The organism is Bradyrhizobium sp. NAS96.2, assembly GCF_001908235.1.
GTDB lineage: Bacteria > Pseudomonadota > Alphaproteobacteria > Rhizobiales > Xanthobacteraceae > Bradyrhizobium.
Window position 1 is genome coordinate 57,672 of sequence record NZ_LGHK01000001.1, and the last position, 42,922, is coordinate 100,593.

General features: G+C 59.3%; 42 protein-coding genes and 1 pseudogene. 7 read left to right on the forward strand and 36 right to left on the reverse strand.

Annotation, left to right across the window (positions count from 1 at the left end; genetic code table 11):
* Window positions 1–771 precede the first annotated feature (771 nt).
* Window positions 772–1,326, forward strand: a complete 555-nt coding sequence (locus AC628_RS00210) for a peroxiredoxin (protein ID WP_074124709.1) — start codon at window positions 772–774, stop codon at window positions 1,324–1,326.
* A 6-nt stretch (window positions 1,327–1,332) separates the two neighbouring features.
* Entirely contained in the window at window positions 1,333–1,881 is a 549-nt protein-coding gene (ahpD, locus tag AC628_RS00215; protein WP_074124710.1) for an alkylhydroperoxidase, AhpD family, read from the forward strand.
* A gap of 1,081 nt (window positions 1,882–2,962) precedes the next feature.
* Here ahpD and AC628_RS00225 read toward each other — a convergent pair.
* The 7 genes and pseudogenes from AC628_RS00225 to nifH form a co-directional block, all read right to left on the reverse strand.
* Complete coding sequence (locus AC628_RS00225; RefSeq protein ID WP_074124712.1) at window positions 2,963–3,262, reverse strand: ferredoxin family protein; 300 nt, start codon at window positions 3,260–3,262, stop codon at window positions 2,963–2,965.
* Between the two features lie 51 nt (window positions 3,263–3,313).
* On the reverse strand, window positions 3,314–4,621 hold the full coding sequence (locus AC628_RS00230; protein ID WP_074124713.1) for an FAD-dependent oxidoreductase: 1,308 nt from the start codon (window positions 4,619–4,621) through the stop codon (window positions 3,314–3,316).
* Window positions 4,622–4,630: 9 nt separating this feature from the next.
* Window positions 4,631–5,740, reverse strand: coding sequence for an electron transfer flavoprotein subunit alpha/FixB family protein (locus AC628_RS00235; protein ID WP_074124714.1), 1,110 nt, complete (start codon window positions 5,738–5,740; stop codon window positions 4,631–4,633).
* Window positions 5,741–6,782: 1,042 nt separating this feature from the next.
* Window positions 6,783–7,140 (reverse strand): annotated as a pseudogene (gene nifW / locus AC628_RS00240) (nitrogenase stabilizing/protective protein NifW).
* A gap of 222 nt (window positions 7,141–7,362) precedes the next feature.
* Window positions 7,363–8,553, reverse strand: coding sequence for a homocitrate synthase (nifV, locus tag AC628_RS00245; RefSeq protein WP_074124749.1), 1,191 nt, complete (start codon window positions 8,551–8,553; stop codon window positions 7,363–7,365).
* Between the two features lie 377 nt (window positions 8,554–8,930).
* Window positions 8,931–9,647: a nitrogen fixation protein NifQ gene (locus tag AC628_RS00250; RefSeq protein WP_210190137.1), complete on the reverse strand. Its 717-nt coding sequence runs from the start codon at window positions 9,645–9,647 to the stop codon at window positions 8,931–8,933.
* Between the two features lie 153 nt (window positions 9,648–9,800).
* Window positions 9,801–10,685: a nitrogenase iron protein gene (nifH, locus tag AC628_RS00255; protein ID WP_074124751.1), complete on the reverse strand. Its 885-nt coding sequence runs from the start codon at window positions 10,683–10,685 to the stop codon at window positions 9,801–9,803.
* A 425-nt stretch (window positions 10,686–11,110) separates the two neighbouring features.
* On the opposite strand from nifH, the gene AC628_RS00260 reads away from it, so the two are divergent.
* From AC628_RS00260 to AC628_RS00270, 3 genes are all read left to right on the forward strand, one after another.
* The gene (locus AC628_RS00260; RefSeq protein ID WP_074124715.1) at window positions 11,111–11,530 is read left to right on the forward strand and encodes a hypothetical protein; all 420 of its coding nucleotides are present in this window, start codon (window positions 11,111–11,113) and stop codon (window positions 11,528–11,530) included.
* Between the two features lie 7 nt (window positions 11,531–11,537).
* Window positions 11,538–11,951 (forward strand): thioredoxin domain-containing protein, encoded by a 414-nt coding sequence (locus AC628_RS00265; protein ID WP_074124716.1) that lies wholly within the window; start codon window positions 11,538–11,540, stop codon window positions 11,949–11,951.
* A 359-nt stretch (window positions 11,952–12,310) separates the two neighbouring features.
* Complete coding sequence (locus tag AC628_RS00270; RefSeq protein ID WP_083632497.1) at window positions 12,311–13,063, forward strand: OmpW family outer membrane protein; 753 nt, start codon at window positions 12,311–12,313, stop codon at window positions 13,061–13,063.
* 125 nt (window positions 13,064–13,188) lie between these two features.
* Here the strand turns inward: AC628_RS00270 and AC628_RS00275 are convergent, their stop codons facing one another.
* From AC628_RS00275 to AC628_RS00335, 13 genes are all read right to left on the reverse strand, one after another.
* The gene (locus AC628_RS00275) at window positions 13,189–13,410 is read right to left on the reverse strand and encodes a hypothetical protein (protein WP_074124718.1); all 222 of its coding nucleotides are present in this window, start codon (window positions 13,408–13,410) and stop codon (window positions 13,189–13,191) included.
* A 321-nt stretch (window positions 13,411–13,731) separates the two neighbouring features.
* Entirely contained in the window at window positions 13,732–14,889 is a 1,158-nt protein-coding gene (locus AC628_RS00280) for a DegT/DnrJ/EryC1/StrS family aminotransferase (RefSeq protein ID WP_074124752.1), read from the reverse strand.
* Window positions 14,890–14,930: 41 nt separating this feature from the next.
* Window positions 14,931–15,200, reverse strand: a complete 270-nt coding sequence (locus tag AC628_RS00285; RefSeq protein WP_074124719.1) for a DUF6129 family protein — start codon at window positions 15,198–15,200, stop codon at window positions 14,931–14,933.
* Window positions 15,201–15,231: 31 nt separating this feature from the next.
* Entirely contained in the window at window positions 15,232–15,591 is a 360-nt protein-coding gene (locus AC628_RS00290) for a DUF3024 domain-containing protein (RefSeq protein ID WP_074124720.1), read from the reverse strand.
* A 15-nt stretch (window positions 15,592–15,606) separates the two neighbouring features.
* The gene (locus AC628_RS00295) at window positions 15,607–15,846 is read right to left on the reverse strand and encodes a nitrogen fixation protein NifZ (protein WP_074124721.1); all 240 of its coding nucleotides are present in this window, start codon (window positions 15,844–15,846) and stop codon (window positions 15,607–15,609) included.
* On the reverse strand, window positions 15,843–16,166 hold the full coding sequence (locus AC628_RS00300; RefSeq protein ID WP_074124722.1) for a nitrogen fixation protein NifZ: 324 nt from the start codon (window positions 16,164–16,166) through the stop codon (window positions 15,843–15,845). Before AC628_RS00300 ends, AC628_RS00295 begins: the two co-directional genes overlap by 4 nt.
* Before the next feature lie 429 nt (window positions 16,167–16,595).
* The gene (locus tag AC628_RS00305; protein WP_074124723.1) at window positions 16,596–16,820 is read right to left on the reverse strand and encodes a 4Fe-4S binding protein; all 225 of its coding nucleotides are present in this window, start codon (window positions 16,818–16,820) and stop codon (window positions 16,596–16,598) included.
* 11 nt (window positions 16,821–16,831) lie between these two features.
* Complete coding sequence (gene nifB, locus AC628_RS00310; RefSeq protein WP_074124724.1) at window positions 16,832–18,379, reverse strand: nitrogenase cofactor biosynthesis protein NifB; 1,548 nt, start codon at window positions 18,377–18,379, stop codon at window positions 16,832–16,834.
* A gap of 341 nt (window positions 18,380–18,720) precedes the next feature.
* The gene (locus AC628_RS00315) at window positions 18,721–19,584 is read right to left on the reverse strand and encodes an SIR2 family NAD-dependent protein deacylase (RefSeq protein ID WP_074124725.1); all 864 of its coding nucleotides are present in this window, start codon (window positions 19,582–19,584) and stop codon (window positions 18,721–18,723) included.
* Window positions 19,581–19,805 (reverse strand): putative nitrogen fixation protein NifT, encoded by a 225-nt coding sequence (gene nifT / locus AC628_RS00320; protein WP_074124726.1) that lies wholly within the window; start codon window positions 19,803–19,805, stop codon window positions 19,581–19,583. The genes AC628_RS00315 and nifT overlap by 4 nt, the downstream gene beginning before the upstream one ends.
* Window positions 19,802–20,995, reverse strand: coding sequence for a cysteine desulfurase NifS (gene nifS, locus AC628_RS00325; protein ID WP_074124727.1), 1,194 nt, complete (start codon window positions 20,993–20,995; stop codon window positions 19,802–19,804). The genes nifT and nifS overlap by 4 nt, the downstream gene beginning before the upstream one ends.
* A gap of 12 nt (window positions 20,996–21,007) precedes the next feature.
* Complete coding sequence (locus tag AC628_RS00330) at window positions 21,008–21,295, reverse strand: NifU family protein (protein ID WP_074124753.1); 288 nt, start codon at window positions 21,293–21,295, stop codon at window positions 21,008–21,010.
* A 17-nt stretch (window positions 21,296–21,312) separates the two neighbouring features.
* Window positions 21,313–21,633, reverse strand: coding sequence for a HesB/IscA family protein (locus AC628_RS00335; protein ID WP_074124728.1), 321 nt, complete (start codon window positions 21,631–21,633; stop codon window positions 21,313–21,315).
* A gap of 272 nt (window positions 21,634–21,905) precedes the next feature.
* Here AC628_RS00335 and AC628_RS00340 point away from each other — a divergent pair, with 272 nt between their 5' ends.
* A complete protein-coding gene (locus tag AC628_RS00340; protein WP_245320956.1) occupies window positions 21,906–23,636 on the forward strand; it encodes an ATP-dependent Clp protease adaptor ClpS in 1,731 nt (576 codons plus the stop codon).
* 396 nt (window positions 23,637–24,032) lie between these two features.
* Window positions 24,033–24,623 carry a hypothetical protein gene (locus AC628_RS00345; RefSeq protein WP_074124754.1) on the forward strand — a complete coding sequence of 197 codons (591 nt, stop codon included), beginning with the start codon at window positions 24,033–24,035 and terminating at the stop codon, window positions 24,621–24,623.
* A gap of 10 nt (window positions 24,624–24,633) precedes the next feature.
* Here the strand turns inward: AC628_RS00345 and AC628_RS00350 are convergent, their stop codons facing one another.
* The 16 genes from AC628_RS00350 to ald form a co-directional block, all read right to left on the reverse strand.
* A complete protein-coding gene (locus AC628_RS00350) occupies window positions 24,634–25,044 on the reverse strand; it encodes a Rieske (2Fe-2S) protein (protein WP_074124730.1) in 411 nt (136 codons plus the stop codon).
* A gap of 450 nt (window positions 25,045–25,494) precedes the next feature.
* Window positions 25,495–27,198, reverse strand: coding sequence for a carbon-nitrogen hydrolase family protein (locus AC628_RS00355; protein ID WP_074124731.1), 1,704 nt, complete (start codon window positions 27,196–27,198; stop codon window positions 25,495–25,497).
* A 390-nt stretch (window positions 27,199–27,588) separates the two neighbouring features.
* A complete protein-coding gene (gene fdxB / locus AC628_RS00360; protein WP_074124732.1) occupies window positions 27,589–27,915 on the reverse strand; it encodes a ferredoxin III, nif-specific in 327 nt (108 codons plus the stop codon).
* A 14-nt stretch (window positions 27,916–27,929) separates the two neighbouring features.
* Window positions 27,930–28,130 (reverse strand): CCE_0567 family metalloprotein, encoded by a 201-nt coding sequence (locus AC628_RS00365; protein ID WP_074124733.1) that lies wholly within the window; start codon window positions 28,128–28,130, stop codon window positions 27,930–27,932.
* Between the two features lie 9 nt (window positions 28,131–28,139).
* Window positions 28,140–28,610 carry a NifX-associated nitrogen fixation protein gene (locus AC628_RS00370; protein WP_074124734.1) on the reverse strand — a complete coding sequence of 157 codons (471 nt, stop codon included), beginning with the start codon at window positions 28,608–28,610 and terminating at the stop codon, window positions 28,140–28,142.
* 7 nt (window positions 28,611–28,617) lie between these two features.
* A complete protein-coding gene (gene nifX, locus AC628_RS00375) occupies window positions 28,618–29,013 on the reverse strand; it encodes a nitrogen fixation protein NifX (protein WP_074124735.1) in 396 nt (131 codons plus the stop codon).
* Window positions 29,010–30,416, reverse strand: a complete 1,407-nt coding sequence (gene nifN, locus AC628_RS00380) for a nitrogenase iron-molybdenum cofactor biosynthesis protein NifN (protein ID WP_074124736.1) — start codon at window positions 30,414–30,416, stop codon at window positions 29,010–29,012. The genes nifX and nifN overlap by 4 nt, the downstream gene beginning before the upstream one ends.
* A gap of 9 nt (window positions 30,417–30,425) precedes the next feature.
* Complete coding sequence (gene nifE / locus AC628_RS00385) at window positions 30,426–32,099, reverse strand: nitrogenase iron-molybdenum cofactor biosynthesis protein NifE (protein WP_074124737.1); 1,674 nt, start codon at window positions 32,097–32,099, stop codon at window positions 30,426–30,428.
* 97 nt (window positions 32,100–32,196) lie between these two features.
* Window positions 32,197–33,753, reverse strand: a complete 1,557-nt coding sequence (gene nifK, locus AC628_RS00390) for a nitrogenase molybdenum-iron protein subunit beta (RefSeq protein ID WP_074124738.1) — start codon at window positions 33,751–33,753, stop codon at window positions 32,197–32,199.
* Between the two features lie 68 nt (window positions 33,754–33,821).
* On the reverse strand, window positions 33,822–35,324 hold the full coding sequence (nifD, locus tag AC628_RS00395) for a nitrogenase molybdenum-iron protein alpha chain (RefSeq protein ID WP_074124739.1): 1,503 nt from the start codon (window positions 35,322–35,324) through the stop codon (window positions 33,822–33,824).
* A 479-nt stretch (window positions 35,325–35,803) separates the two neighbouring features.
* On the reverse strand, window positions 35,804–37,051 hold the full coding sequence (locus AC628_RS00400) for a cysteine desulfurase (RefSeq protein ID WP_083632500.1): 1,248 nt from the start codon (window positions 37,049–37,051) through the stop codon (window positions 35,804–35,806).
* Window positions 37,048–38,388 (reverse strand): Fe-S cluster assembly protein SufD, encoded by a 1,341-nt coding sequence (gene sufD, locus AC628_RS00405; protein ID WP_083632501.1) that lies wholly within the window; start codon window positions 38,386–38,388, stop codon window positions 37,048–37,050. The genes AC628_RS00400 and sufD overlap by 4 nt, the downstream gene beginning before the upstream one ends.
* Before the next feature lie 18 nt (window positions 38,389–38,406).
* Window positions 38,407–39,159: a Fe-S cluster assembly ATPase SufC gene (gene sufC, locus AC628_RS00410; RefSeq protein WP_074124742.1), complete on the reverse strand. Its 753-nt coding sequence runs from the start codon at window positions 39,157–39,159 to the stop codon at window positions 38,407–38,409.
* 67 nt (window positions 39,160–39,226) lie between these two features.
* The gene (gene sufB / locus AC628_RS00415; protein ID WP_074124743.1) at window positions 39,227–40,723 is read right to left on the reverse strand and encodes a Fe-S cluster assembly protein SufB; all 1,497 of its coding nucleotides are present in this window, start codon (window positions 40,721–40,723) and stop codon (window positions 39,227–39,229) included.
* A 202-nt stretch (window positions 40,724–40,925) separates the two neighbouring features.
* Window positions 40,926–41,120: a 4Fe-4S binding protein gene (locus AC628_RS00420; protein ID WP_074124755.1), complete on the reverse strand. Its 195-nt coding sequence runs from the start codon at window positions 41,118–41,120 to the stop codon at window positions 40,926–40,928.
* 342 nt (window positions 41,121–41,462) lie between these two features.
* Complete coding sequence (gene ald, locus AC628_RS00425; protein WP_074124744.1) at window positions 41,463–42,575, reverse strand: alanine dehydrogenase; 1,113 nt, start codon at window positions 42,573–42,575, stop codon at window positions 41,463–41,465.
* Between the last annotated feature and the right edge of the window lie 347 nt (window positions 42,576–42,922).

Sequence of the window (42,922 nt, forward strand, 5' to 3'; positions counted from 1 at the left end):
TAGCGGCGAACCGACCCTCGCTGCCTATCATTGCTTGCGGCCAGTCCACTGTCTGCGTCGGGCAACACTAGACGCGCTGCATTTTTTACTGCTTGTCGGCTCTAAGTTGAAGAATGGAAGCATGCGCCTCGCCCTTCCATTTTGCTTTGGCCAACCGGCAAGCATCATTGTGAATTCGGAGGGGTGCGCGTTGTCCACTTTTCGACAATAGTGGGCACTCTCGTCGTGCGCTTCATGCTCGTCGTCGGTCGCAACGCAAGGCCGACCGAGCGAAGTCAAAAATGAGCATCGAGCCTGGAAACAATATATGGAAGTCTCTACCAAATGCTTTGAGTGTATCGCGTTCGGCATGTCACGCTAACGCCTCGCCGCCAAAGCGGTCAATGCTAGGCTGTCCAAACGTATGCCTCGTGCGGCCCAACCAAGCGCGCGAGGCCAGCGGTGCATCAGCTTGCACCGAAACCAACACCAGGAGCGGCTCCTCTGCCCGCATTCTCGCCCGCCGCCACTCAACAGAATTTGAGGTCCGCCCCTGCTCGTCGGCTTCCGCTGACGGTGCATGAACTGCCCGGTCAATAGCCGAGCGGCATGAAGCAGATGCTGGCGAATACGCCGGGACGGCGATGCTCGAGTAACCAACCAACATACCAATGGCATCAGATGCCCCAATAGCAACCATCCCGCTTGCTGCTCGACCAACTCCATCGCGAGATCACGTGGCACACGCCTTGCTTTGCTTATAGCGGAAGCACGGGATCTTGGGAGGACGATATGCTTGGAATTGGAAGTAAGTTGCCGTCGTTCGAAATCACAGGCGTAAAGCCTGGCTTTCATGCGCCACAGGAAGACGGACAGAGCGCATTCGAAACTTTGACTGAAGACAGCTTTTCCGGGAAATGGAAGATTATCTTCTTCTACCCGAAGGATTTCACTTTCGTCTGCCCGACCGAGATCGCCGAGTTTGCCCGGCTATCCAAAGATTTTGCCGACCGCGATGCGGTCGTACTGGGTGGTTCGACCGACAACGAGTTCTGCAAGCTCGCTTGGCGACGCTCACACCACGACCTGCAAAATCTGCCGATCTGGCAATTTGCCGATACCACAGGGGCCCTGGTCGATGGCCTTGGTGTGCGTTCGCCAGAGGGCGTCGCTTACCGATATACCTTTATCGCTGATCCTGACAATACCATCCAGCACGTCTATGCGACCAATCTCAATGTCGGCCGCAGCCCCAAGGACACGCTTCGCGTTCTGGACGCACTGCAGACTGACGAACTCTGCCCGTGCAATCGCGAGATCGGAGGCGAAACGCTGAACGTTGCTTGAGGTAGCATGTCGTCAATCGAGCAGTTGAAGGAACAGATCCCCGACTTCGCAAAGGACATCAGGCTCAACCTGATGTCGATGGTCGCCGATGAGACGCTGACGCCGCAGCGCCAGTATGGGCTATTGTTGGCGAGCGCGATAGCCACCCGTAATCCGGCCGTGATCGCCGCGATGGAATCGGCTGCTGCCGCCGTGATGCCCCCAGTTGCGATCGCGGCTGCGAGATCTGCAGCTTCCGTGACGGCGATGAACAACGTCTATTACCGCTTCGTCCACCTCGCCGCCAATCCGGAGTACAAGATGATGCCAGCGCGGCTGCGCATGAACGTGATTAGTAATCCCGGCGTGGACAAGTCCGATTTCGAACTCTGGTCCTTGGCGGTCTCCGCCATAAACGGCTGCGGCGCCTGTATTGACGCTCATGAGAAGGCACTGCGTGCGGCAGGCGTCAGTACTGAGACGATCCAGACTGCGGCGCGTTTTGCCGCCATCGTACAGTCGGTTGCAGTTGCGATCGAAGCGGCGGGGCACCCCGCTGCCCCGACGACAGGGTGATCTAACCTCACTGCCCGCTCTCTTACCAGGTGGGGTGAGGGCCGCATTCGGAACTTGATGCTTGCCCAAAATCTACCCTCACGCCCTTCGTCAGCGACGCCCTGAATCGCTCGAGCGGAACTGACGATGAGCGGACACTGAAAATGGCGCGCCGCATCATCTGACAGTGTATCTCCACGCGAAGAGAATGGGACTGCTGTGGCCCTCAAGCAGTGTACTGGGAAATTGACCTCATTTTCTGTTTATTGTTAGTTCAATCTGCACCCGGCGGTGGCTAAGCAATCAAAGATTCGGCAGACCCAAGCCATCTCCGGGCTAGCGCTGCAAATATCTGAGTCATTCACGACCTGCTCATTGATGTCCGCCGGTCCGGCGGCCTCAGCGACGAAAGTCGGCACCGCCGCTGCGAGCACGACGGCAGTCACAAACACCAATTTTTTCATTCGATCATGATTCCCTTAGGTGGCCCCCAGACCTGTCCCACCTAACAGAACCAATGCGAAATGCAAATCTCACGCTACGTCAGGATTGCGGATCGATAACTCTCAGCGCGAGACGTCCGATCGCTCATTGGGCTCCGCCTCCGATCGCTTTACGGCCATGACGATTGGCCGAAACTCTAGCCGCTGCAGGGTAAGCCGCGCATCTCTCCGTTTGCCGGCGTGTAGCGTTTCTTTAGAATCGTTGTTGAGGAGGTGGACCATCGAAACCGCGCGATGACCACAGATGGATATGGCAGATCACGAGGTTGTCCGCCGCTCTGCGCACCCGACAACTTTTTATGTCTTGGGATATTGATCAAGAATGCCAGTTCGTTGGTAACCGCTAGGTTTAGGGGACTTTCGTACGGTCCCGCGCAAACATTGTTCTGTCCAGCTCGTCTGTGGCCATTGCAGGTCCGAACAGATGAGCGCGCAAGCTCGCGCCGAGAAAATGGCGCTGCCACGCTTCTGCCGTGCCTGATCTTGCAGATTTCGACCTGGAGAAACTATGCCCGGTACCGGCCTCAAGCCAGGGAGAACCGTGTCGGAACCGTGGCGGGATCGTCTCGCTCATTGGCGTCACCCGCGATCATTCAGCCTCACCCAAACTTGAACAACACGCCATATCCACCTCGCGGATAGCTCCACTCGATGTCGCCGGTTGGCCCGGAAATGATGCGGCATGTGCCACACTCTATGCAGCCGTCGACGGTGACCTCGACCTGCCCCTTCTCGTTCAACTCATAGCAGCGTGCGGGGCAGGCTTTCAAAAGTGCAAGGAGCTGCGGCGAAGGCGTCGCGTGCGCGCGAACCTTGACGTGGGGCCGGCCGACGTCGACAAGATAGCGATTGTAGTACAGTTTGTCCTCGACGCGCATTGAGGGCAGCTCGGCATTCATGTGTTAGCCTCCTTTGTTCTCATCGACTTTGTTTGTTCGACTGACTTTGTGTCAGCGCCATGCGCGAGCGAAGCGAAATGCATCACCGAACAGACCTGTCCACGACCGCGCTTTTACAAAGGATTTCAATGTCATCTTCTCCTTCTCAGCCTTCGGCATACCATCGACACGCACGAAGTTCTGCATCGCCCTTGAGAACAGTTGCGGATAGGTGAGGAAATAGTTTTGCGAATTGGTGTGCATTAGCGTCGGCAAATCCTTGTATTTCTTCAGATCCTTCATGACGAAAGAATCATCCAGCATCCTCTTGTAAAGCGACAGATTCTTTGCGGTCATGCGATCGCCGCGCGATTTTACCTCTAAGATTGCTTCGGCGGCGATGCGGCCTGAGGTCATCGCAAGATTAGAACCTTCGCGATGGACAGCGTTGTTGAGCTGCGCCGCGTCGCCTGCCACCACCCAGCCCTCGCCATAGAGCTGCGGGATCGCCTTGTAACCGCCCTCGGGAATGAGATGCGCGGAGTATTCCTTGACCTCGGAGCCTGCGATCAGGGGCGCCACGGATGGATGCCTCTTGAAGTGATCGAGCAACCCGTAAGGCGTCTCACCGGTGCGCTGGAAATCGGCGACAAGGCAACCAATACCGAGCGAAATGCACTCCTTGTTGGCATAGATGAAACCCATTCCCGTCATGCCGCGGGATATGGTACCTGCGGCTTCAATCACGAGACCCTCATCACCCTCGAGATTGAAGCGAGCCTCGATCGTCTCGCGCGGCAAGAAGTGCATTTCCTTCACCGCCAATGCCACCTTGTCGGGCTCGGGCCGCGGGCGGAGGCCCGCACGCGTCCCAAGCAGGCCAATAACCCCTTCGGCCAGCACCACGACGTCAGCGTGGATCTCGCCGTCGCGCCGATCTGTACGAACGCCAATCACTCTTCCATGGTCGTCTCGTGCCAGATCGGTGACTGTCGTCTCGCATAATACGGTCGCGCCAGCCTCCCGCACTTTTGACGAGAACCATTTATCGAACTGCGCGCGAATGATGGTATAGCGGTTCGGCCGCTCCTCGTTGAAGTCGTCGGAGCGATACTGCATGCCGAGGTGGGACCGATCGTCCATTATCCAGAACCGCTGCTCGACCAGATGACGTTCGAGCGGCGCCTCCTCGCGGAAGTCCGGTATCAGCTTTTCCATCATGTCGGCATAGAGAATCGCACCCTGCACATTCTTCGATCCCGCATATTCGCCGCGCTCGAGCTGCAGGACGTTCATGCCGCGCTTGGCCATGGTCAGTGCCGCCGCGTTGCCTGCCATCCCGGCGCCGACGACGATTGCGTCGAACCTCTCATCGATCATGACAATCTCCTAGCTCGCGATCTGGGCGCGCGAATGCGGCAAAAGCCGCGCTCGAAATGCGGCCGTCAACGCCGGCAACAAGTGCAGGGCGTCGTTGACAATGGCGATATGAGCGAAATCGAATATCGGCGCATTCTTGTCGGTATTGATTGCGACAATCAGATCGGCACCTTCCACGCCAACCCGGTGCTGGATCGCGCCGGATATGCCAGCTGCAATATAAAGCTTTGGCCGAATGGTCTTGCCGGTCTGGCCAATTTGCCGGTCAGTCGAGACCCAGCCCTTTTGCACCAGAGGACGCGAGCAACCATATTCGGCGCCGAGGGCCGTTGCGAGCTCGCGCACCAGGTGGAAGTTGTCCTGCGATCCGAGCCCCAAGCCGCCGGCGACCACGACATCGGCATAGGCAAGATTGGACGTTTCGGAATCGCGGTCCGGAATGAACGACAGCACCTTGGTGACGATATCGTCCTCAACAAGACCAAGCGGGTGGATAATGATCCGAGACGCATCGCGCTCGACACGCTCGGGCATCGGCATGACGCGCGGGCGGACGGTTGCCATCTGCGGCCGGTAATTCAAGGTGTAGATCGTGCAGAGCAGCGAACCGCCAAAGGTCGGACGTGTGGCCGCAAGCGAACCATCAGCGTCGACATCGAGCTCAGTGCAGTCGGCGGTCAGGCCTGTCAGAAGCGTCGTCGCGACGGATCCCGCCAGGTCGCGACCGAGCGTGGTGGCGCCGAGCAGCAGGATCTCTGGCTTGTAGGCGTTGACAAGCTCCGTCAGCGCCTTGGTATATGATTCATTGCGATACTCCGACAGAATGTTGTCGGGCACGAGATAGCTCAGATCGGCGCCATAGCAGAACGATTCAAGCGCGGCATTGCGCGTCGCCTCCCCCTCCGGACCGATTACAATTGCGGCGAGATCAACCTTCAGCTTGTCGGCAAGCCTGCGGCCCGCGCCCATGAGCTCCCAGGAAACGGGATGCACCTGCCCGCGCTCCTGCTCGACGAAGACCCAGACGTGCTTGTAGGCCTTAAAGTGCTCCGGCAATTCTCTTTTGGCTGCGGCACGGCCGCCCACGGCCGGCGTGGCAGCTTTGGTGACGTTGCTCATACCTATGAATCCCCTCAGAACCAGCGCGCCCGCGCCACAGGATCGCGCTCTAGCTTCGATTGCCCCTTGAAGATGGATTGATCAGTGCCGGACCGGCTTCGCGGCTGCCGCCGCCGGCTTCGCCTTCCCGGCGCGGCCCCAGCGCAATAATGAGTGCTCGGCGATGGCCGGTTGCCGCACAGGTCACGTTTCGACAGGCCTTGCTTGAAGATGTCCTTGGCTCCAGCATTCTCCGCGCCCCATATTGCGGCCGGCGCCCGAGCCAGCCTCACCGCGTCAGCCGTACCGGCGCGGCCAGTGCGGCTTATCGCTTCCAGCACCGTTGACCAGGCAGCTCCGATCTGTGCGCAACACTCGCGCGCGGCCTTCGACGTGGCGCTACGCGGTGATTGTGACGAGCGCGGTACTCTTGTCGCTGAACCCGTCATGTAGTTTGTACGTGTCTTCCAGCGCAACGAAATCCGACACCAACATGAAGATATGTCCTCCTGACACATGAGGCCGCCGGTCACGGGGTGTTGGAAGATCAGCGCGAACTCGTTGACCTGCTTGATGCAGACGTCAGTATGCATGCCTTCTCCCGACGCTCGCGTGAATGCTTGGGTTAGCTTCGGATCGCCATCTCCGGTCAATCCCCGACCTCAATTGCATCGAACGCGATTTCCGAACGGAGCTCGCGTGAGCATGAGCCATGAAATGATCGCGGCACTGGGAATGAGCAGCAAAAGCAACGTCATTGTTCTTCCTCCAAATCTCATCTGGAACAAAGGTCGGCAGGACGTCGTCAATGACAGACGTGGCAGCAGAACAGCAAGTGTCGTACCAGTCCCGGCGCCATCGAAAATCGGATGTCAAAGCAATGGCTTGGTGTGATCTGGTGGAGATCACTTTCAACACACGACACTCCGGACATGGTCGCGAATCCAACAATGCCGCCTTGCGCAATGAGCGCAGCGAGCTGAGCTTAATGAAGACGAAGATCGCGCCTGGCGCCGTGACAACAACGTGGCGCGGAACAACCCGCACCGAGGCGGCGACGCGGCTACTTCATCAGAACACTCAATGGCACGAAGGCGGCGGGCCTCTTGGGCTCTGCGTTCTTGGGCTCTGCGACCACATCCTTCAAAACCTTGAATACTCTCTGGTCGATTGGGGACGACACCACGAAATCGGCATAGGCCTGCTCCAGAATTGCCTTGCACCGTGCCTTGACCTCTGGTTCCGAAACGCCGACGAATTGTTCCTTGGCGAGATGTTGCCCCATGCGCCCCAAGATATGCAGGCGTGCGACGTGGAGAATCTTGGAGTCGTAGGCGACGCCAAGAAGCAAAAAAAAACTCCTCTGCTGAGGCGGCCGCGTTGAGCCGTTCCATGATGCCTGTCGCCGGTGTGTCGCTCATCGAAAACTCTCCCTTCGTTCGACCCCCGGCGTGCAGCCGGGAACTGGTACAGCCGCACAATCCCGCCCGCACCTTTGCCGCGCAGAGCCCAACTATCGCCCAACCAAGGCTTCAGAAAACGCGAAGCCGTCGAGCAGCACCGCATCGCCTCCTCGAGGCGCCGCGCGCGGTCGGCCACTTGGACGCCGGCAATGGCCGGCGGGGACAATACTGGACATGACTTCACGCGCGATGGCTCAATGTGCGTTCACAGATGTCGCGCCAAATCGCAACCAATGTCTCGCGCTCAACCGGCAGTTTATTCTCGACGGCATATTTCCGCACCCGCGACAGAATCTGTCTTGCCTCATCGGCGCTGGCGGCAAGCTGCAATTCGTCGAGCAGCGTTGTGATCGCCGAAAGTCCAGAATGTTTGCCGATCACAAAACGGTTGGAGCGACCTAGTAAATGCGGGTCAAGCCACTGATAGGTGCGTTGATCCTTCAACAGGCCGTCGACATGAATCCCGGATTCGTGGGTGAATACATGCTCACCGACGATCGCCTTGTTCAGAGGAATCGCACGAGCTGCCGCCGCCGCGACCACCGCAGCGACGTTCTCAAGCTCCGGCAGTATGATGCTGGTCTGCCGTCCGTAGAGCTGTTTTAGCGCGACTGCGACCTCCTCCAGCGGCGCGTTGCCCGCACGCTCGCCGAGCCCAATGACCGTCACCGAAGCATGGCTCGCACCGGCTTTGATGGCAGCGAGCGTGTTGGCGGTCGCGAGCCCGAGATCGTCGTGGCCGTGAAACTCGAGCTCAAGAACGGTGGACGCACGCAAATGTCCGACCAGCGCGCAAGTTGAATCTGGATCAAGCACGCTGAGCGTATCGGCAATGCGAAAGCGCCGCGCACCTGCCTCTTTTGCGGTTGCGACCAGCGTGATGAGAAACTCGATATCGGCACGGGAAGAGTCCTCGCCGCCGACAGCGACCTTGAGCCCTCGCTCACAGGCGTACCCCACCACTCGCTTCATTCGCTCCAGCGCCAATTCGCGGTTGCCGCCAATCTTGGCCGCGATTTGCACGTCGGAGGCGGGGATCGACATGTTGACCATGGATACCTTGGCCTCGATCGCCGCATCGACATCGGCCTCTCGCATCCGGCACCAGCCAATGGTGGTGAGCGGGAGACCCGCCTCGACGATGCCGCGGATGGCAGCGATCTCCTCACTGCCCATGGCCGGCGTCCCGGCCTCGACTTCGGTGACCCCCGCCCGCGCCAGCGCCCGTGCTATCGCCAGCTTTTCGTCGGCGGTGAACGCGACGCCAGGCGCCTGTTCGCCGTCGCGCAATGTCGTGTCGTTGAGCACGATCGGTTTGGCCGTTGCCAATTCGGACCACGACGGTTTGGCGACAGTTGCGGCGGCAGCGATCACGCGAATCTCCTTGCTGGGTTTGACCACGGAGTACTCCAGCAACCGGCATGCCACGCCGGCACCAGCCGATTGGCAGATATGTTTTTTGTCCCAATTGGTTTGTCGCAAAGGCGACAGGGTTGCAGAGCGCACGCGTCAACTTGACTTTCCGCCTCGCCGAGCTCTCGTTCATCTCGGCTTGCATTACAAATGGACAGCGAGATCCTGCGGAACACATGGTGGCTTGCCAGCCTGCGCTCGCGTAACAACCTTGCAGCCTATCTGCGACAAAGCCCGTCGGACAAAGCCCATGAGAATTAAGACGAATTCGGCCGGCTCGCCCGCTCATCGCGAAGCCTCTGGAAAGCCGGGCGACAGACGATCCGACCCCTGGCTCAGATGGGCCAGTCACCGGCGACGATCTGGCTCTCCGCCTGCAACAGAACGTCGCGCCGGCGCTCGGCCATCCGGCTCTCGCCGCTTTCATCGCCAAAGCAGACGTCGAAATCGTTACATTGGGTGCACACCGGCGTCGTACACATCACGAGGCCCTCGTCCTCGCATAGCGTGCGATAGAAGAACCGCTTCCATCGCATATTGTTGATATTGCACGCCGCGAGCGGCGCGAAATGGCGACTTAGAAGCCGTGAGAGTTCGCCTCGGTTGCGCAATCCGAGGTCTTCCCATAAGTGATCCGGCTCGATTGCGCGTCGCGCGATCATTGCGGCCAGCCAGCGGCCAATATCTCCTTCCGTCGACCGTCGCGAGAGCAGGAGATCACGCACCATTGCGACCTCGTCGGTCACATTGGCCTCAACACCCGCGGCCGACTGTTCGATTTTGATCTCAATCGACGGGAAGTACTGTTCCAACAGCGCCGCCAGTTCATGGGCTGCGAGGCCGGCTTTGTCGGGAAGTGGACCACCGTCCATCGAGGCCGCTGCCAGAATAGATGCCAGCACGTGGCGATCGAAGTCGCTGTCGGCAACTATCTCGGCGTCTGCGGGGGACACTCCAGTGAGCAGGTGGTAGGTTGCAATACCTTTGTGCACGCTCTCGCGCGCAGCGGTCGCACCACCAATTAATGGCGGAAGCAACTTCGCTTCAAACATGTGGTCCTTTCCACCGCGGGTCCAAATACGCTACGCCGCCTCACCATCCTGGTGAGGCGTCTTTCGTCGGAATGCCGGTCTCCCGGGATGGGGGGGAAATTGGGGAGACCGGCACCCGCTCGCGCGCCCTTACGAGGCCACGAGTCGCCACCTTTACGAGGCAGCGAGCTCGGCGGCGGTCTTGCCGACAATGGATTCGTCAACCGCCTTCATGATGCCGTGCTCCATCAGCATATCCTCGAGCTCGTCCATGGAGATCGGCGTCGGGATGACGCCTTTGCCGCCGTTATTGTGGACCTTGGTCGCGAGATTGCGATAGTGCTGGGCTTGCTGAGAGTCCGGCGCATACTCCAGCACCGTCATCCGACGCAATTCCGCATGCTGGACAACGTTGTCCCGCGGCACGAAATAGATCAGCGTGGTTCCGAGCTTCTTCGCCAGCGCCTCGGCCAGTTCCAGCTCCTTATCGGTCTGTCGCTCGTTGCAGACCAGGCCACCCAGCCGCACACCGCCAGAGTTGGCGTATTTCAGGATGCCCTTGGAGATGTTGTTGGCGGCGTACATCGCCATCATCTCGCCGGACATCACGATATAGATCTCCTGCGCCTTGTTCTCGCGGATTGGCATCGCAAAGCCACCACAGACAACGTCGCCGAGCACGTCATAAGAGACATAGTCAATGCCCTCATAAGCGCCGTTCTCCTCCAGGAAATTGATCGAGGTGATGACGCCGCGCCCTGCACAGCCGACACCCGGCTCGGGCCCGCCCGATTCCACGCAGCGGATGTCCTTGTAGCCGATCTTCATCACGTCCTCGAGTTCGAGGTCCTCGACACTGCCGGCGCTCGCCGCCAGACTTAGGATCGTGTCCTGCGCCTTCGCATGCAGGATCAGGCGGGTCGAGTCCGCCTTTGGATCACAGCCCACAATCAGGATCTTTTGGCCCATCTCTGCGAGCGCCGCCAGCGTGTTCTGCGAGGTGGTCGATTTGCCGATGCCACCCTTGCCGTAGAATGCGATTTGCCTCAGTGAAGACATGTTGCTCTCCATCAACCGATTTGCCAAACATTGCACGCTGCTCTGCGCGCGATTGTTTCTTCTCAGAAACGAGGTCCACGGGTTCAAGGGAAGGAGCGCATCGCTCGTCTTGTGCGTCTGCGTGCACTCAGCCCTCACTCAGTGTTGCATCACCCCTATAGCAACAGCCGTGCCAGCACTTGTCCGCGCTCGTTTAAGCGTCTGAATATGTTTTGCAAACTCACGCACCGACGGAGGTTGCTTATCCGGCGAGAGATCCATGCTGTTTTTTACCTGACAGGACCTAAGCCCGCCTGTCGGAAACCGAACAGGCCTAGTCAGATGGGTCAAGGCCGGCCTGCCGCGGGCTATTTCGATGCGTTCAAGCGTGGAACGGGAATTGCCAATCGACCTTTGCGGTGGACCGTTGGCGGAGGAACGCGACAATGCAGGTCGGGAGTGAAACGTCGAAGGGAATGGCCGGGCGGCCGATGTGCCTGATCGATGACAACATCGCCCACGCGGCCCTGCGGTGCATCTTCCATGGTCGGATCGAGACGCACCAGCTTGCAACGCGGGAAAAGGTTGTTGCCGGGAGTGTCGATTGGCCGGTAGGGGATGTGGTGCAGCTCGGCCGCTGCGAACAGCCGGCGCTGATCAGCGAAATGGCGGCCCAATGTCCTGGCGCTGGAAGCCCGATCGTCTGCGACGCATCAGACGGGGCCACGACGGGCGGCCGCATTACGGCTGGCGCCCCTGCCGCGCACGGCAGGCCACCCACCTTGGCAACAGTTCGCAAAAATGTCGATGCCGTTCTCGATTGCGGCGGCGTCGCATCGATCGTTCAGCCAGGCGCGCTCGAATAGGTGCACCATGGCAACAATCATCTTCTATCAAAAGCCAGGTTGCGCCACCAACGCTCGACAAATCAACGCACTGACGGCCGCGGGGCATCACGTGATTGCCAAGGACATCTTGAAAGAGCCGTGGCGCACGGAGGAACTGCGCTCGTTCTTCGGACTTACACCGATCGTGTCCTGGTTCAACCCCTCCGCGCCACGCGTCAAGTCGGGCGAAGTCAATCCCGGCGCGATCGATGCGGCGGGCGCACTTGCGCTGATGCTCGGCGATCCACTTTTGATCCGACGCCCCCTGATCGACGCCGATGGCGCAAGATGCGCGGGATTTGATCGTGAGCCCGTGCCGTCGCTGCTTGGTCGGATCGCACAAGATGATCTCATCGGATGCTCGCGCGAGGGAAGGCTCATGGACTGTCCGTCCGAGTGAGAAGTTGCACAAGCTAAGGCCATGCCGGCAGACAAGACGACGCTCCCTGTCTTCGTTCTTTTCGGGCGCGCGCGACGAGCAACACCCGCGCTGCGAATAAGATGAGAGGTCTATCAACCGCTGCAGGTCGGTAGAGACCCCTCGGGGCAGCTCTTTCCGTCGCGCAAAAGCGCACTTTCCGCGCATGCGGCAGGACATGGCAGGAGCGATGCAATCTTGAGACACCTCAACCGCGCATTACCGATGTGACTTAGCGACTTAATTACGTCGATGACCAACCCGATTTGATCCGCATCAAATCCATCGCCATCCCAATCATGTGACAGAGGGCTCGCGTGACTATCCACGCGAACTTTGGAATGGAGACTTTGATGAGAGCAAGAACAATTCTGATGAACGCATCCCTGCTCGTGCTTGCGGCAATGTTCGACGGAGCTGCCATGACGTCGGTACAGGCTGCGGACCTCGCACCGGCGCGGGTCTACGCTAGACCTCCCCTGGTCGAACCCTTCAATCCCTGGCTGATCCGCCTGCGCGTGCTCGGCGTATTGCCGGATTCCGAAGGCAGCTCGGTCAATGTCGGCGCCGTACCGCCTCTGTCATCACCGAATTCCGGCCTCTCGATCAGCGATCGGGTCGTACCGGAGCTCGACATCACCTATTTTTTCACTCCCAATATCTCCGCTGAACTCATTCTCGCCGTGACCAGACATCAGATCGGCGGCACTGGGACGCTGAGTGGGCTTGATATCGGAAAAACCTCGCTGTTGCCGCCGACGCTGACCCTTCAATACCACTTCACCGACTTCGGCCCGTTCAAGCCATATATCGGCGCCGGCATCAACTACACCGCGTTCTTCCACCAATCCGCAGCCAAGACGCCGTTTGCCGGCCTGGTGGTGACGGATTTGCATGTCAACAACACAGTTAGTCCCGCGGTTCAATTCGGCTTCGACTACATGCTCGATCGTCATTGGGGCCTGAACTTTGACGTGAAGAAGCTGTGGCTGCGGCCGGATTATTCGGCGACCGTAAACGGCGCGATCCCCGTCACGGGCCGCGCTAATATCGACCCATGGCTGGTCAGCGGCGGCGTCACGTATAAGTTCTGACGAACGAGCACGCCCCGAAAATGTAAAGGCCGGCTTGCCAAGGCGAGGGGTCGCGCGAGGTGACACCTCGGGTAATGGTCATCACACCCAGTGCCGGGAGCCGGGCCCGGCGCCGCATCCCTTGACTATCGTGCCGTCACCGCTTCCTGCCTGAAGGCATTAACCGCTGCCCGGGTCAGCCGAAATACGCCACGGCCACCGGCCAGCGGACGATAGGCATGGCCGGCACGCGCATTGAGGACATCAAACCACTGGTGCGGCGTGAGCTTCGCCGGCCGCGCGCTGATCTGGACCACGGTCCCGTTCGGAGCGAAGCGGACGTGGATGATGACCTGCTGCGAGTCCATTCAGTTTCCCTTTTTTTGTTCCAGAATCCGCGCCGAGGCCGAGGAGCTTTTGGCGTCAAGCCGCGACCAGGCGCGCTCGTCTACCCTGGTCGCGCGTTTGATTTTCTCCGCTGGCGACTTACGATAGTCGTTTGCGGCTTCCCAAGACGAATAGCTGGCAGACGCTTTTTAGGGTCTGTCCCCGCGTTCAAAACAGCGCTTTTCTCGCCACAGCACCGCCGCAAGCGATGTGCCACCCGGTGACCGCAATCGTCTTGCGCAACAGCAGGCAGTCACTATGGCCATTCAATCTTCCCTTTGGGTGCATGGGACGCTGAATGTTCAATAGATCGCGGCGCCCGCGCCGACGTTGATCGACGCATCCTTTATCGTCTCCACGATGAACTCGATCTGGTTGCTCGTGAGATGGGCGTGAAACGGCAGCGCCACGGCGCGATCGGCGATCTTCTCCGTGACCAAGAACTCGCCACGCCGATAGCCGAGATCAAAATACTGGCGCTGCAAATGCAATGGATGGCAATAAGCGGCGGCTTCGATCTGCTCGACGCGCAGATCATCGACAATGGCGTCACGGCTGGATCGCGTGAAGCGGGTCCCGAGATGGACGAGATAGAGGAACCAGTTCACCTCGGTCACATCGGGGCCGATATAGGGCGGCTTGATGCCCTCAAATGATTGCATATGCGCATTGTACAGCTGCTCGATCAGCCGCCGCCGCTCCAGGATGTCATCGAGGCGCTTTAGCTGCGCAAGTCCCAACGCTGCTGTGAGATCGCTCATGCCGGCTTGGTAAGGTGCTGCGCTGCCGACGACAACGGACGAGCGCTCATCCAGCCGGTGCGCGCGATGCCGACGCAAGCCAACGACCACCTCGATATCGTCGCTCACGACCATGCCGCCTTCGCCACAGCTTAAGGCCAGCGGCTGGGCAAAGTCGAACACCGCGATATCGCCAAAGCGGCCGACGAGTTCGCCCTTGTATCTCGATCCGATCGCCTCGGTGGAATCCTCCAAGAGCGGCAACTGATGTCGCTGTGCGATCGCGCGCAGTTCCGACCATGGCGCCGGGTGGCCGTTGGGATTTCCGGCGATAATCGCTCCTGTGCTGGAGGTGATACGCTCTTCCACCTTCGCCGGAGCCAAGGCGCCGGACCAATAGTCGACGTCGGCAAATACCGCCCGTGCACCCGCAAGACGGATGGCATGGACTGTTTCACGCATCGAATAGGACGATGCGATCACCTCCTGTCCGGGCCCGATGCCCAGTACCTTCAAGGCAAGCAGAAGCCCCAGCGTGCCGCTCGGGACGGCAACGGCATATTTGCGGCCAAGATAGCTGGCGAAAGCCCGCTCGAACGCCTCGGTGACCGGCCCATTGGAAATTCGCGGCGAACACAGCAGCGTTTCCACTGCAGAGAGTTCCGCGAAGGTGATATCGGGGTCGGAGAGCGAGATGAAGGATTGATCCGCCCCCTCCAGGCTCGTGGCGGCGTCGTGATCCCTTGCTAGTCCAACGCCCGTCACCGCCCAGCATTCCTTTTAGCCAGCACTATGCCGATTGCCCGCGCCGGGTCGGCCGTAATCTGCATGCAGTGGTCGGATCCATCGACCAGATGCAGGTCAAAACTCGGAAAACGGCGGAACGGCTGCTCCGTCACGTCGGACGCGTCACAGCGTACGCAGGCGAGCTGCGGAAAGCGGCGCCGCAGTTCAACGACCGGGCCTGTATCGGCCTCAGCCGCCGCAATTAGCCGTTCGATTTCGATCAGTTCGTCGGGGCCGAGCGCCATTATGGCTCCTATAACAGGTCCGAAACGGGCATCATTGCCAGAACAGCCGCTCAGGATCTGCGTTCAATTCGTCGAGTGCTGAGGACAGCCGGTGGTAAATGCTGTAAAATTCCCAGATTCCCTGCGCATGATTTTTGAAGAAAGTCTTCCAGGCCCCGCTCGCGACATCGTAAAGGATCAGCGCGACATCGATCAGGCCGCCGTCCCTATCGATATTGCCCGAGCAGCAGGGACTCTCGATGAGATAGCCCCCTCTTACCGGCGTCACATTCGGCGAGACAAAGCGATAGCGCGTGCGCGAGCTCAGCGCGCGCTCGATCCGCTTGCGATCGAGCTCGTTCGGGTGTGGAATCGGCCCGGTCACTACCTTTCTCATTACCGCGGCATTCATGGCCAACGCCTCCCTTCAAAGCGCTTCGATTTCGTTCTCATAACAGCCGATAACCCGCCGCTCGCCAAAATCGACGAAATAGATTGGCACGTTCGCTTCCGTGTGCATGGCGACCCGAATGATCTCGCCGATCTGTCCGGCACCGATCAAGACCCCGTCGGGGGCCGCTTTTGGAAACGATTCATCATTGATGAGGTCGATCGCGCTTTTGACGCGCTGGCCCGATCGATATTTCGGAAGATCCGGCCCGATCATGATACGCTCTCTTCCTCCGGCAACGGCGGATCATCGACCTCTTGGCCTAAGTCAACGGCATCGAGTTCCTTGCGCTTCATGCCGACGCGGTAGCCGCTTTCAAGAAATACGACGCCGTAGATATAGAATTGCTGCAGGAACGTGCCGATGGAGACGACGTGACCAACCTCTCCTTTCTTGACCAGAACCTCGCCAATCTCTTTGCCCGGATAGGTACCGTCGTTGCGGATCGAGCGGTTCGCCTGCACCTTTTCACCAAAGCTGAAGCAAGGAGGCCCGCTTAGCTCGACCACGTCATTGTCACGAACGATGTTGCTCATGCACCGACCCCTTGCGGACGTTTAAGGACGAGCTGCCACGCGAGCGCAAGCTAAGCGAATTGCCCGGTGCGTCAGCTTCATCGGCAGCTTTCCTGTTCTAATCGGCGACCTGTGCGATTGCCGGGCGGAACGCTTGGCTCGGCGAGAGATAGGTCAATTACGGGGACCAGCGTCGGCCAAATCCATGGGGACACCGCCGCGCAGTAAGCGGCGTTCGGCATTGAGAAGTAATGTTCGGCCATTGTGCTCGGCGACTTGCTCGCTGGGGAGCTTGTGCCGGCGCCACGCCGATATCGGCGAACAATCCGGAGCGAGCGCCTTCTATGACGGCGAACGAAATTTGGTATTTGGCTGCCAGCAAGGCGCAGCAGCCAACTCGTAAGCTTTTCGGCGCCAGATCCAACCGTGACGTTCATGGGGCTCTCCGATTTAGGCCGACGCCTGGCGGCGCGGCCAAGAGGTGTCGACGACGCAGGTGTCGTCGACCGGACAAACCGCAACACATTGCGGCTCGTCGAAATAGCCGACGCATTCGGTACATTTTTTCGGATCGATCGAAAACGTCCCGCCCTTCTCGGAGATCGCAACATTCGGACATAAGGGCTCGCAGGCTGAGCAGCCGGTACATTGCGAAGCGATGATCTTGAACGGCATTCGCTATCTCCTCACGCCGCCGAGGTCAGTGCTTTCCGGCGGATTGCCGCATCATCGCGCTTGACGTGCAAGATCTCACCGCTTTGCAGCTTGTCGAGATAGCAGCGAAACCAAGCAATCGCCGACTTCTCGATGAACTCATGCGCGTATTGGTCGACCGGCTCGATGCCGGCCTTAAGCAGATTTCTCTTCGGGCAGTCGCCGATCTTGGCTACGAACACAGCTTGGCAATCCTTGATGGCGCCGATGATGTTTGAAAGCCTGTCCTCCTCGCCGTGCCCGCCCTGGCAGTAGACCTCGGCTCTGCGGTGGCCGACGAATTTTGCGCCGGAGGTCGAGAGTTCGTAGACTTGGAACTCCTTGGCATGGCCAAAGTGCTCATTGATCAGGCCCGAGCCCTTGGTCGCGACCGCAACCAGAAGCGTGATCTCGCTCTTCTGGCCAGCGAGTTCCGCAAGCTCCTCCCGCCCGGCCGCGATCTTGGCCGCGCGCTCATCCTCGACCTTGGCCTGATAGGCCCGGCGCATTTCAGCGTCATAATTGATGTCCATGACCATGATCCTCTCGGTGGTGAAGTCCGCGCGGCGATCCTCTCCAAGCAGGCCGACCGCGTCGGCGCGACACTGGCGGCAATGCCGCATCACCTTCGTCTCGCCTTCACAAGCATCTTGCAGCGCTTTCAATTCTTGCGCCGTCGGACCCCGCTGACCGCTCAGGCCGAATACCGTGCCATGCTCGGATGCGGAGATTAGCGGCATGATGTTGTGCAGGAAGGCACCCCGTGACTTCACCGTTTTGTTGACCTCGACCAGGTGCTGGTCGTTGATTTCAGGAATCATCACCGAATTGACCTTGCACAGGATGCCCCGTTCTGTGAGCATCTGAAGGCCTTGCAACTGGCGATCAATGAGTATCCTGGCGGCTTCGATTCCGGTGTGCCGTTTGTGGTTGAAGAATATCCACGGATAGATCTTGGCGCCGATTTCGGGATCGATCGTGTTGATGGTGATGGTGACATGATCGACATTGGCGCGAACGATGCTATCGACGTAGTCGGGAAGTGCCAGTCCGTTGGTCGATAGACAGAGCTTGAGGTCCGGCGCCGCCTTGGCGACCAGCTCGAACGTCTTGAAGGTCTTTTCCGGATTGGCCAGGGGATCGCCTGGTCCGGCGATTCCGAGCACGGTCAGCTGCGGAATGCTGGTGGCGACCGCAAGCACTTTCCTCACGGCCTGTTCGGGAGTGAGCTTCTCGCTCACCACGCCCGGACGCGATTCATTGGCACAGTCGAATTTGCGATTGCAGTAATTGCACTGGACGTTGCAGGCCGGCGCCACGGCGACATGCATGCGCGCGTAGTGATGATGCGCCTCCTCGCTGTAGCAGGGATGGTTCTTCACCTTTTCCCAGATTGTCTGCGGTAGATCGCCTTGGCCAGCCTGCGATCCGCAGTTCGTGCTGGGGCCGCCATGCGAAGTGCGGCAGCCCTTATGCTCGGCGATCTCACCGATATATTCCGCAATTCCGGTACGTCTGCCGCGCCCCGCGACCGCGTCCATAATCAGTTCTCCCTGTACGACAAATAGGCTCTCAGGACGAGCCCTGAGCGAACCACAAGGAAAGGAGTTAGCAACCTCCGTGCCATCGCGGCGGACGATGCCGTTTCTGAACCGTGTCAATGGCTTGGCGCACCGATCCGCATTGTTGCGGTTACCGCAGTGATAGTGCCGCATGTAGGAAACCCGACAAATATCACTGGCAGTGAGAGATGCCATTGACCGCGCACCTATTCATTCACGGCCTGAGGGCGCGCAGAGACCACTCTCACCCGCGGCCGCATTTGCTGACCATCTTTGCTCACTAACCAGTCAGCGCCGTCGGCTTGAATTTGGCAACGCCACTAGCTGGCGAGCAAAAGCTCCACCGCGCGCGGGAGCTCAATTGCGAGCGGCATCAAGCCTTGCTCGACGAGAAAGCAGAGTTCGTTGCGCGAAAGCGCTTGCGGATCGACAATCACGTAATGGACGTCGGACGAGCGCTTGGTGATCTGCCGCGCATAGGTGCGCAGCAGTTGGTCATTGAAGCGACAGCCGATGAACAGAAAGCTCCGCTGGGTCCGTCTTTCCTTGATGATGTCGGGAATCGGCGTTTGGATGTCGATCTCCGTCAGCACCTCGACATAGTCGGCATCAGAGATCAGAAAGTTCTTTGCCGGCTCTACGCTGCCATGCGGCTTGTACAGCACCGTCGCCCAATTGCGAGCCGCGGTGCCGTCGACCTCTTGGCCTGCCGAATCATAGAAGCGATAAAAGTGGTCAGTATAGAGGCCGGCCCGGCTGATACCCTGCACCTCGCCCCATCCATCGCGCTCGCCGAGCGCCGCACGCATGGCGCTATCGTACCAGGTGTCGACGATCATCGGCGGCGATAGAGACGCAAGATGATGATGCAGCGCCGTCGGCTCGACCGGCACAACAAAGGCCTGAGCCATTAACCTCGTCAGGGTGAGACGATGTTTGTTACTCTCTATATATTGCGCCGACGCCCACGCATTGCCCTTGGCCCGTCGCGGCAGTGCAACCTTGGTGGCAAAGAAGGCGGCCAATGTCTCAGGCGTCGTCGGCACATCCGGCCGGGACAATTCGGCAAGGCCAGGTCCAAGGTAGGGAATGACGCTGCCCGCACTCAGTCTGGCCGCGAGTTCAGAGAGAATCGCCTCCGTATCGGCTGCACTGGCAAAATCGATGCGCGGAGGCGCCTTCATCGCTCGCCGCCGCTTTCGCCGCGCTTCCTGGCGTTGATCGTGATTGGCAAGGGAGTGTCGCTTGCCATCTCGGGCAGGTCGAGTACCCAGCCATTGGCGATCCTGATCCAACCGCCCCAAAGCGTCTCATACTCGGACTCCACGATCGGCTCTTCGAGATCTTTCTTCGGCACGTAAATCGACAAACCCGCGTCCGGAGAGCGGCGGATCATGATTTTCATGACGTCAACTCCCTGGACTGCGACGCGTCGCGGGGTGAACTGGAATACTCCCGCGACATGGCGCGCAGCTGAGCCACGATGTCGGACAGCACGTGCGCGACCCGAGCGACCTCCTCGACGGTGGTTTCACGCGACAGGGAGAATCGCACCGCCCCGCGCATGCTGCTTGCCGGCACGTCCATGGCGCGCAGAACATGAGATGGCTCCGATGAGCCCGAGCTACAGGCCGAAGCGACGGAAGCGGCAATGCCGGCACGATTGAGATGATGCACAATGGCTTCGCCCTCGAGATGGTCGAAGGCGACGATTGTCGTGTTCGGCAGCCGGCTACTGAGATCGCCGAGCACCGAGCAACCGCCGTTATGCAAGATGGCCTGCTCCAGGCGATCGCGCAAGGAGCCAATGCGAGCGCGCTCCGGCTCGAGCCGTTCCGCTGCGAGCTCCGCAGCTTTGCCGAGACCGACGATGCCGGGGATATTCTCAGTTCCCGCGCGGCGCCCTCGCTCCTGAGATCCGCCCCAGATCAGCGGTCTGAATTTTGTGTCTTTGCGCAAATAGAGCGCACCGACGCCTTTGGGGCCGTGCAGCTTGTGAGCGGACAGCGACAGCATGTCGATAGCACTGTCACTCAGGTCGATGGCCAGCTTGCCTATGGCCTGCACCGCATCGGTGTGAAACAGGGCGCCTGCCGCGCGCGTCAACCCGGCAAGGAACTCGACCGGGAAAATCGTGCCGGTCTCGTTGTTGGCCCACATGACCGACGCAATCGCCGTGCGTGGTCCAAGGGCCCTGCGAAACGCCTCGATGTCGAGCCGGCCCCGCGAATCCACGCCGATCACATGCGTCGTGACGCCCCTTGTCGCCAATTGCTCGACCAGGGCAAGAATAGCCGAATGCTCGACGGAGGTCGTGACGATCTCGTCGCGCCCATCCTGCGTTGCAAGCGCAGAGAGGATGGCAGCGTTATTTGCCTCGGTTCCGCCGGAGGTGAAAACGATCTCGTGATCGTAGGCACTGCCTAACAATCCCTGCAAGCTGCGGCGCGCCTGTTTCACGGCCTTCGCGACCTCACTGCCAAACGCGTGAGCAGATGAGGCATTACCGAATTGCTCGGTCAAGAACGGCAACATGGCTTGCACGACGGCGGGATCCGCTCGCGTGGTGGCATTGTTATCGAGATAGATCGGCATTCAGGGCCTCGCTCAAACCCGTGCCTTGGCCGCGGCGGCAAGTGGGATCAGGCCGACGAATTTGCTGATCCTTTCGATCAGCCGCGCCTGAATGCGTTCGAACGTCCGATCGGACAGCTTGCGGAGCACGGAGGCGCCAGTCGGCTTGACGATGCTCCTTCCGCGGCCAATCTCGACGAAACGGCCATCGCCGCCATCGCATCGCAGATGGGGCGGAGTCTTCTCGATCACGGCGCGAATGGATTGCTCCCGATCCTTTTCGGTAAGCGGCGGGTACTTCAGTGGCTCGGGGACAAGCACGCTTTGGTTCCTTGTCATCAGCCGAACGATTTGCCGCAGGAACAGATCGAGCCGGCATTCGGATTATCGAAGATAAATCCCGAGCCCTCCAGCTTCACCACGAAGTCGATCGTCGTGCCGGCGAGGTGATCACGACTCATGTCGTCGACGAAGACCTTGATGCCGTCGCGCTCGATCACCGTCTCGTTGGGGTTCGCCTGCTCAGCCAGGTCCATTGCATATTTGAACCCGGCACATCCACCGGCTTCAACCATGATCCGCAGGCCGCGCGCTGGCTGCGCCGACTTTGCGAGCACGCTCTTGACCGCATTCACCGCGCTGTCTGTCAGATTGATCATCACTCACCCTCCACTTAACTGAGCAGCGCTTGCGAATTGGCAATTCGCATGCCAGCGACACCCGCCTTTGACAATATTGGCCTTTTCGGACCGCGCTGTTTGCTTTGCAACGCATGTCGGCTTCCTGACAAAAGTATGGACGGCGCGGCGACGGGCCGGCTGGTTACTTATGTATTGCGCTGCTCCCGCATGAGGCACGTCACGGCAACGAATTTGCATCGCGCCTGGTGCCGGCGGCCCCGTCCGGCGCCCGTTCGACGAGGACGACTAGCATGCAACATATGCCCGAAGAACCAGAATGCTCACCGCGGGTTTTGATGGACCCGGTCTGCGTAGACGCTGATTCCATTCAGCTTGTATTTCATAATGATGACGACACGCCTGTCGGTTTCGTCGTGCGCTTGCTGCGGGAGGTATTCGGAAAGCAGCAGCGAGATGCTGTTGCACTTGCCGAGTTCGTCTGGCAGCAGGGCAAGGCCGTCTGCGGCCCCTACCCACCCTCCGTTGCGAAAGCGCTGCTAGAGGAAGCACAAAAGCGCATTCGCGCCGCAGGATTTCCCTTGCTGATCACGAGTGAAGCCGCTAGCAAGGCGGATACAGCCGACCTGTCCGATGTGCAATTCGAATATGCCTGTGATGCGCTGGACTGGCACTTTGCAAATTTCTTGCCGGGAGAACTCGCCACCACGGCGCGGCATTTGCCGGCCTACATGCGCGCCGACGTTCAGGTCGCGATCGACAAGCTTTTTGCTGACCCAATCCGCTTCTTCGGCGCGTATGAACGGCATTGGGACGAGGCGCTTTCATTCGCTCGAATGAAACGCCGTGGATCTGATGCGATTTCACTGGTGCCGCCGCAATTTGACGAGATCGATACGGGCGAGCTGGCGCCAGCCAAATGTTTGCGTAACGGCTTGTGGCTTTGCCAAGCGAGCGAATTCCCATACGCCGTCGTGCTCTCGCATGATCGCGAATTTCGCCGCGAGACCCGGATCCGCATTGAAATAATCGTTCCTGCGCGCGATACCGGCGACAGCTTCGTGCAATGCTGCTTTGATGAACTGGAAAAGACCATCCACTCTGCATGCTCATATCGTGGCAAGATCATCTCGCTCGACGAAGGTGCGGATTGCGCCGGCGGCATCAGCGGTGTGACGCTACATCGGCTGCCGAAGGTCAAACGCGAGGACGTCATCTTGCCCGAACGGGCACTCAAGTTGCTCGATCGCAGCGTGTTGGGCTTCGTCGATGCCCGCGATGAACTCCGCCGGCTCCGCCAGTCGACCCGCAAGGGCATTCTGCTCTATGGCCCGCCCGGCACTGGCAAGACCCACACGGTCCATTATCTCGCCACTAACCTGCCGGGATACACCACGCTGATCATCACCGCCGAACAGCTCGAACTGCTCGGCAGCTATATGGCACTGGCACGCCTGCTGCAACCAACAATGGTCGTGATCGACGATGTCGATCGGACCGCCAGCAACAGCAGCATTTTGACAGCATGCGAGGTGTCCTTGCTGAGCAAGCTGCTGAGCGAAATAGACGGCTTGAAGGAGGATGCCGATATCCTCTTCGTGCTCACCACCAACCGCCCCGACCAATTCGAGGTCACCCTGGTCGATTGCCACGGCCGCATCGACCAAGCGATCGAAATACCGCTGCCGGACGCAGCCAGCCGCGGCAAGCTGATCAGGCTCTACAGCGGAGGCTTGCCACTTGAGGGGGAGATCATTGCCGAAGCCGTCCGCAGTACCGAAGGGGTCAGCGCCTCGTTCATCAAGGAGCTGATGCGGCGCGTCACACAATCAAGTATTGCGCGTGACGGCGGGCATTCTGTGATCACAGCCGATGTCCACGAAGCGCTCGATGATATGTTGTTCGCCAGCGGTCGGCTCAACGCGAAGCTGCTCGGCGGATCCCAGGCGATCGCCGCGGGGGCACGAAGCGGAGCAACTGGCGCAATCGAATCCCCTCGAAAGTCAAGGAGAGCGCGGCATTAAGGCCAGTGCCTATTTGTACGTCCGCAAACTCGCAAGAGGAGGACGCCGAACGCTGCCGCCAGGAATGGATAGGCCCGTGCCCCGGAGGGCGCTGGCGGACCAAACCACACAGCGCTGCAATTAGAAAACGACCAGCGTTACGACCGAACCGAACAAAAGAAGCAGATCCATATGCGCTGTAGCCCACGCGGTCCGACAATGCTTACATTTTCGAAGCAATGATGCGGCAACGCGCGTCGCGTTTCTGACGCGCTTGTTCGGCGATCGCAGCCTCGTTGCGCATTTCTCCAGGAATACCCCGATGAATTGCTGCGCTTGCAACGGCAAGACCTTTGCATTGATGGTCTCGCCGGCGAAAACGTGTCCGGCAATCAGCTCAGATTGAGGACGATCTTCATGACTGCAATCGAGAACACCCCGCTCGGCCGCCTGGAAAAGGAGGGGCGCCTGCTCAACGCCGTACTCAAAGGCGGGACCACTAGGCCGGGCCGGTTTGGCTTTCGCGGCGATATCGCACTGAAGTTTCAGGTGCAGGTCGCGGACGAGAAGCGGCCGCCGGATTATTCGATCGAGCAGGTTCTGACGGTCGCCCAGGAAGGGGAAAGCACTATTCCGGTGCTGGCCGGCTATCTGCACTCCCTCGCTTATCTTGCTGACGTCGCAAACGTGCTGGACGGCGCGCTCGGCCCGGAGGATCGCTATTTTATATTCTGCAACAACATTGACCTGTTGGCGAAATACCGAACCAAACTGGGCAATGTCACCTTCCACGTGCTGCCATGCGATGAATCCACAGTCTGGAAGGAGATGATGGACCTGGTCGGGGTCAACAAGGATGACATCAAAAAGCTGGACGCGGGCGGCAAGCTCGACTACCTGCTCGACGCGGCAAAGGAGCTCGATGCGTCCTATGATGAGATTTCTTACGAAGACGCACTGAAGAGAATGGCGCCTGTGAAGAACCGCAACGAGAACCGGCCGGTCTGAGCGCGCCGCTTCAGCTCTCGCCGGCGCGATCCTCCTCGACAAGTCGCACGCCGATGACGCATATATCGCCGTCCAGAACCGTCAACGCGACCGGCGTGAGCTCTCTGTCCTTACAAGGGCCGTCGACACAGCGGCCAGTGCCAAGCTCGAAGGTTGAGCCATGCTTGCCGCACATCAGCCGGATTCCGCATGGATCGAGGAATTCGTTGCGCTCCCAGTCCAGATTGACGTCGTTGTGTGGGCATTTGTTGAGATAGCCAAGCACCTTTTTGCCCCAACGCACCACAATGATGGACCACGGCCTGTGCTTACCGTCGTCTCCGACGATCATGAGATGGAAGCCCATGGCCCGGCGGCTTGGAATGTCATTGAAGCCACAAATGGCGTAGATGGTATTGGGCTCAACCCCTTGCTTGGTCATAACCACACACCTTTCATTGACCACCCTGCGTCAGGCCCACAAAAATCATGGCGGTACCGGACCGCCCGCCTTTCTGAGGAGCCCGACTCACGGCGCCGCAAGCGACGTCCGAAACCAATTGCGGACGGACAACGATCGACTGGTCTGCGCGAGCATTCGGCTCTGTAGCGCACCACAGACGCATCTCCGCGGTTACTGGAAATAGCTTTCCTTTTGGCCTGCCGACTTTTCCAAGTCCGTGGACGAGCTAAATCAGCACTTCGGTATCCAAATACGGTCTTCAATGTTATGCGAACCGGAGGGTCGTGACTGGCATTTCTCTCCTGCAAGAACTCTTTGACTCGTGGATGAGTTGGGGAAATCAGGAGGGATCCGTGTTGTCGCCGACCAACAATGGGCGGCTCGATGGCAAGGATGTACGCGACGGCCCTTTCATGCAATCAACGCTGTCTATTGAGTATCGAGGTTTGTCCGAAAAGGCTTGTCGACCAATGCGTTGTATGTCCACGGTCGGCGGTTCGCGAACATGTGCACGTTTGCCATAAGGTTCTTTTGCCGCGCACTGCTGATCTCCACGAAGTCGAAAACGACCTTGTGCATGTCAGGATAGTTCGGTGTAGCGACGTCGACATTCCAAACTGGGAACTGAGCAGGAGGAACAACCAAGCTGCCGCCGCCGAATGGCGCGTCGACGCGATTGGCCATGATTAGGGCGCAACGGTTATCTACGGCCCGCGGCACTGCGAGCAATGTACGCTCCTTACGATCCTGTAGTCGGGCCGGCCACAAGATCACATCGGCACCATTTGTCCCGAGGCAGCGCGCTGCTTCGGGAAACATTCCGTCATAACCCATCATGATTCCGATTCGTCCGAACGGAGTGTCGCTCACTGGATACTCGAAGCCAGCAGTGGCCCAAGAACGTTCGTCGGCGAAAAGGTGGACCTTGCGATAGGAGAACAGCACCTTGCTTTCGGGTCCGACAAGGAATGACGTTGGATAAAGACGACCATCCACCTCCTCGACATTAGGCACCAATATCGCGCACCCGTTGGCCTGGCACAGCAAGCCAAATCTCTCGAGAAGCTCTCCATTTTCAGCAGACAGACGTTTAGCCTCAGCGGCGTCGACCCGCCAGTTCGATGAAGCGAAGTATTCCGGCAACACCATAAGCTGAATTCCGAAACGCGCGGCATGTCCGACCTGCTCAAAGACTCGGTTGAGCGAAGTGACATGCGCCTCGGACACGTGGCTCTGCACGGCTGCCATGTTGAATGCCATCTCGCCAGGGATGATCGGTCGTTTGCTGACCTCGGCGACTGCGGTCTCGTCATAGGGTAAAGTCAAAACCTGATAGGTGTCAGGACGGCGATCTGCGAATTTGTCCGAACCGAGCGGTTGCCGCTTGTTGTCGGCAAGGGTCGGATCAATGTCGCTGACGGCCATGCCATGAGTATCGTAAGCAACCTTCGCCCGAAGATTTCCGGCAGGGTCGACAATCATGCTTCCGCCTGGATAGTAGATCGAGCGTTCCTGGCCGGACTTGGTGGCCGCACAAATCCAGACGCCGTTCTCAAACGCCCGGGCCGGGCGCCACATGTCAGCCTGATCGATCAGGAAGAAGTTGGCCATATCCACAATCACTTGCGCCCCGCCGAGCGCCGTGCAACGTGGTATCTCGGGAATGCGTCCATCGAAACAAATCATCAGGCCGATGCGACCCAGTTCGGTCTCCGCGACGGGAAAGCCGCGTTCGCCAAACGCGAACCAGTTCTGATCGTGCGTCGTAAGAAACTGCTTTTGATAGTGCACGACGAGGTCTCCCCTCCTGTCGAGAAGGACGCCTGCATTGAAGACTTTCTCCGCCGTTGGATCCCACTCCGTCATGCCGCTGGCGATAAACATGTCATACTCACGCGCAAGCTTTGCGAGAGCATTCACGAACCGTCCATTAGCCGGATCGGCCACTTGCCGCGCATGAGGGATCGAGTCGTACAGGTATCCAACATTCATGCACTCGGGAAACACGATCAATCGCGTTCTCCGAAGTGCCGCCAGTTTGATGTAGTGGGCGCAAATCTCAAGATTCGCTTCCACATTTCCAAGCACCGCGAGGGTCTGCACCGCAGCGGCGCGATATTCATAAGATTTCATACGACGCTCCATCGTGCATCGACAACGACCGTTAAACCGGCGGTCGCCTACATGTTCTATTCTTCCGGTGCAGGAGAACGTAAGTCAGCCTCCATCAAATTTGGCTCGCTGTCTTTAGATGCGTACTTAAGCGCGCGGCGCGAACAGATAGATGGCTCGATCGGACCAGCCAACCCAGGGCGGCATCCAGGCCGTTTGTCGTGTTGCGATTTTCGCGAGGCGCCCCATTGCAATTGTTAAGGGGGGAGTCTTGCCGATAGAGCGAGTTGATGGGCAACCGCTCCATCGGCTTGCTCCTTTATTCGGCAATTAGGTGAGCTCCATTCGAGTGCGCTGGCCTAGTCTGTGCTAACACCCCGGCTCCAAAGTTGCGTAGTCCATTCATCGGGTTCACGATGGGCCTAAGAATGGAGAGGCGGACATATGCGCTCCAGCCGCGTTTGCGGAAACGTGGGTCTGACAATTGGTCGGACAAACCCTGGCGCAGGCGCCGCAGCCGATGCAGGCACCCTGGTCATTCATGACCATGATTTTCTTCTCGACCTCATCATCGTCGTCGAGTTCAACAAGTTCGCCGTCCTCGTTGATACCCTTCAATGTCATGACGTCACGACCGCAGACTTTAAAGCAGCGGCCACAGCCGATGCACTTCTTGGCATCGATCGCGCTCAGGTAGTCCGGCGTCCAGTCGCGCCCGTCGCGCGTTGCAAATGACATGATGGGGATCCCCTCTACGCCTTGTCTAACGCCTTCAGGTCCTGGCTCCGGCGCTCGAGTTCGGCGTAGGCATCGTGCGCTTTCTGGGCGACCGTCATGATCGAAGTCCAGTTGACGGGTAATTCTTCCGAAAGGTCGTGCAGATCCATTTTGGCCTGCAGCGCTTTGGACGACAACTTCTTCAATTCTGCCATTAGTATCTCGCGATCGCCCATGCGCGGCCCTCAATAGTTCGCAACTTCGGGGAATTTCCTGATCATCTTGATTCCATCCCGGACATACTTGTTACCTTCGCTGGCAAGCTTTGCGAGATTTTCGAATCCGAAGCGATGCACATCGCGAAGCTGCTTGTTCACCGCGATCAGGCGCCCCGCGATCAGCACCATGCGACCAAAGCCCTCATGGTGCATCTTCAGCATCGGCTGGATCATCACGTCGGTCGCCTTCTCGATCGAAAGGGCGACGGCGTTGAAGAACAGCTCGAGCCGCCAGACCGTGTCCGGATCGGGATCGCCGATGACCGGCAGTGCGCGTCGCTTCTCCTTGTCCAGAATATAAGGCTCGAGGAGATCGAGATCGCTCTTGCCGGCCCAGGCCCCGCTCATGTCCTCAGCCCTCCAAATCCTGACCAGCTCTTTGACGAACGGTGCGTCGAACCCGCCAGCGGGTTGCATGACGTCTGCAGCCTCGGTCATGTGATCCTCATTCGTCTAAATCGAATGTACGCTTCTTGTCCTTGGCCAAGGCTTTTCGTAGCCATGGCGGGGGCCTGCCCTTCAGCACGCGCTCGAGCTTTTCGAGCAGCACCTGGATACTCTCTGGCTTGTTGACCCTGATGGGATGGATGTTTCTGGCCACCACTCGCGCAGCGCCGGAGCCTCCGATGGCACCGACATAGAGGATGGCGCAATCCTTGATCGCTTCGATCTTGGGCGCCAGCTTGTCCTCGTCGCCGTCTTCCTTCAGTTCGCCGTCGAACTGAACCGCTTTCAGAAATACGTGCCCGCCTGGCCCGACATCGTAGACGGCGATATTCTTCGCCCAGCCAAAATGGGCATCGACGCGCCTGAGATCTTGGGTAGCGAATGCAACTTTCATGCAATCGACCTCTCTGTTGAGCCGACAGGACTTCGTCGGCTGGGTCCTAACGGCAGCGTCGAGCCCCGCCAGCTATCGGGCGTCGGGGCATGATTTTCCTCGCGGTCGGCGATCACCAGATTGGCGATATTAAAGATCAGTTCGCGCGTGCCCCGATAGCCGACCGATAGCTGGTGTCCTGCCCCGAGCCGGTCGAACATCGGAAAACCCGCCCGATGGAACGGAATCTTAAGGCGCGTCGCGGCTTGCCGACCATGCGAATGCGTGATCAGCAGATCGCAATTCCTGGTCCTGGCAAGCTCTTCCAGGTCCTCCAGATCGCCGATCTGCACCTCTTTGGTCTTGATCTGCTCCAGCACCGTCGACTGCGTGGTCGTCACGGCCGCCGTTACACGGGCGCCCATCTCGTGCAGCATGCTGGATAGGTCAAGCAACAGGTCAGGTTCCGCGCCGATCGCAAGTCTGCGGCCGCCGATCTGGAAATGCGCGTCCAGCATCGCATCGACGAGCTGCCCGCGCTGGCGCCGATACCTTGCTGGAACAGGGCGGCCACTGATCTCGCTCAAAAAAGCCATGAAGTCATCATTGGGAACTAGGCCGCACAGCCGCTCAAACAGCCGAAACGGCACCCCGGTCTTCTCTTGCATGGCCTCTGCCGCCCGCCGCATTTGCGCACCGATCGCAATTGTCCAGCCGGCTCGGCCCATGCGCGCGACTTCATCGATCCCAATGCCGCCGGTCGTCGTTGGCGTGAAGCGATCGGGAATATGCCCATCCAGCGAACCCGCCAGGTTGGGCAGGAACGATGGCTGCAGGCCGAAATCCTCAAAGATGATCCTCAGTTCGTCGAGATCACCTGGCGTGAGGTGACATCCAGGAAGCACATTTACCTGCGCAGGATTGCGCTCGGCCCCCCTCGCCGGCGCCTCAACCAGCACCTCGACCATACGCACGACCGCTTTCCCCCAGCCGTCCTGGAATGCGTCCTTGAAATCGGGCGTCGAGACATAGACCAGAGGAAGCTTGTCGAGCTGCGGGTGCTTCTCCCGGATCAGCTTGATGTAGGCGTCGACATCGTCGCCATTGGTTTCGGTCACGCCGGTCGAACAGATCCCGATGATCTCCGGCTCGGCGCGCTTGTCGATATTGAGTATCGCCTGCTCGACATTTTCATAGCCGCCGAGCACCGTCGTCACCTCGCTCATCGCTGTTGTCTGCAGCGGAACCGGCTCCTTGAAATGCCGCACAAACAGTGTGAGTCCAAAGGACGTGCATCCCTGTGGGCCGTGCAGAAGCGGCATCGCTCCGCGAAGCCCCATAAAGGCGAATGCTGCGCCGATCGGCTGGCTCATCTTGAGCGGGTTGACCGCACAGGCCTTCTTTGACGCGGTGACAAGGACCATGACGCCACCCTATCCCGTGGCCTGCAGCGTCGCCGGCCACCAAGAGATCGGCCTGCCCGCCAGGATGTCCTCGATCCGCCGTCTGCAACAGCCACCGACCGCGGGGGTATGCTGTGTGACCGCTTCGACGCTGGTCAGGTTATGCGAGCGAATCGCATCTTCGATCGTGCCGAGGTCGACCGTATTGCAGAAGCAAATCCTTCTCGCGCGCGGGGTCTTCTGCGTCAGTGCCCGGTCGGCGACAATCTCAATCGGCTGCACGTCGAGCTGCGCCATCGCTCGGGTCTGCCTATCGTCGGCCGCACGGTCCCACGGTGCCGGTCGACGCAATTGCTCCCACATCGGGTTGAACAGCGCTTTGTCGATCTCCTCGACCAGCTTGACGATGCCGACATAGCCCATATAGGCGTGGCAGCGCTCCTGGTTGATATCGAGCCATGGCATCGCCGCTTTCAGCGCGACGAACTGCGATTTGCCGCCCGAGAGCATGATGTCCGTTTTCGCGTCCTTCAGCATCTTGTACATTTCGCGCGGAGTCATGTCCTCGATCATATGGGCGTCCTGCCCCATCAAATGCTTGATTCGCTCCTTGTCCTCTTTTGTGGATTTCTTCACGCTGGTTCCGACCAGTTCGAGCCCGGCTTCCTGCAGCGCGGCAACGATCGACCAGGACTTGACGCCGCCGGTCATCAGCAAGACCTTTTTGCCTTTGAAGCGTGGCCTGTACGGTTCGATTGCGGCCCTGGCCCGCGCTTCCTCGCGCACGATCACCGCCTCGGTGCGTCCGATCAGATCTTCCGGCGCGCCGCGCTTGACCAGGAGCTGCGCAATCTCGCGCAGTGCGTCGCTGGAGTCCTGGATGCCATAGAACGAGCCCTCGAAGAACGGGATGCCGTAACGCTCCTCCATCTTGCGCGCGACATTGATCATCGCCCTTGAGCACACCATCATCGCAGCGCGCGCCCGGTGCGATGAGGCGACTTCGTGGTATTTGCCATCACCTGCGATACAGCACAGGATGCGGATACCGAGTTCGTCAAACAGCGGCTTGACCTGCCAAAGCTCGCCGGACAAATTGTATTCCCCGATCAGATTGATGTCGTAAGGTGTGGTGTAGTCCGGCTCTTGCGTTCCGATGACATGCTCGAGCAAGGCCTCGCCGGCCAGCTTGTTGCCGAGATTCTTGGAACCGACAAAGCCCGGCGAATTGACGGGGATAACCGGCTTGCCGAATTTTTTCGAAGCGGCTTTACAGACAGCGTTGATGTCGTCGCCTATCATGGCGGGAACGCAGGTCTGATAGACGAAGATGGCCGGCGGGTTGCATTTGTCGATTATCTGCTTGATCGCCTTGTAGAGCCGCTTCTCGCCTCCAAACACAATATCGGTCTCGGCCAGATCGGTCGTGAATCCGGTGCGCCACAAGTTCGGTCCCGATGATGCCGAGCCGCGATTGTCCCACGAATTGCCTTCGCACGCGATCGGGCCATGTACCAGATGGGCAACGTCGGTAAAAGGTTGCAGTGCGACCTTGGCGCCGTCGAAGGCGCAGCCGCCGGCGGCGCTGCCGGGCTGCAGCTGTTTGGTGCAGCCCTTGTTCCGCTCGGTTAGCGACTTGTTGGCATTCTTAGCGCAGCCCGGCTCGTTGAAGACCTCTTGGACCGTGGCTGGTAGCGAACTCATCCGGCTTTTCCTCTCACGCTATCTGGAAGGCTTGCCCATGCTGCGCTTCTGCCACCGCCGATATTGTCCGGCGATGGCGCGCGCGCGTTGATCCTCATCAACGAATGATGTCGAAGCTAAAGTCGGTCTTGCCTAGGACATTCGTCTTCTTGTCGATCTCATCGAAGATCTTGTCGAGGATCTTCACCAGCACGTTCATGCCGCCCTGATAGCCCCACACCGGCGAGCGGTGATGGTGATGGCGGTCAAAGATCGGGAAGCCGATCCGGATCAACGGAACGCCGGTGTCGCGTTCCAGATACTTGCCATAGGTGTTCCCGATTAAAAGATCGACCGGTTCGGTGAATAGCAGCGAGCGCATGTGCCAGAGGTCTCGACCCGGATAGGCGTGGCAGTTTTTCCCGTAAGGCGAGCTCGCAAATAGCGCCTGCATTTTCTCGACCCAGGCCTTGTTGCCGTTGGTGGACAGCACATGCGTTGGTTCGGCGCCGAGTTCGAGCAGGAAAGCAGCTAACCCGTGGCAGAGGTCCGGATCGCCATAGATCGCGAACTTTTTGCCATGGATATGCGCGCTGGAATCAGCCATCGCGTCGACCAGGCGACCGCGCTCTCGAGCGAGCTCCTCCGGAATCTCGTTGCCGCTGATGCGCGACAACGCCATGAGGAATTCATCGGTTGCGGATACGCCCACTGGATAGTTGAATGCCAGGACCTCCTGGCCATGGTCGGCAATGAACGGCAGCGTCTTTTCCGTGCACCACTGCTGCATGGAGATCGTTGCCTTGGCGTGAAGGGCACTCGCAGCGTCTTCGAGCGAGGTGCCGCCGTCATACATCCGGAACTCGCCGTCTGTTGGCGTATCGAAAACGTCGGAATTGTCGGCGAGGATGGTGTATTCGATCCCCATCAGCTCGAAGATGCGCTTGATCTCGCGAAGGTTGCCGACAGTATAGCCGTCGAAGCCTCCGATGAGGTTGATCTTGCGGTTCGGCTTGCGCTCAAGCTTGTCTGCGGTTCCGGCCTTGCCGTCCCAAAAATGCTCCAGGATTCCCTTGAGTGCATTGTCATAGCCGGTGACATGACTGCCGACGAACGCCGGGGTGTGCGCGAACGGAACGTCGAAATCCGCTGGCACCGAGCCTTTTTCCTTCGACGTTTTGATGAAGGCGTTGAGGTCGTCACCGATCACCTCCGCCATGCAGGTGGTGGAGACCGCAATCATCTTGGGCTTGTACATGTTATAGCTGTTGGCGAGCCCATCGATCATATTGTTCAGGCCGCCGAATACCGCAGCGTCTTCCGTCATCGAAGAGGAGACGCAGGAGCTCGGCTCCTTGAAGTGCCGCGACAGATGGCTGCGGTAATAGGCCACGCAGCCTTGAGAGCCATGTACGAAAGGAAGCGTACCCTGGAAACCGACGGAGGCGAACACCGCGCCGAGCGGCTGACACGCCTTGGCCGGGTTTATCGTCAGAGCCTCCCGCGCGAAGTTCTTTTCGCGATATTCAGATGTCTTCGTCCACTCCTTGATGCGTTCGACCTCGGCAGGATCGCGCGGATTCTCAAACATCTTCTTGTTGTCCAGCATCTGCTGGTATTCCGGCCCGCGAAACAGGTCGAAGTGATCGAGCACATGGTCTGCACTCTGCGCCATGGTAAAGCCTTTCAGGTATCGTGATTAACGTCGTCCCGTCTCTTGACAGAGAGCAGGGTTGCTTCGCGTCATTCTGCGGCCAAGAGCTTCGGCCTTGGCACGTCCTTCCAGGGCGCCTTCAACTTCTTCCAAATCGGCGAATTGACCGCCATGTCCATGTCGCGCGCGAAGATCGCAAACCCGTCATAGCCGTGATATGGGCCTGAATAGTCCCAGGAGTGCATCTGCCGGAACGGCACACCCATCTTCTGGAACACGTATTTTTCCTTGATCCCGGAGCCGACCAGGTCGGGCTGGATCTTCTCGACGAAGCGCTCGAACTCGTAGCCATTGACGTCGTCGTAGATGAGCGTGCTGTCTTTCACATAGTGCTGGGCGGTGCGCTGGTAGTCATCGTTGTGTCCGAACTCATATCCGGTGCCGACGACTTCCATGCCGAGGTCTTCGTATGCGCCGATCACGTGACGCGGACGCAATCCGCCGACGAACAGCATCACCGTCTTGCCCTCCAGGCGCGGGCGATATTTTGCGATCACGGCGTTCACAAGCGGCTGGTACTTTTCGATCACCCGCTCGGCGCCCTCCTTGATCTTGTCGTCGAAATAGCCCGCGATCTTGCGCAGTGATTCTGCGATCTTTGCAGGCCCGAAGAAGTTATATTCGCACCAGGGAATACCGAACTTCTCTTCCATGTGGCGCGAGATATAGTTCATCGAGCGGTAGCAATGCAGAATGTTCAGCTTTGCCTTCGGGGTTGCCTCGAGCTCGGCCAGCGAGCCATCGCCGGACCACTGGGCAATCACGCGCAGGCCGATTTCCTCGAGCAGAATTCGAGACGACCAGGCGTCGCCGCCAATATTGTAATCGCCGATGATTGCGACATCGTAGGGGCTCGGCTCGAACCTCGGCTTGCCCTGTGGGCCTCCCTTGTCGAAAATCCAGTCGCGCACCGCGTCATTTGCGATATGATGGCCTAGGGACTGCGATACGCCACGAAAGCCTTCGCAGCGGACCGGCACGATGGTCTTGCCGCCGAATTCCTTGGACTTCGCTCTGGAGACCGCCTCGATGTCATCGCCGATCAGGCCGATCGGGCATTCCGACTGGACGGTGATGCCGTTATTGAGCGGGAACAGCTCCTGGATCTCATCCATGACTTTGACGAGCTTCTTGTCGCCGCCGAACACGATATCCTTTTCCTGGAAGTCGGAGGTGAACTGCAAGGTCACGAAGCTATCGATGCCCGTCGTACCCACGTAATAGTTACGGCGCGAACCCCACGAATATTGGCCGCAGCCAACCGGGCCGTGGCTGATATGAACCATGTCCTTGATCGGCCCCCAGACCACGCCCTTGGAACCCGCGTAGGCACACCCGCGAATTGTCATCACGCCGGGTATGGATTTGATGTTGGACTTGACCCCGCAGTCCGACCGGCCGGCCTCGTGAATGTTAAGGTGCTTGGCGCGTCGTTTTGCGGTCTTCTCCGGGTAGACCTTCAGCACCTCCTCGATCAGCTCTTTGTTGCGCGCCCTGATCTGTGCGGTGCTATAGGTCGTGGCGAGACTCATGCTGATGTCCTTTTAAGATTTCCTGTTGCAACGGCGGCTCTTGGCCACGACTTTTGCAACGTGTGTGCCAGCTGAGCGTGAACGCAAAACTCATCTTATTTCCAATGACTTAGTTTGCGCCGCGCGCAGCGATGGACGCTTGTTGCGAACCCGACATCGCACTTCGTCCAGATCAGGTGTCCGTTCGGCCGTGTTCGAAACAAAACAAGGCGAGCTCGGCCGTGAATGGGCCACGAAAAACGCCGATGACTAGCGGGATGCGGGATGTGGTCCGGCATGACTTGAGCGAAGCCACCGCGCGTCGAGCAAACCGCACGGCAGCTCGGCCCATGGAGCTCGCCAGGACCAAGGCGCCAAAAACGCCGGTAAGTGCTCAGCTTCGTCGGTCGCGGAGCTGCGCACATCCTGCATGGTCATACCGCTCGCCGCGCAATCTCGTCGGGCCGCACAGCGAGCCAGATCGCGGCAAGCTCGGCCGCTCAGGAGAACAGGCGCTCCGCCTTGATCAGCGCGCGCGCGAGCGTATCGATCTCTTCATATGTGTTATAAAGAGCAAAGGAAGCGCGGCACGTCGCAGGCAAGCCAAAGCGCGCGAGCAACGGCATCGCGCAATGAGTCCCGGCGCGCACCGCGACCCCGGAGCGGTCAATGACGGTCGCGATATCGTGCGGATGCGCGACCTTCATGTCAAAGGACATGATCGCGCCCTTCTCTGCCGCCGTTCCGATGAGGCGCAGGGACTCGATGCTCTGCAGCTTTTCCTGCGCGTAAGCCAGCAGCGCGCTCTCGTGCTTGCGGATCCGCGCCTTGCCGATCGAATTAATGAAATCTATAGCCGCGCCCAAACCGATCGCCTGGACGATCGGCGGCGTGCCTGCCTCGAACCGGTGCGGTGGATCACCATAGATCACGCCCTCGCGCGAAACCTGGCGGATCATCTCACCGCCCCCATTGAACGGTGGCATCGTCGCCAGATTGGCATATTTGCCGTAAAGCACGCCTATGCCCGTTGGCCCATACAATTTGTGGCCCGTCATGACGTAGAAATCGCAATCAATGTCGCGGACATCGACATCCAGATGGACGCCCCCTTGTGAGCCGTCGACCAGCACCGCAATGCCGCGGGCATGCGCGAGACGGACCACGTCCTTTACCGGAACCAGCGTGCCGAGCGCGTTCGACATCTGGGTGATCGCGACGATTCTGGTGCGCGAGTTAAGGAGCTTTTCGAACTCCTCGATCAGGAAGTTGCCCTCGTCGTCGATCGGCGCCCACTTGATCACGGCACCATGGCGCTCCTTCAGAAAGTGCCACGGTACGATGTTCGAGTGGTGCTCCATGATCGAGAGAACGATCTCGTCACCCGGCATGATGCGCTCACGGCCAAAAGTTTGAGCAACCAGATTAATCGCCTCGGTAGCGCTACGGGTAAAGATGATTTCTTCGGTTCGATGTGCGTTCACAAACTGCGCTACCCTGGCCCGCGCGCCCTCATAGGCCTCGGTCGCGGCGTTGGCGAGGTAATGCAGCCCGCGATGCACATTTGCATATTCGCTGCAGTATGCCTGCATCATACGGTCGAGTACGACCCTGGGCTTTTGCGCGGATGCGGCATTGTCAAGATAAACCAGCGGCTGGCCATGGACCATCGTGGCGAGCGCGGGAAACTCCTTGCGCAGACGATCGACGTCGTAGCCACCATTGCTAACCGCAGGATGCGTGTTCATCGCCGCGCCTTGAGCCAGTGGTCGGTTTGCGCGGTCGCAAAATCGCGCAAATTATCGTTGGCGATCCCCTCAATCGCCTCACCAAGGAACGCCCGAATCAGCAGCGCTTGCGCATCGTTCTCGGACAGACCGCGAGCGCCCAAGTAAAACAGGAGACTCTCATCCAACCCGCCTGATGTCGCTCCGTGGCTGCAATTCACGTCGTCGGCAAAGATTTCGAGCTCTGGCTTATTGTCGGCCTCGGCCTGGTCTGACAGCAGCAGCACCCGCATCGTCATTTTGGCGTCGGTCTTCTGCGCGTCGGGACGAGCGATGATTCGCCCCTGGAACACCGAGCGGCCGGCCCCATCAGCGACCGCACGAAAATTCTGACGGCTAACGCAATGCGGCGCGGCGTGATCGACCACGAGTGTCGTGTCTGCGTGCTGCTTCTCCATGAGCAAGTTGACGCCGTTCATGGACAGCTCGGCCTCCTTGCCCGCCAGCGTGATGAAATCCTGATAGCGGCTGACGGCGCCGCCGCGGGCCATGTCGAACAGATTGAGTTTGGCCCTGGAACCAACTGCTATGATCTCCGAGGAGATATTCGCTGCGTCGGGCGCATCTGCCCTCACGCGAAGATGCGAGAGGCCAGCCTGATTGCCAACCAGCACGATTTTGACATTGTTGGCCTGATAGCCGCCTGCGCTTTCGGCCGCGACAAAGCTTTCCAGTACGGTTCCCTGCGCGCGATCGTCGAGGTGCAGATACGAGCGTGTAAAGTGAGATGCGGCGGAGGCGGTTGCGACGTGAATGACATGAAGAGGACGCCTCAGTGCCGTGCCTTCCGTGATCGTCACCACGACGCCATCAGTTGCCATCGCAGTATTGAGCGAGATCATCGCATCAGCGGTCGTCGACAGCACCAAGCCGGCCATTGCGTCGCTCGCCGAACTTTCCAAAACCTCGCGCAGCGTCCGTACGATGACGCCTTTTCCGAGCTTGGCCACATCAGACAGACTGGGTACGAACACACCATCAACCAGCACCAGCTTGATTGCGCCTTTGAATGCCGCTTGCTGGACCGCAGCCTGCGCCCTCCTTAGCGCGGACGCATCTGGCGTGTCAGCGAGCAGCAGCACATCGCGCATCAATACGCGCAGATCTGTGTACTTCCATTCTTCGACGCGCCGGTGTGGCAGGCCGACCCGCTCGTAAGCCTCAAATGCTCGCGCTCGAATGTCGGCGATACGACCCACGCCGGGCAAGCGCCCGCGCGCAGCCGCGAAGACGTTGTCCGCCGCCCGTTCCGCATTGGCTTTATCCTCCGGCATAGCTTTAGCCAGAACCAGATCCATCGGAAAATCCCCTGCGCGTCAGGCCGCGTTCTCGAATTGGGCGTAGCCAGAGGCCTCGAGCTCCAGCGCGAGCTGCTTGTCGCCGCTCTTCACAACCCGCCCTTTCGACATCACGTTCACGACGTCGGGCACGACGTAATTCAAAAGCCGCTGATAATGCGTGATCATAATCATCGATCGGTCCTGCGAGCGCATTGCGTTGATGCCCTCGGCCACGATCCGCAGCGCATCGATATCGAGACCAGAATCTATCTCGTCCAGAATGCACATACTGGGTTCGAACAGCGCCATCTGCAAAATCTCGTTTCGCTTCTTCTCGCCGCCGGAAAAGCCGACATTGACGCCCCGCTTCAGCATGCTCTGCGGAATGTTGAGTTGCTTGGCGACCGTGCGAGCCTTCTTCAGGAAATGCGGCGTCGAATATCCGCTTTGGCCACGCGCCTTGCGCTGCGCGTTGAGCGCGGTACGCAGGAAGTTCATGGTGGTCACGCCTGGAATCTCTACCGGGTATTGGAAGGCAAGAAAGATACCCTTGGCGGCGCGCTGGTCCGGCGCCAGCGCGAGCAGATCTTCGCCCTTGAACAGGATCTGACCTGCGGTGACCTGATAGCCGGGCTTGCCTGTGATGACGTGGCCGAGCGTTGATTTTCCCGAGCCGTTTGGTCCCATGATGGCATGCGCCTCGCCCGCATTGACCGTGAGGTCGAGCCCGTGGAGGATCTCGCGACCCTCGACACAAACGTGCAGATTTCTGACTTCCAGTAACGGCATTCGAGCTATCCCTGACGTACATCATCGGACCGGCAAGCCACTTTGGCTGGGCTCGCTAAAGCCGTCATTATCCGACCGATCCCTCGAGCGAGATCGAGATCAGCTTCTGCGCCTCGGCTGCGAACTCCATCGGCAGTTTCTGCAGCACCTCTTTGATGAAGCCATTGACGACGAGGCTGACAGCTTCCTCCTGCGACATTCCCCGCTGGATGCAGTAGAACAGCACGTCCTCGGAAATCTTCGACGTCGTCGCTTCGTGTTCGAACGTCGCCGAGGAGTTCTTGGCCTCGACATAGGGAACGGTGTGCGCGCCGCATTTGTCGCCGATCAGAAGCGAGTCGCAGGTGGTGTGGTTGCGCGCGCCAGCGGCGTTCCGATTTGCGCTGACAAGACCGCGATAAGTGTTCCGCGATTTGCCGGCGGCGATGCCTTTGGAGATGACCCAGCTCGACGTGTTCTTGCCGAGATGGAACATCTTGGTGCCAGAATCGACCTGCTGGAAACCGTTTGAGATCGCAATCGAGTAGAACTCGCCGCGCGAATAATCGCCGCGCAGGATGCAGCTCGGATATTTCCAGGTGATCGCCGAACCGGTCTCGACCTGAGTCCAGGAGATCTTGGAATTCCTGCCGCGGCAGTCGCCACGTTTGGTGACGAAATTGTAGATGCCGCCCTTGCCTTCCGAGTTGCCGGGGTACCAGTTCTGCACCGTCGAATACTTGATCTCGGCGTCGTCGAGCGCCACGAGCTCGACCACAGCAGCGTGCAGCTGGTTCTCGTCGCGCTGCGGCGCGGTGCAGCCCTCGAGATAGGAGACGTGGGAGCCCCTGTCGGCGATGATCAGCGTACGCTCGAACTGGCCGGTGTTGCGCTCGTTGATACGGAAATAGGTCGACAGCTCCATCGGGCAGCGCACGCCCGGCGGCACGTAGACGAATGAGCCATCAGAGAACACCGCCGAGTTCAGCCTCGCGAAAAAATTATCGGAAATCGGCACCACCGTTCCAAGATACTTCTGCACCAGCTCGGGATGCTCGCGGATCGCCTCCGAGATCGGCATGAAGATCACGCCAGCCTTCTTCAGTTCCGCCTTGAAGGTGGTCGCAACCGAGACCGAATCGAACACGGCGTCGACCGCAATCTTGCGGTTCGCCGTCTGCTCGCCGCCGGGCGGCGGCTCGACGTCCTCGAGAATCGCGACCTCCCGCAGAGGGATGCCAAGCTTCTCGTAGGTCTTGAGGATTTCCGGATCGATCTCGTCGATCGAGGCGAGCTGTTTCTTCGGCTTCGGCGCCGCGTAATAGTAGATGTCCTGGTAATCGATCTGCGGATAGTGGACGCGGGCCCAGGTCGGTTCAGTCATCGTCAGCCAGTAGCGATACGCCTGAAGGCGCCACTCCAGCATCCAGGCCGGTTCATTCTTCTTTGCGGAGATGAAGCGGACGGTGTCCTCCGACAGCCCCTTCGGAGCTTTGTCGGATTCGATCAGGGTCTCAAAACCATATCGATACTGATCGACGCCGATGCGAGCGACGCGCTCAGCCGTCTCTTGTGCCGCTACCATTGCCCGCTCCGCTCGCCCTGGGACGATTCCGACAATTTCCAGCGCCAACTGCGGCGTGCTCTCCTAGCCGCAAACGCGATCGCGTAAGTCGCTAGTTCGGGGTTCAAGACGGGCCGAACGAAGCGACCGATCACATAGTTCGCTAACTCCAATCGCGTCTTGACTTTGATGCGCGCCGAGGACCCACTCATCGACCACTCCTCTAGGCCGGCACACAGGTGTCGGGCACCGGGCAGACAGCCGCGCATTGTGGCGCGTCGAAATGCCCATCGCATTGGGTACACTTCGCCGGATTGACCACATAGATGTCGTTCTTGAGACTAATTGCGGCGTTGGGGCATTCGAACTCACAAGCGCCACAGACGGTGCACTGGGACGCGATTATCTTGTAAGCCATGCGGTTCCTTGGACAGGAGATGCGGGACGGCTTCATCCCTTCAAGCCTCATGCCAAGCGCCGAGCCTTGATTTGTCTCGGCTATTTTCCGTCGCATGTTGCAGCTTGGACAGCTTGTCGCAAACCCTACAGTACGCAATCCCAAGGCTTGATTTCGATGCTGTCCTTGTTCAGCTCGTAGCCGGTCCGCCGCCCGCACCGCGCAGCTATCATTGCTGACCGAATTGGCTCTACGTTCCAGAGCAATTCAATCCGCGCTCAAGAGGTCGATGGGGTCAAAAAAAGGGCCACTCCAAATGAGTGGCCGAAGTCAGGGAGGAAACGCCCTTAAGGGCCTCTGGGATCAGGCCGCAGCCTGTTCGATCGGCGAAAATGGCAGGCCGAGGCTCTCGGCCACAGCCTTGTAAGTCAGCCGGCCCCGATGGACGTTGAGGCCCGCGCGCAGGTGCGGATTTTCGAGCACGGCAGCAAATCCCTTTTTCGCGAGCGCCAAGCCGAATGGCAGCGTGGCGTTGTTCAAGGCCTGGCTCGATGTCAGTGGGACAGCTCCAGGCATATTGGCTACGCAATAATGAATGATGCCGTCCACCTCGTAAGTTGGATCATCATGGGTTGTCGGGTGTGACGTTTCAAAACAGCCGCCCTGATCGATAGCGACATCCACGATCACCGCTCCCTTCCGCATCGAGCTCAACATGCCGCGGCTAACAAGTTTCGGTGCGCTGGCGCCCGGAACAAGCACCGCTCCAATGACGACGTCCGCCGCAAAGACCTCCTGCTCCACGGCGTCGATTGTCGAGAACCTGGTACGTACGCGTCCCTCGAAGAGTTCATCCAGCTCACGAAGCCGCGGTATCGAGCGGTCGATGATCGTAACCTCAGCACCCAAACCCACCGCCATGCGTGCCGCATGCGTTCCGACGACACCTCCGCCGATCACCACGATGCGAGCAGGCGGAACACCGGGCACGCCACCGATCAACAGCCCCCGGCCGCCGGCATACCGCTTCAGGGCGCTACCTGCCGCCTCGATCGCCAGCCTGCCCGCGACCTCGCTCATTGGCGCCAGCAGTGGAAGGCCGCCATGCGGGTCAGTCACGGTTTCGTAGGCGATTGCGGTGCAGCCGGATTTGAGTAGTCCCTCGGCCTGCTCGGGATCGGGAGCCAGATGCAGATAGGCGAAGAGGATCTGGCCCTCTCGCAGCTGAACCCATTCGGATGGCTGGGGTTCCTTGACCTTTACGATCATCTCGCTCGAGGCGAATACCTCACGCGCGGACCCCAGAATAGTTGCGCCAGCGTTGCGATAATTGTCGTCGGTTGCGCCAATCCCCGCGCCGGCGTTGGTCTCGACCATCACGCTGTGGCCGGCTGCCACATATTCGCGGACGGCTCCCGGGGTCAGGCCCACGCGATATTCGTGCGCTTTGATTTCCTTGGGAACACCGAGCTTCATTTGCAATCCTCCCTGCCTCAGCATTCCTTTTAGTCGGAAGGACGCTGCAATACTGATGAGGAGGCGGCCAGATGGCGCAGAAATTCTGCAACATCTAAGCTGTTACGCAGGATTTCGGACAAACGGGTCCCGGACGGATCGATATGACATCCTTGCGGAGCTTGCCACGTCGAGCAACTGTCGAGAACGATCCATAAAGCAACGAAGAGGTCCGATGATGTGAAGGGTTTCGGACGCCGGCCGCTTGAGGGACGGCGCCGCGTATTCGGCGGCCGGCGTCCGAAAGCCTCCAAGGGAGGAAACCGCGCTTAAGGGAACGTGAGGCGGTGCTGCAGGCGCTATGGGGA

Excerpts from the sequence above, each read along its gene's own strand:
- AC628_RS00210 (WP_074124709.1), top strand. The coding sequence starts at position 772 with ATGCTTGGAATTGGAAGTAAGTTGCCGTCGTTCGAAATCACAGGCGTA.
- ahpD (WP_074124710.1), top strand. The coding sequence starts at position 1,333 with ATGTCGTCAATCGAGCAGTTGAAGGAACAGATCCCCGACTTCGCAAAG.
- AC628_RS00225 (WP_074124712.1), bottom strand. The coding sequence starts at position 3,262 with ATGAATGCCGAGCTGCCCTCAATGCGCGTCGAGGACAAACTGTACTAC.
- AC628_RS00230 (WP_074124713.1), bottom strand. The coding sequence starts at position 4,621 with ATGATCGATGAGAGGTTCGACGCAATCGTCGTCGGCGCCGGGATGGCA.
- AC628_RS00235 (WP_074124714.1), bottom strand. The coding sequence starts at position 5,740 with ATGAGCAACGTCACCAAAGCTGCCACGCCGGCCGTGGGCGGCCGTGCC.
- AC628_RS00250 (WP_210190137.1), bottom strand. The coding sequence starts at position 9,647 with ATGTTTGAAGCGAAGTTGCTTCCGCCATTAATTGGTGGTGCGACCGCT.
- nifH (WP_074124751.1), bottom strand. The coding sequence starts at position 10,685 with ATGTCTTCACTGAGGCAAATCGCATTCTACGGCAAGGGTGGCATCGGC.
- AC628_RS00260 (WP_074124715.1), top strand. The coding sequence starts at position 11,111 with ATGCAGGTCGGGAGTGAAACGTCGAAGGGAATGGCCGGGCGGCCGATG.
- AC628_RS00265 (WP_074124716.1), top strand. The coding sequence starts at position 11,538 with ATGGCAACAATCATCTTCTATCAAAAGCCAGGTTGCGCCACCAACGCT.
- AC628_RS00270 (WP_083632497.1), top strand. The coding sequence starts at position 12,311 with ATGGAGACTTTGATGAGAGCAAGAACAATTCTGATGAACGCATCCCTG.
- AC628_RS00275 (WP_074124718.1), bottom strand. The coding sequence starts at position 13,410 with ATGGACTCGCAGCAGGTCATCATCCACGTCCGCTTCGCTCCGAACGGG.
- AC628_RS00285 (WP_074124719.1), bottom strand. The coding sequence starts at position 15,200 with ATGGCGCTCGGCCCCGACGAACTGATCGAAATCGAACGGCTAATTGCG.
- AC628_RS00290 (WP_074124720.1), bottom strand. The coding sequence starts at position 15,591 with ATGAATGCCGCGGTAATGAGAAAGGTAGTGACCGGGCCGATTCCACAC.
- AC628_RS00295 (WP_074124721.1), bottom strand. The coding sequence starts at position 15,846 with ATGATCGGGCCGGATCTTCCGAAATATCGATCGGGCCAGCGCGTCAAA.
- AC628_RS00300 (WP_074124722.1), bottom strand. The coding sequence starts at position 16,166 with ATGAGCAACATCGTTCGTGACAATGACGTGGTCGAGCTAAGCGGGCCT.
- AC628_RS00305 (WP_074124723.1), bottom strand. The coding sequence starts at position 16,820 with ATGCCGTTCAAGATCATCGCTTCGCAATGTACCGGCTGCTCAGCCTGC.
- nifB (WP_074124724.1), bottom strand. The coding sequence starts at position 18,379 with ATGGACGCGGTCGCGGGGCGCGGCAGACGTACCGGAATTGCGGAATAT.
- AC628_RS00315 (WP_074124725.1), bottom strand. The coding sequence starts at position 19,584 with ATGAAGGCGCCTCCGCGCATCGATTTTGCCAGTGCAGCCGATACGGAG.
- nifT (WP_074124726.1), bottom strand. The coding sequence starts at position 19,805 with ATGAAAATCATGATCCGCCGCTCTCCGGACGCGGGTTTGTCGATTTAC.
- nifS (WP_074124727.1), bottom strand. The coding sequence starts at position 20,995 with ATGCCGATCTATCTCGATAACAATGCCACCACGCGAGCGGATCCCGCC.
- AC628_RS00335 (WP_074124728.1), bottom strand. The coding sequence starts at position 21,633 with ATGATCAATCTGACAGACAGCGCGGTGAATGCGGTCAAGAGCGTGCTC.
- AC628_RS00340 (WP_245320956.1), top strand. The coding sequence starts at position 21,906 with ATGCAACATATGCCCGAAGAACCAGAATGCTCACCGCGGGTTTTGATG.
- AC628_RS00345 (WP_074124754.1), top strand. The coding sequence starts at position 24,033 with ATGACTGCAATCGAGAACACCCCGCTCGGCCGCCTGGAAAAGGAGGGG.
- AC628_RS00350 (WP_074124730.1), bottom strand. The coding sequence starts at position 25,044 with ATGACCAAGCAAGGGGTTGAGCCCAATACCATCTACGCCATTTGTGGC.
- AC628_RS00355 (WP_074124731.1), bottom strand. The coding sequence starts at position 27,198 with ATGAAATCTTATGAATATCGCGCCGCTGCGGTGCAGACCCTCGCGGTG.
- fdxB (WP_074124732.1), bottom strand. The coding sequence starts at position 27,915 with ATGTCATTTGCAACGCGCGACGGGCGCGACTGGACGCCGGACTACCTG.
- AC628_RS00365 (WP_074124733.1), bottom strand. The coding sequence starts at position 28,130 with ATGGGCGATCGCGAGATACTAATGGCAGAATTGAAGAAGTTGTCGTCC.
- AC628_RS00370 (WP_074124734.1), bottom strand. The coding sequence starts at position 28,610 with ATGACCGAGGCTGCAGACGTCATGCAACCCGCTGGCGGGTTCGACGCA.
- nifX (WP_074124735.1), bottom strand. The coding sequence starts at position 29,013 with ATGAAAGTTGCATTCGCTACCCAAGATCTCAGGCGCGTCGATGCCCAT.
- nifN (WP_074124736.1), bottom strand. The coding sequence starts at position 30,416 with ATGGTCCTTGTCACCGCGTCAAAGAAGGCCTGTGCGGTCAACCCGCTC.
- nifE (WP_074124737.1), bottom strand. The coding sequence starts at position 32,099 with ATGAGTTCGCTACCAGCCACGGTCCAAGAGGTCTTCAACGAGCCGGGC.
- nifK (WP_074124738.1), bottom strand. The coding sequence starts at position 33,753 with ATGGCGCAGAGTGCAGACCATGTGCTCGATCACTTCGACCTGTTTCGC.
- nifD (WP_074124739.1), bottom strand. The coding sequence starts at position 35,324 with ATGAGTCTCGCCACGACCTATAGCACCGCACAGATCAGGGCGCGCAAC.
- AC628_RS00400 (WP_083632500.1), bottom strand. The coding sequence starts at position 37,051 with ATGAACACGCATCCTGCGGTTAGCAATGGTGGCTACGACGTCGATCGT.
- sufD (WP_083632501.1), bottom strand. The coding sequence starts at position 38,388 with ATGGATCTGGTTCTGGCTAAAGCTATGCCGGAGGATAAAGCCAATGCG.
- sufC (WP_074124742.1), bottom strand. The coding sequence starts at position 39,159 with ATGCCGTTACTGGAAGTCAGAAATCTGCACGTTTGTGTCGAGGGTCGC.
- sufB (WP_074124743.1), bottom strand. The coding sequence starts at position 40,723 with ATGGTAGCGGCACAAGAGACGGCTGAGCGCGTCGCTCGCATCGGCGTC.
- AC628_RS00420 (WP_074124755.1), bottom strand. The coding sequence starts at position 41,120 with ATGGCTTACAAGATAATCGCGTCCCAGTGCACCGTCTGTGGCGCTTGT.
- ald (WP_074124744.1), bottom strand. The coding sequence starts at position 42,575 with ATGAAGCTCGGTGTTCCCAAGGAAATCAAAGCGCACGAATATCGCGTG.